General features: G+C 67.1%; 46 protein-coding genes. 42 read left to right on the forward strand and 4 right to left on the reverse strand.

Going from position 1 to position 57,671, the window contains the following annotated elements:
- From VKN16_24650 to VKN16_24785, 28 genes are all read left to right on the forward strand, one after another.
- A partial coding sequence (locus VKN16_24650; protein ID HME97409.1) for a helix-turn-helix domain-containing protein occupies positions 1-445 on the forward strand: 445 nt, incomplete at its 5' end.
- A 5-nt stretch (positions 446-450) separates the two neighbouring features.
- Positions 451-1,281 (forward strand): polysaccharide biosynthesis/export family protein, encoded by an 831-nt coding sequence (locus VKN16_24655; protein ID HME97410.1) that lies wholly within the window; start codon positions 451-453, stop codon positions 1,279-1,281.
- A 466-nt stretch (positions 1,282-1,747) separates the two neighbouring features.
- Complete coding sequence (locus VKN16_24660; protein ID HME97411.1) at positions 1,748-3,037, forward strand: hypothetical protein; 1,290 nt, start codon at positions 1,748-1,750, stop codon at positions 3,035-3,037.
- Positions 3,038-3,350: 313 nt separating this feature from the next.
- Positions 3,351-4,679, forward strand: a complete 1,329-nt coding sequence (locus VKN16_24665; GenBank protein HME97412.1) for a TIGR03013 family XrtA/PEP-CTERM system glycosyltransferase — start codon at positions 3,351-3,353, stop codon at positions 4,677-4,679.
- 42 nt (positions 4,680-4,721) lie between these two features.
- Positions 4,722-6,935, forward strand: a complete 2,214-nt coding sequence (locus VKN16_24670) for a hypothetical protein (protein HME97413.1) — start codon at positions 4,722-4,724, stop codon at positions 6,933-6,935.
- A 7-nt stretch (positions 6,936-6,942) separates the two neighbouring features.
- The gene (locus VKN16_24675) at positions 6,943-8,283 is read left to right on the forward strand and encodes a nucleotide sugar dehydrogenase (GenBank protein HME97414.1); all 1,341 of its coding nucleotides are present in this window, start codon (positions 6,943-6,945) and stop codon (positions 8,281-8,283) included.
- A gap of 11 nt (positions 8,284-8,294) precedes the next feature.
- The gene (locus VKN16_24680) at positions 8,295-9,302 is read left to right on the forward strand and encodes an NAD-dependent epimerase/dehydratase family protein (protein ID HME97415.1); all 1,008 of its coding nucleotides are present in this window, start codon (positions 8,295-8,297) and stop codon (positions 9,300-9,302) included.
- 12 nt (positions 9,303-9,314) lie between these two features.
- Positions 9,315-10,175: an XrtA system polysaccharide deacetylase gene (locus VKN16_24685; GenBank protein ID HME97416.1), complete on the forward strand. Its 861-nt coding sequence runs from the start codon at positions 9,315-9,317 to the stop codon at positions 10,173-10,175.
- Positions 10,172-11,260: a UDP-N-acetylglucosamine 2-epimerase (non-hydrolyzing) gene (gene wecB, locus VKN16_24690; GenBank protein ID HME97417.1), complete on the forward strand. Its 1,089-nt coding sequence runs from the start codon at positions 10,172-10,174 to the stop codon at positions 11,258-11,260. The genes VKN16_24685 and wecB overlap by 4 nt, the downstream gene beginning before the upstream one ends.
- A gap of 12 nt (positions 11,261-11,272) precedes the next feature.
- A complete protein-coding gene (locus VKN16_24695) occupies positions 11,273-12,295 on the forward strand; it encodes a FemAB family XrtA/PEP-CTERM system-associated protein (GenBank protein HME97418.1) in 1,023 nt (340 codons plus the stop codon).
- Positions 12,292-13,518, forward strand: coding sequence for a glycosyltransferase (locus VKN16_24700; GenBank protein ID HME97419.1), 1,227 nt, complete (start codon positions 12,292-12,294; stop codon positions 13,516-13,518). Before VKN16_24695 ends, VKN16_24700 begins: the two co-directional genes overlap by 4 nt.
- Before the next feature lie 16 nt (positions 13,519-13,534).
- Positions 13,535-14,770, forward strand: coding sequence for a TIGR03087 family PEP-CTERM/XrtA system glycosyltransferase (locus tag VKN16_24705; protein ID HME97420.1), 1,236 nt, complete (start codon positions 13,535-13,537; stop codon positions 14,768-14,770).
- Positions 14,767-15,864 carry a GNAT family N-acetyltransferase gene (locus VKN16_24710; protein ID HME97421.1) on the forward strand — a complete coding sequence of 366 codons (1,098 nt, stop codon included), beginning with the start codon at positions 14,767-14,769 and terminating at the stop codon, positions 15,862-15,864. Before VKN16_24705 ends, VKN16_24710 begins: the two co-directional genes overlap by 4 nt.
- On the forward strand, positions 15,861-17,720 hold the full coding sequence (locus tag VKN16_24715) for an asparagine synthase-related protein (GenBank protein ID HME97422.1): 1,860 nt from the start codon (positions 15,861-15,863) through the stop codon (positions 17,718-17,720). The genes VKN16_24710 and VKN16_24715 overlap by 4 nt, the downstream gene beginning before the upstream one ends.
- A 5-nt stretch (positions 17,721-17,725) precedes the next feature.
- Entirely contained in the window at positions 17,726-18,718 is a 993-nt protein-coding gene (locus tag VKN16_24720; protein HME97423.1) for a polysaccharide deacetylase family protein, read from the forward strand.
- A gap of 17 nt (positions 18,719-18,735) precedes the next feature.
- Positions 18,736-20,574 carry a glutamine--fructose-6-phosphate transaminase (isomerizing) gene (glmS, locus tag VKN16_24725; protein HME97424.1) on the forward strand — a complete coding sequence of 613 codons (1,839 nt, stop codon included), beginning with the start codon at positions 18,736-18,738 and terminating at the stop codon, positions 20,572-20,574.
- A 56-nt stretch (positions 20,575-20,630) separates the two neighbouring features.
- Positions 20,631-21,356, forward strand: coding sequence for an ABC transporter permease (locus tag VKN16_24730; GenBank protein HME97425.1), 726 nt, complete (start codon positions 20,631-20,633; stop codon positions 21,354-21,356).
- A 15-nt stretch (positions 21,357-21,371) separates the two neighbouring features.
- A complete protein-coding gene (locus VKN16_24735; GenBank protein ID HME97426.1) occupies positions 21,372-22,604 on the forward strand; it encodes an ABC transporter ATP-binding protein in 1,233 nt (410 codons plus the stop codon).
- A gap of 2 nt (positions 22,605-22,606) precedes the next feature.
- Positions 22,607-23,911 (forward strand): glycosyltransferase family 4 protein, encoded by a 1,305-nt coding sequence (locus VKN16_24740; protein ID HME97427.1) that lies wholly within the window; start codon positions 22,607-22,609, stop codon positions 23,909-23,911.
- A 41-nt stretch (positions 23,912-23,952) separates the two neighbouring features.
- A complete protein-coding gene (locus VKN16_24745) occupies positions 23,953-24,396 on the forward strand; it encodes a hypothetical protein (GenBank protein HME97428.1) in 444 nt (147 codons plus the stop codon).
- 37 nt (positions 24,397-24,433) lie between these two features.
- Positions 24,434-25,744, forward strand: coding sequence for a putative O-glycosylation ligase, exosortase A system-associated (locus VKN16_24750; protein ID HME97429.1), 1,311 nt, complete (start codon positions 24,434-24,436; stop codon positions 25,742-25,744).
- A gap of 2 nt (positions 25,745-25,746) precedes the next feature.
- Positions 25,747-27,618 carry an asparagine synthase (glutamine-hydrolyzing) gene (gene asnB, locus VKN16_24755; protein ID HME97430.1) on the forward strand — a complete coding sequence of 624 codons (1,872 nt, stop codon included), beginning with the start codon at positions 25,747-25,749 and terminating at the stop codon, positions 27,616-27,618.
- Positions 27,615-28,739, forward strand: coding sequence for a glycosyltransferase (locus VKN16_24760; GenBank protein ID HME97431.1), 1,125 nt, complete (start codon positions 27,615-27,617; stop codon positions 28,737-28,739). Before asnB (VKN16_24755) ends, VKN16_24760 begins: the two co-directional genes overlap by 4 nt.
- 2 nt (positions 28,740-28,741) lie before the next feature.
- The gene (asnB, locus tag VKN16_24765) at positions 28,742-30,658 is read left to right on the forward strand and encodes an asparagine synthase (glutamine-hydrolyzing) (protein ID HME97432.1); all 1,917 of its coding nucleotides are present in this window, start codon (positions 28,742-28,744) and stop codon (positions 30,656-30,658) included.
- Positions 30,655-31,401 (forward strand): class I SAM-dependent methyltransferase, encoded by a 747-nt coding sequence (locus VKN16_24770; protein ID HME97433.1) that lies wholly within the window; start codon positions 30,655-30,657, stop codon positions 31,399-31,401. The genes asnB (VKN16_24765) and VKN16_24770 overlap by 4 nt, the downstream gene beginning before the upstream one ends.
- The gene (locus VKN16_24775; GenBank protein HME97434.1) at positions 31,398-32,603 is read left to right on the forward strand and encodes a TIGR04063 family PEP-CTERM/XrtA system glycosyltransferase; all 1,206 of its coding nucleotides are present in this window, start codon (positions 31,398-31,400) and stop codon (positions 32,601-32,603) included. Before VKN16_24770 ends, VKN16_24775 begins: the two co-directional genes overlap by 4 nt.
- A 4-nt stretch (positions 32,604-32,607) precedes the next feature.
- Positions 32,608-33,852, forward strand: a complete 1,245-nt coding sequence (locus VKN16_24780; GenBank protein ID HME97435.1) for a glycosyltransferase — start codon at positions 32,608-32,610, stop codon at positions 33,850-33,852.
- A complete protein-coding gene (locus VKN16_24785; protein ID HME97436.1) occupies positions 33,852-35,225 on the forward strand; it encodes a phenylacetate--CoA ligase family protein in 1,374 nt (457 codons plus the stop codon). The genes VKN16_24780 and VKN16_24785 overlap by 1 nt, the downstream gene beginning before the upstream one ends.
- A 16-nt stretch (positions 35,226-35,241) precedes the next feature.
- Here VKN16_24785 and VKN16_24790 read toward each other — a convergent pair whose 3' ends face one another.
- Both VKN16_24790 and VKN16_24795 read right to left on the reverse strand, forming a co-directional pair.
- Positions 35,242-37,473, reverse strand: coding sequence for a hypothetical protein (locus VKN16_24790; GenBank protein HME97437.1), 2,232 nt, complete (start codon positions 37,471-37,473; stop codon positions 35,242-35,244).
- Positions 37,474-37,550: 77 nt separating this feature from the next.
- A complete protein-coding gene (locus VKN16_24795; protein ID HME97438.1) occupies positions 37,551-38,729 on the reverse strand; it encodes a right-handed parallel beta-helix repeat-containing protein in 1,179 nt (392 codons plus the stop codon).
- 250 nt (positions 38,730-38,979) lie between these two features.
- Between VKN16_24795 and VKN16_24800 the strand changes: the two genes are divergently transcribed.
- Positions 38,980-39,423: a GGDEF domain-containing protein gene (locus tag VKN16_24800; GenBank protein ID HME97439.1), complete on the forward strand. Its 444-nt coding sequence runs from the start codon at positions 38,980-38,982 to the stop codon at positions 39,421-39,423.
- An 11-nt stretch (positions 39,424-39,434) separates the two neighbouring features.
- Here VKN16_24800 and VKN16_24805 read toward each other — a convergent pair whose 3' ends face one another.
- Complete coding sequence (locus tag VKN16_24805; GenBank protein ID HME97440.1) at positions 39,435-40,379, reverse strand: hypothetical protein; 945 nt, start codon at positions 40,377-40,379, stop codon at positions 39,435-39,437.
- 80 nt (positions 40,380-40,459) lie between these two features.
- Here VKN16_24805 and VKN16_24810 point away from each other — a divergent pair, with 80 nt between their 5' ends.
- The 13 genes from VKN16_24810 to udk all read left to right on the forward strand — a co-directional run bounded on the left by VKN16_24810 (position 40,460) and on the right by udk (position 56,112).
- On the forward strand, positions 40,460-41,194 hold the full coding sequence (locus VKN16_24810; protein ID HME97441.1) for a hypothetical protein: 735 nt from the start codon (positions 40,460-40,462) through the stop codon (positions 41,192-41,194).
- Positions 41,195-41,877: 683 nt separating this feature from the next.
- Positions 41,878-43,272 (forward strand): sigma-54 dependent transcriptional regulator, encoded by a 1,395-nt coding sequence (locus tag VKN16_24815; GenBank protein HME97442.1) that lies wholly within the window; start codon positions 41,878-41,880, stop codon positions 43,270-43,272.
- Entirely contained in the window at positions 43,269-44,867 is a 1,599-nt protein-coding gene (locus VKN16_24820; GenBank protein ID HME97443.1) for an XrtA system polysaccharide chain length determinant, read from the forward strand. Before VKN16_24815 ends, VKN16_24820 begins: the two co-directional genes overlap by 4 nt.
- Before the next feature lie 4 nt (positions 44,868-44,871).
- A complete protein-coding gene (locus VKN16_24825) occupies positions 44,872-45,918 on the forward strand; it encodes an AAA family ATPase (protein HME97444.1) in 1,047 nt (348 codons plus the stop codon).
- Positions 45,919-46,157: 239 nt separating this feature from the next.
- Positions 46,158-46,940: a CpsD/CapB family tyrosine-protein kinase gene (locus VKN16_24830; GenBank protein HME97445.1), complete on the forward strand. Its 783-nt coding sequence runs from the start codon at positions 46,158-46,160 to the stop codon at positions 46,938-46,940.
- Positions 46,937-48,295, forward strand: coding sequence for a sugar transferase (locus VKN16_24835; GenBank protein ID HME97446.1), 1,359 nt, complete (start codon positions 46,937-46,939; stop codon positions 48,293-48,295). Before VKN16_24830 ends, VKN16_24835 begins: the two co-directional genes overlap by 4 nt.
- Before the next feature lie 27 nt (positions 48,296-48,322).
- On the forward strand, positions 48,323-49,498 hold the full coding sequence (locus VKN16_24840; protein HME97447.1) for an alkaline phosphatase family protein: 1,176 nt from the start codon (positions 48,323-48,325) through the stop codon (positions 49,496-49,498).
- A complete protein-coding gene (locus VKN16_24845) occupies positions 49,495-50,505 on the forward strand; it encodes a GDP-mannose 4,6-dehydratase (GenBank protein HME97448.1) in 1,011 nt (336 codons plus the stop codon). Before VKN16_24840 ends, VKN16_24845 begins: the two co-directional genes overlap by 4 nt.
- A gap of 16 nt (positions 50,506-50,521) precedes the next feature.
- Positions 50,522-51,748: a hypothetical protein gene (locus VKN16_24850; protein ID HME97449.1), complete on the forward strand. Its 1,227-nt coding sequence runs from the start codon at positions 50,522-50,524 to the stop codon at positions 51,746-51,748.
- 8 nt (positions 51,749-51,756) lie between these two features.
- Entirely contained in the window at positions 51,757-52,959 is a 1,203-nt protein-coding gene (locus tag VKN16_24855) for a glycosyltransferase family 4 protein (protein ID HME97450.1), read from the forward strand.
- Positions 52,956-54,260, forward strand: a complete 1,305-nt coding sequence (locus tag VKN16_24860) for an O-antigen ligase family protein (protein HME97451.1) — start codon at positions 52,956-52,958, stop codon at positions 54,258-54,260. Before VKN16_24855 ends, VKN16_24860 begins: the two co-directional genes overlap by 4 nt.
- Positions 54,257-55,477, forward strand: a complete 1,221-nt coding sequence (locus VKN16_24865) for a glycosyltransferase family 4 protein (GenBank protein HME97452.1) — start codon at positions 54,257-54,259, stop codon at positions 55,475-55,477. The genes VKN16_24860 and VKN16_24865 overlap by 4 nt, the downstream gene beginning before the upstream one ends.
- The gene (udk, locus tag VKN16_24870; GenBank protein HME97453.1) at positions 55,474-56,112 is read left to right on the forward strand and encodes a uridine kinase; all 639 of its coding nucleotides are present in this window, start codon (positions 55,474-55,476) and stop codon (positions 56,110-56,112) included. The genes VKN16_24865 and udk overlap by 4 nt, the downstream gene beginning before the upstream one ends.
- Here the strand turns inward: udk and VKN16_24875 are convergent.
- Positions 56,109-57,335 carry a glycosyltransferase family 4 protein gene (locus tag VKN16_24875; protein ID HME97454.1) on the reverse strand — a complete coding sequence of 409 codons (1,227 nt, stop codon included), beginning with the start codon at positions 57,333-57,335 and terminating at the stop codon, positions 56,109-56,111. The genes udk and VKN16_24875 overlap by 4 nt on opposite strands.
- Between the last annotated feature and the right edge of the window lie 336 nt (positions 57,336-57,671).

A 57,671-nucleotide genomic window follows, 5' to 3' on the forward strand; every position in this document is an offset into this window, starting at 1 on the left:
GTTGGTGGAGCATTTTCTGCGGAAGTTTGCGGCGGCGCACCACAAGCGGGTGCCACGGCTGACGGCGGGGGCGCTGGAGCTGCTGGTGGGGGCGGAGTGGCCGGGCAACGTGCGGCAGCTGGAGAACTGCATCGAGCAAGCCGTTGTATTAAGTGAGCATGATACGATCGATGTCGATGTGCTGCCCCTGGGAGAGCCAGGGGGCAAGCGGAGTACCGAGCCGGCCCGGCCTGGTCTGCCGGGGGGCCTGACGCTGCGCGAGCTGGAGCAGCAGTACATTCTCCAGACGCTGGACAGCGTGAGCGGCAATCGGACGCAGGCGGCGCGCCTGCTCGGGATCAGCCTCCGCTGCCTGCAGTACAAACTGAAAGCATATCGACAGGGTGGTCCCGAACCTCTCGGCCAGTTCGACCGGGTGTCGGAGGGTCACCCGCTAGGAGTCTGAATCCCATGAGACGAGCCGCCTGGCTGCTGTCGTTGCTGATCGCAGTAGTGGTCGCATCTCCCGCTCTCGCACAAGCCCCCCCGCCCCAGCAGCCGGACAAGGACTACATCATCGGCCCAGAGGACATTCTCGAGATCCAGGTCTGGGGCAACAAGGATCTCAACCAGACCGTCTTCGTGAGACCCGACGGTCGCACCTCTCTGCCGCTCGTCGGCGAGATCGGCGTGGCGGGCAAGAGTGTTCAGCAACTGCAGGACCATCTCACCAACGTCTACGAGAAGACCGTCAAGGGCGCGGTCGTCACCGTCATCGTGAAGGAGATTCGGAGCCGGCCGGTGTATTTCATCGGAGGCTTCGGCAAGCCCGGAGTCATGCAATTGACTCGGGAGCTCACGCTGCTGCAGGCGATCTCCATCGTGGGCGGCGTGGCGCCGAACGCCGACGCGGAGAAGGGTTTCGTCCTGCGCGGCGACAAGCGCATCCCGGTCGACTTCAACCGCCTCGTCCAGCGGGGTGACATGAGCCAGAATCCCAAGCTCGAGCCCGGGGATTCGGTCGTGGTTCCGCTCGCCGATGCCGTCTACGTCAACGGAGAGGTCAAGGCTCCTGGCGCGGTCAAGTACACGGGAGATTTGACCATTTTGAAAGCCCTGACCCAGGTAGGTGGCATGACTCCCCTGGCTGCCGGCGGCCGCGTGGACGTGCTCCGTGGAAACGCAGAAAAGAAGGAACGCATTCGGGTCGATGTTGATAAGATGATGCGGTCGCCGGATGAGAATCCCGATGTCCGGCTGCAACCGAACGACATCATCTTTGTCCCACAGAGACTCTTCTAGACATGTGGGCAGGACGGGGACCAGGCGACCGCCTGTGACCGGGCGAGGGTCTTTCACCGTTCGTCGATTTGGGTTGATTCTAGCCCTGACTCTGGGGGGCGTCGGTGGCCTCCTCGGACCCGGACCGGTGTGGGCGCAAACACCCTCGCCCTCGACCCCCTCTGACCCGACCCAGCAACCGCCTGGTCAGCCACCACAAGGACAGCAGCCGCAGGAGCAGGCTCCCCAGCAGCCGGCCTCCCCGACTCCCGAGCCAGGGCTGCTGACCCCGACCGAGCAGCGCCAACTGCTCCAGCAGTATCAGCAGCAGCAGCCACTCGGTCCTCCCGTCACCCCGGCGACGCCGCCGAGCACGACGCTTCCTCCATGGACCCCCCCGGTGCCGCCGGCCCCCTCGCAGACGAACGTGCCGGCCCCATTTCCTGGGTTCGGCCGTCCCGGCTACGTCGGGGCGCCCGGGTTGACGATGCCGGGTCTCCTCCCGCCCACGGTGACCACGATTCGTGGGGCGACCCTCGAGTTTCATCCTACCGCGCGGCTTGCCGAGGAGTACTCCGACAACTTCTTCCAGACGTCGAGCCACGCCGAAGACAACTTCCGCACGATCCTGGGCCCCGGTTTCACCCTTTTCCTCAATGGAGCTCGGACGTTCGGAGCGCTGTCGACCACCATCGATCTCGTTCATGACACGGCTCCGAACACCGGGAACGAAGTCAAGGTCTTCCCGAGCCTGAATCTCGCGGTCCGCTATGCATTGAGCCCGCGGCTGGCTCTCACGCTGACCGACACCTTCGTCCGCAGCGACGAGGCCAACACACTCGATCGCCTGGGTATCCGGCAGGGCCGACAGATCTCCGATTCGAACACACTGGGGCTCACCGTCGATTGGTTGGTGGGGCGCATCGCCACCCAGGCCTACTACCGGAACGTGCTCTTCATCAACGAGGAGCACGACAACTTCGGCACCCCTGGGACCCAGAACAACCGAGGCGATTCGATCACCAACATCGTGGGCGTGAATGCGAGCACGCGTATCGCCACTGACTATCTAGTGCGCGCGGGCTACGAGTTCTCGGCCATCAACGAGCTGAACGAGAGCAACAATACCAACAACAACAACATCAACGACAACATCTCCAATACCGTCTTCGCCTCCGGGTCCCGCCAGTTCGGCCTCTACACCACCGGTGGCATCTCCAGCTCGTACTCCTGGCAGACCGAGGACAGCACGAACATCTGGAACATCTCCCTCTTCGGCGCCTATGGGCTGCCGAGTGGTCTGTCGCTCGCGGCGTCGGTGGGCTACAGCATCCTCAATAGCGATACCCAGGACAACGAAGGTCTCATCTCCGCGAATGTCAATGCGAGCTACCGATTCACGCGCGCCGTGATCTCCGTGGGCGTGTTCCAGGACTTCCGGCAGACCGGACAGCAGGGCGAGAATTTCGGCACGGTCGAGACTCGGACCTACTATGGCCAGTTCCTGTACCAGATCACACCCTTCCTCAACGCCGTCGCCAACGTCGCCTACAGCGAGAACGAGCCCACCGGGACCGGCAACGTCAACAACAATGGGACCGAGAAGTCCCTCACCTACGGCGCGGGGATCAACTGGCAGGCGCTGCGCTGGCTCACCGCGAGCCTGCGCTATGCGTATACGAAGCAGACGGGCCGCAACGCCTTCAATCAAGATGTTGCGGGCACCGGGAACTACGCCGAGAATCGATTCATGCTGAACCTGTTCGCTGCGTTCTAAGAAGCACCCCTCTTCGTAGTCGCCTCCACGCAAAGCCTGCATTCGGCAAACCTTCGTAACGTAGCGGTTCTAAGCAGCTTTTTCCCATCCTTCGGTCGCCTCTCTGGGGGCCGTGCAGATTTCTGGGCGGACGGAAGATCTTTGCCCAATCAGTAGAGCGAAGTACTTCCACCACAAATGAGGAATTCGCAATGTAATCACTAGCTTGTCTCAAGCTAAAGGGGATTGGGCCTGGCACTCCGCTTGCTCCCTACCCCGGCGAGTACGCGCCATGTTCCGAATATTTCGACACTACATCTCGGGGTTGGCATTCGTGCTATTCCTCGGGGACCTCGCGGTCATCCTCGGCGCGTTCTACGCCGCCGAGTTGTACGCGCCGTGGGCAGGCCATGGCAGCTTTGCGGCTCGCTTCCTGGAAGTGAGCGCGGTCCTCGTCTTCATCTTCTACCTCGGGGACCTGTACGACCCCCGGCAGGCCATGGCGGGCCGTGAGCTGGTGGCCCGCGCCCTGGTGTGCCAGTCACTCGGAGCTTTGATCCTGGCGTCCGCTGGCTTCGCCGTCCCGCCTCTCCGGATCGGGAGATCGGCGTTCCTGGGCATCTTCCTGCTGACGACACCGGGATTGCTGGCCTGGCGGGCCCTTTTCCTCGGCGCCTGGTCACGACAGCAAATGACAGTGCGAGTGCTCGTTCTTGGCACTGGTCAGGTCGGCCGGCTGATCGCGGAGCTCGAGCCCACAAGTGCCCGACCGTTTCAGATCATCGGCTTTCTGGACGATGCTCCGGGGGCCTCGGAGATGGTCCCGGACGGCCACCTCCTCCTAGGCAAGATCCAGGATCTGGACTCCCTGGTTGACGAGACACGGCCGGATATCGTGGTAGTTGCCCAGATCGACCGTCGGGGCTGCTTTCCGGCGCAGACGCTTCTCGAGTGTCGGCTGCGCGGGATCCGCGTCGAGGACTGGCCGACCTTCTACGAGAAGGCCACCGGCAAGATCCTGGTCACCGCGGTGCGGCCGAGCTGGCTCATCTTCTCGGACGGCTTCGTCAAGACGCCGCGCACCGAGATCATCAAGCGGCTCTTCGACGTCGGCGCGTCCCTGGTCGGGATCCTGCTCTCGCTTCCGCTGATGGCCCTTGCCGCCATCGCGATCAAGCTGGAGTCGTCCGGCCCGGTCTTGTATCGCCAGCCTCGTCTTGGCCAGAACGGATGCGTCTTCATTCTGAACAAGTTCCGCTCCATGCGGCAGGATGCCGAGAAAGAGACCGGCCCGGTGTGGGCCACCCAGCAGGACAGCCGGATCACCCGGGTGGGCGGTTTTCTACGGCGCACCCGTCTGGATGAACTGCCCCAGCTCTTCAACGTGCTCTTTGGCCATATGAGCTTCATCGGCCCCCGGCCCGAGCGGCCAGAGTTCGTCAGCGAGCTGCAGAAGCAGATTCCCTACTACATCGAACGGCTCGCCGTGAAGCCCGGAATCACCGGCTGGGCCCAGGTCAGATACCGCTACGGCTCCTCCGTCGAGGACGCCGTCGAGAAGCTTCAGTACGACTTGTATTACATCAAGAACCTCTCGCTGTTTCTCGACCTCTTGATCGTACTCAACACCGTCCAGGTCGTCCTCTTCGCCCGAGGGCGTTAGACGACCGGGACACAACTCATCCACGAAGGAGACACGGGGCAGATGGACACTAGGACGGTCATCAAACAGGTAGCGCTCTCGCTGTTCGCGCGGCGCAAGAAATGGATCGCGCTGACGACCCTGGCCGCGTTGACGCTCCTGGCTCCCGCCGCCTATGTCCTGTCCAAGGAGCCGCCCCGTTATCGCACCACCACGACGATCCTGATCGAGACCAAGAGCGACCGGGCACCGGTGTTCCAGGAGTTCTCGCCCTATCGGCCGTTCTCGGTGCAGCTGGCCATCCTGCAGAGCCGTTTGCTCGCCGCCTCGGTGGTCGAGTCGCTTCCCAAGGGCGCGGTCGACGACCTCATCAACATGCCCTACGGCCGCGACTATGTCGGCGATCTCATGGAATGGGTCGGTCGCCTGCGCGGCAAGGAGCCGTCGACGGTCACCCCTCAGCGGCGGGCGGTCAGCGAGCTTCGGCGGGATCGCGTGAAGTTCAACAGCCAGCCCGGCTCCTCCGGAATCGTCGAGATCCAGGCGGAGGCGTCGCAGCCCCAGATCGCCCTGGACATCGCCAACACATATATCGAGGTTCTCCTCGCGCGGACCCGTTCGTTCAACGTGGACGATGCGAAGAGCACCCGCGAGTATCTATCGCAGCAGACCTCCCAGGTATCCGATGCCCTGGCGCGCAGTGAGGCAGCTCTTCGCACGTTCACGATGTCGCGGGGCGGCGTCCAGATTCCGGCGAAGAGCACCGAGACCGCTCAGCGGCTGTCGCAGCTCGAGACCACGTTGGCCGAGGTCCAGGCCAACCGCAACATCAGCCAGACGCGCCTGGCCTCTCTGAAGACCAAGCTCGAGTCCATGCCGGCCCCGGCACAGGCCGCGGTGAAGGCGGCCCCGCAGGCTCCGCCGGTGAACCCGGCCAATGCCGGTCGTCTGCGAGCGAAGCTGTCGAGCCTCGAGGCGCAGATGGTCGAGGCCAAGAGCCGCTACGGTGATGACCATGCCCGGGTCCGGTCTCTCGCCCAGCAGATCGCGGACGTCCAGCGCGAGCTCGGCGAGGCGGTCAAGGACTCGACGGTCGCAAGCCCGGGCGCCGGCGGGATTCCCGCCGACGACCGTAGCGCGTTCGCCGAGATGATGGCCGCCCTGGACACCTCGGTAGTATCCCTGACCGCCCAGGAGACCGCGCTGAAGGACCAGATCGCCGCGGTCCGGCGCGACCTGTCCGGGCTGTCCAAGGATGAGCTCGAATACCGTCGTCTCGCCTCCGAGGTGGAGACGAATCGCAAGCTGACCACCCTGCTGTCGGACAAGCTCGGAGCTGCGCGCATCCGAGAGCAGGGGGAGATGAACGTGGTGAAGGTCATCGATCCGCCCGGCTTCCCGACCACCGCTCCGAATCAGCGGCGGATGCAGTTCATGGGGCTCGCCTTGGTTCTCGCCCTCGTCATCGGGCTGGGGGCGCCGGCCACCGCCGAGTACTTCAACCGCCCGATCATGGGCGAAGCGGACGTCCGGAACCTCACCGGTCTCGCGGTGCTGAGCGCGATTCCCCAGGTGCAGTCGAACAAGACGGTCTTCGGCTCGGGGCAGGCCGAGCAGAGTCAGCAGGAGGAGTATCACCTGTTCGTCGACGCCTTCCGGCGCCTACGGGTCGAGCTGCAGATGATGTCCGAGGACCTCACCCTCCGCCGCATCCTCATCACGAGCCCTCTGCCGTTCGAGGGCAAGTCGACGGTGGTGTTCAACCTGGGGCTCGCCTTCGGTGAGATCGGCAAGCGCGTGATCATCGCGGACGCCGACTTCCACCGGCCGACCCTCCATCGCATCGCCAACACTGCGCCGCGCAAGGGCTTTACCGATCTGCTCGCCGGCACCACCAAGCTGACCGAGACGATGACGCCGATCACCGATAACGTTCAGCTAGCCTCGCGTGGCGGCTCGCTCACCGCGCCCGCGCGGACCGGCCTGGGGACGGACCGCCTGACCAAGATCCTCGGTGACATGTCCAGCGAGGCCGACTTCGTCCTGCTGGATTCTTCGCCGATCCTGCTCATTCCGGACAACCTCTACATGGCCGCGGCGGCCGACGGGGTCGTGCTCGTGGTCGCGGTGGGTCAGACGCGGCCTCGCGACCTGCTCCGGACCAAGAGCATTCTGGAGCGCGCGGGCACTCCGATCGTCGGGGTGGTTCTCAACCGGACCCCGGTGAAGCACCTGAACTCCTATTACAAGCAATACAGCGGCTACTACAGCTCTTAACCCCAACATGACCAGACAGGGAGCGCATAGCGCCGTGTGGACCACAGCTCTTACCGAGAAGCTAGAGAATCGGACAGCACGTGTCAGTGTCATCGGCCTCGGGTACGTCGGCCTGAGCCTCGCGATGGAACTTGCCAAGGCCGGCTTCGAGGTGCGGGGCGTGGACCTCGACCTCGAACGGGTCAGCCTGCTGAACCAGGGTCAGTCCTACCTGGTCGATGTTCCCACCGAGGCCTTGAGGCCGGTCGTCGCCTCGAAGCGTCTCACCGCGTCGGTCGGCTTTGCGGACGCGGCCACCTCGGACGCGCTCATCATCTGCGTGCCGACTCCGCTGCGGAAGAGCAAGGAGCCGGATATCTCCTTCATCCTGTCCGCGGTGGAGAGCCTCCTGCCTCACCTTCGCCCCGGGCAGCTGCTCATTCTGGAGAGCACGACGTATCCCGGTACCACCGAGGAGGTCGTGCAGCCGAAGCTGGAGGCGCACGGCCTCGTCATCGGTCGCGACTGCTTCCTGGCCTTTTCGCCCGAGCGAGTGGATCCGGGCAACAAGCGGTTCACCACCGCCAATATTCCGAAGGTGGTGGGCGGAGTCACCCCGTCCTGCACGCGTCTCGCCGCGGCTCTCTATCGGCAGGTCACGTCGAGCGTGTTCGAGGTCTCCAGCCCCCGGGTGGCCGAGACCGCCAAGCTGTTGGAGAACACCTTCCGGAGCGTGAACATCGCGCTGGCCAACGAGCTGGCCTTCGCCTGCCGCAAGATCGGCGTGGACCCGTGGGAAGTCATCGACGCGGCGGCCACCAAACCGTTCGGCTTCATGCCCTTCTATCCGGGGCCGGGTATCGGTGGCCATTGCATCCCGGTCGACCCTCTCTACCTCTCCTGGAAGGTTCGGCTGACCGGCTATGAAGCCCAGTTCATCGCCCTGGCCGACCAGATCAACCGCGCCATGCCCGAGCACGTGGTCGCCCTGGTCGGCGATGCCCTGAACGAGCGCGGCCGCGCGCTGAAGGGCTCCTCGGTCCTGGTCCTGGGCGTGACCTACAAGCCCGACGTGAATGACATTCGGGAGTCGCCGGCTCTCGAGATCCTCGAGATGCTGGAGCGAAAGGGCGCCTCGGTCTCGTACGCTGACCCCTTCACTCCCCAGCTCGCCCTCGGGTCGGCGAAACTCTCCGCGGTGGATGCCACGGCGGAGACCATCGCCGCGGCCGACTGTGTCGTCATCCTGACCAATCATTCCAGCTTCGACTACGAGGTCATCGCGGAGCGGGCCACGCTGGTGGTGGACACCCGCAACGCGCTGAAGGCGCAGCGGCGCGCCGGTTCGTCGTCGATCGTGACTCTCTAAGGAAACGGGCGATGCGAACCGTTCTCGTGACCGGAGGGGCCGGGTTCATCGGCTCCCATCTCGTCGATCAGCTCCTGGAGGGCGGGGCCGCGGTGCGGGTTCTCGACAACCTCTCCACCGGATCTCTGACCAATCTTCGAGCGGCCGCCGACGACCACGAGCGGTGGACCGGGTTTCCGAACAACAGTCGGCTCGAGGTGATGATCGGAGACGTTCGCGACCGGGAGCTGCTCCGCACCGCGCTTCGAGGCGTCAAGTATGTGTTCCATCTCGCGAGCTTGCCGGAATCTTCCGCGCCGGTCATCGGCCCCGGAGAGATTCACGCGGTGAACGTGGACGGTACGCTCAACGTCCTGCATGCCGCCCTCACCGAGGGCATCTGGCGCGTGGTGATCGCGTCGTGCGCCACCGTCTACGGGACGCCGATCACGCTGCCGATCTCGGAGGAGGCGCCGCTGTCGCCGAACACGCTGTTCGCGGCTTCCAAGGTCGCCGCCGAGACCTACTGCCGTGCCTTCTACACACGCCATCAGCTCGACACGGTGGTGCTGCGCCTCTTCAACGTCTATGGCCCGCGCCAGCGGGCTCTTCCGGTGGACAATCCGGTGCCCGGCCTGATCGAATCGGTCCGGCAGGGCCGCCCCTTCACTGACCTGGACGATCGGAATGCCGGCGACTTCATCTACGTCGACGACGTGGTGGAGGCTCTCCTCACCGCGGCCCGGGCGCCTCGCGCCACCGGGCGGGTGATCAACGTCGGCTCGGGCGAGATGCTTAGCATCGGGGAGCTACAGCGAATCGCCGCCGGCCTCCTGAAGACGTCGGTGGTGCCCGGGTTTCCGAAGCAACGAGACAGCCTGCCGGTCCAGTTGTGCGCGCGGACCACGCTCGCTTCGGAGCTTTTGGATTTCACTCCCCGAGTGTCGGTGATCGCCGGCGTGGCGCGCCTCCTCCGCTCGCTGGCCGAGTACGAGGAGCCGGAGCCGCGGGCTCTCGCGCAGGCGGTCCGCAACGACTAGACCACGACCCATATGATCAACGCGCTCACGTTCGACATCGAGGAGTACTTTCACGCAGAGGCCTTCGCTCGCGTGGTGGACCCTCATGACTGGCATACCCTCGAGAGTCGTGTGGTCAGCGCGACCGAGCGCATTCTCACGATACTGTCCGAAGCCCGTACCGTCGCGACCTTCTTCGTGTTGGGATGGGTAGCCGAGCGGCACCCCCGGCTGGTCCGGGACATCCAGGGAGGGGGCCACGAGGTGGCCTGCCACGGTTATGGCCATCAGATGATCACCCGACTCAGCCGGAGCGACTTTGCCGAGGACGTCCGTCGGGGAAAGGCCGCCGTCGAGGAGGCGGCCGGGGTCTCGGTGGTCGGATACCGGGCGCCGACCTTCTCGGTCGTTCGTGGCACCTTGTGGAGCCTCGAGACCCTGGCTGAGGCCGGGTTCCGCTACGACTCGAGCATTTTCCCGATCGTCCACGACCGGTACGGTATCCCGGATTCTCCCCGCTTCCCGCACCGCCGCGACGCCGGCGCCGGGAGCTCCATCTGGGAGTTTCCCCCCTCGACGATCGGACGCCGGGGCTGGCGGCTGCCGGTGGCGGGCGGCGGCTACTTTCGCCTGCTCCCGTATTCGGTGACGCGCCGGGCGCTCCGCCACCTGAACGAGGTGGAGCGGCAGCCCGCGATGGTCTACCTCCATCCATGGGAGATGGATCCGGGCCAGCCTCATCTCCCGATCGGACGGCTCGCCCAGCTGCGGCACTCGCTGAACACGTCACGGACGGAACGCAAGCTCCGCCGCCTGCTGTCGGACTTCCGGTTTCGACCGGTTCGGGATGTGCTCGATACCTCGAGCCTCCCGGCCGAGGGAGCGGTGTCATGAGGATCGTCGCCGTCGTCGGAGCGCGCCCGAACTTCGTCAAGATCGCGCCCATCATGGCCGAGCTGGCGGAATATCCCTACATCTCGACCACTCTCGTGCACACCGGCCAGCATTACGACGCCCAGATGTCGGACGCGTTCTTCGCCAATCTGGAAATCCCGAGACCGGACGTCAACCTGAAGGTGCAATCGACAGGTGCGATCACCCAGATCGCCGAGATCATGACCCGAATCGAGCCGGTGATCGAGAGCACCCGCCCCGACGTGGTGGTGGTGGTGGGCGACGTCAACTCGACGGTCGCGGCGACGCTCGCCGCGGTCAAGATGGGTCGCCCGGTGGCACACGTCGAGGCCGGTCTCCGCAGCTTCGATCGCACCATGCCGGAAGAGGTGAATCGCGTGCTGACCGACGCGGTGTCCGATCTGCTCTTCACCACCGAGGCCTCGGCCGACGAGAACCTGGCCCGGGAGGGGGTGCCGGTCGGGCGAGTGCACTTCGTCGGGAACGTGATGATCGACACGCTGTTCCGCTACCGTGAGCATGCGCGCGAGTCGGACATCCTCCAGCGCCTGGGCCTGACGGCCCGCGGGTACGCCGTGCTCACCCTGCACCGGCCGAGCAATGTCGACGACGAGGGCACGCTCGGGCTGCTGCTCGGGGCAATCGCCCGCATCCAAGGCGAGATCCCGATCGTCTTCCCGGTCCATCCGAGGACGAGACGGCGCCTTGAGGCGCTCGCCGGCACGCTGCCGCCCATGCCAGGACTTCGGCTGGCCGCCCCGATGCCGTACCTGGATTTCGTGCAACTCATGGCCGAGTCCCGCTGTGTGCTGACCGATTCCGGTGGCATCCAGGAGGAAACGACTGCCCTCGGTACGCCCTGTCTCACGCTCCGACAGAATACCGAGCGTCCGGTCACGGTCAGCCGAGGCACGAACCGCGTCGTGGGGACGGAGCCGGACGCCATCTACCAGAGCTGGTCCGACGTGAAGGTCGGGCGGTGGCCGGCCGGGGAGCTTCCGGAGCTGTGGGATGGCAAGGCGGCGAGCCGAATCGTCCGTGTTCTGCTCGAGACCGCCAGGTAAGGCCAGACATCCATGGATATCCGTCGCCTGACGACCGAGACCGTTGACTGGGACAGCTTCGTACGTAGCACCCCTGGGGGCAGCCCGTTCCATCTGCTCGCCTGGAAGCAAGCCGTCGAGGCCGCCTTCTCGCACCGGCCCCACTACTTGATGGCCGTCCGCGGTGGAGGGCTGGAAGGTGTACTCCCGCTGTTCGAGGTGCGCGGGCTCCTGGGCGGCCGGGGCCTGGTGTCGGTTCCGTACGGCGTCTACGGGGGAATCTGCGCGGCGACCGCGGCGGCTCGCCACGCGCTCGTCGAAGCCGCGCGCGAGCTGGCGACCCGGGTGAAGGCCGACTACGTCGAGCTGCGTCACCGGCAGGGCCAGGAAGTGGACCTGCCGACCAAGAGCCTCTACGTGACGTTCGCGCGCCCGATCTCCTCGCGAGATGAGGACAACCTGAACGCGATTCCTCGGAAGCAGCGCCGCATGACGCGTCAGGGCTCCAAGCACGGCCTGGTGGCCGAGTTTGGCTTGCGGCATCTCGATCGGTTCTGGGACGTCTATGCGCGGAGCGTGCATGCGCTCGGATCGCCGGTGTTCCCGCGACGCCTGTTCCAGTCCATCGCGCGAGAGTTCGGCAAGGAGTGTGAGCTGCTCACGATCTGGAAGGACGGCCGGATGGTGTCCGGCGTGCTGACCCTGTACTTCGACGAGCAGGTGCTGCCGTACTACGGCGGCGCGGTCGAAGACGCCCTCCCGTACGCGGTCAACGACTTCATGTACTGGGAGCTCATGTGTCACGTGGCCAAGGCGGGATATCGAACCTTCGACTTCGGCCGCAGCCGTGAGGGTACCGGAGCCTATCATTTCAAGCGGCACTGGGGCTTTGAGGCGATGCCGCTGCCGTACCAGTACATCCTCGATGGCGGTCGACAGATGCCGAACCTGAGTCCGTCCAACCCCAAGATGCGCCTGGCCGTTGACACGTGGAAGCGGCTGCCTTTGCCGCTGACCAAGGTCGTCGGGCCGCTGGTGACCAGATACCTCCCATGAACATCCTCATGCTCGGCCGTTGGCTTCCGCCTGCCCGGCAGCCGGTCCGGGGAACACGTGAGTATCACTTCGCCCGACACCTGGCTCGCAGCCATCAGCTCACGCTCGCCTTCATCACCGACAACCAGGACGTGGCCGGGGCCATCTCGGCGCTGCGCGCCGATTTCGGGAACCTGGAGTTCTCGGTGGTCCCGCGGGCCTGGCGGTCACTCTCGGGGGCCCTCAGTCTCGCCACCGGTGAGTCGTGCACGTTGTCGTACTTTCGGTCCGAGGCCCTTCGTACTCGGCTGGCCGATCGACTCCGCCAGACCCGCTACGACCTGGTGATCGTGTCGTCCTCCACGATGATCCAGTACGCCCTCGACATCGACTCCAGCGTTCCCCTGCTCGCCGACTTCGGCGTCGTGGAGTCGGAGTGGTGGGCGAATCAGGCGACGACCGGCGCGCCGGGCGTGTCGCGATTCTTCCGCACCGAGGCGGCTCGCCTCCGCATCGCGGAAGGAAACGCGGCCCGGCGCGCCACACGCTGTGTGGCCGCGACGCCCGAGGCCGCGCAGATCGTCCGGACACTCGCGCCGGCCGCGTCGGTCGTCGTGATCCGTGACGGCGTCGACATGGATGCGAGCGACACCCGGTTGCGGCTCGGACGGGTGCCTACCGTCGTGCTGAACGCCTCCGCCCGCGACGACGCCAACCTGCCGGAGACCTTCGCGTTCTGCCGGGCGGTTCTCCCCGCCCTGCGGTCCCGGGTGCCCGGGGTTCGGGTAGTGGTCACCACCAGAGGTCCGGGCGCCCGGGGGCCGGCGGGCGTGGACATCGAGATCAGCTCGCCCGGAGGCGACCGGCGCCTGTTCCACAGCCACACCGTGGTCGGCGCGGTGGTCGGCGAGGCGCCGGACATGCAGGCGTGCGTTCTGGAGCCCATGGCGGCCGGAGTGCCGGTCGTGACCACCGCGGTCGCCTGTCGCGCTCTGGATGCTCGGCCGGGCCGCGACCTCCGGGTCGCGGACAATCCGGACGACTTCATCAGCCGGGTGGCGGAGCTCCTGGAGGACCGTCCCCTTCGGGAGGAACTGGGCGCCCAGGGCCGGCGGTTCGTCCAGGAGAATTTCTCATGGGACCTGAGCGCGAGCCGCCTCGGGCAAGTCGTGGACGACATGGTGCAGAGCAGCGCTGGTCCCGAGGGTCCGCCCCGATCCATCGAGGCTGCAGTCGAGGGCTAGGGCGTTGCGAATCCTCATGCTCGCGCACCGTATTCCCTATCCGCCCCATACCGGGGACAAGACACGGGCGTTCCATATCGCGCGCCACCTGTCGAGGCGGCACGATCTCACGCTCGGCTTCCTCGTGGACGACGAACGGGATCTGGGCGGGGTCGATGCGTTGCGACGCCTCGTGCCCGATCTCCTGTTCGACCGACTGCGGAAGCCGGTCAGCCTCGCGCGGGGCGTTGCCGGGCTCGTCCGGGGCGGGACGGTCACGCTGCCGTATTTCTATTCCCGAGGCCTTGCCCGACAGGTCGAGTGTCGCAGCCGTGAGGAGGGGTTCGACGTGGTGTATGTGTCCTCGACCGCGATGGCCCAGTACGCACCGGCCGATGTCCCCCTCGTGATGGATTTCGTGGATGTGGACTCGGACAAGTGGCGTCAGTATGCCGAGCATCGTCGCGCTCCGGTCAGTTGGCTCTATCGGACCGAGGGGCGTCGTCTCCAGTCCTGCGAAGGGGAGATCGCCCGCCGCGCGCGCGTGTCTCTCCTGGCCACGGACGTCGAGGAGCAGCAGCTACGATCGTTCGCCTCGTGGGCGCACACCGCGGTCATTCCGAACGGTATCGACTCGGTGTATTACGCCCCGCAGCTCGAGGAGCCGTCTGAGCCGGCGGGGGTGATCTTCACCGGCGCGATGGACTATCTCCCCAACATCGACGCGGTCCAACATTTTTGCGCCGACATCCTTCCGCTCGTGCGACGCGAGGTTCCCGAGATCGTGTTCTACATCGTCGGGCTCAATCCGTCGGCGGATGTGCGCCGCCTCGGTGAGCGTTCCGGCGTGGTCGTGACGGGAGCGGTGCCCGACGTGCGGCCGTACTACGCGCGCGCCGCCGTCTGCGTGGCTCCGCTCCGGATCGGCCGTGGGATTCAGAACAAGGTGCTGCAGGGCATGGCCATGGGCCTTCCGGTGGTGGCAAGCCCGTTAGCGGCCCGGGGCGTCCGGGGCGAGCCGGGGCTTCACTTCGAGGTGGCCGAGTTCGCCGCGGATTTCGCGAGCCATGTCGTGCGGCTGCTGCAGCGCCCGGAGACCCGGCGCGAGCTGGGTCGGGCGGGGCGCGCGTGCGTGGAGGCTCACTACACGTGGGAGCGCAATCTGGCCGGCCTCGAGGTCCTTCTTGCCCGGGCGGCGGGGCGGCCGGAACCGGCGGGCCAGGCGGCTGGCTGGCCGCCGAACGAGGTTCGCGCCTGGAGTTCCCACTCATGAGCTGGCGCGTTCGACGCCTGACCGCGGCTCCGGAGCTCCAGGCCGTCGCTTCGATGTGGTCGGAGCTCGCTGAGCAGCACGGCCATGCCACCCCGTTCGCGACGCACGACTGGTTCGAATGCTGCCGCATCGCGGCCGCCACGCCGAATGTCGAGGTACTGCAGCTGGAGGATGCTGGAGTTCCAGTCAGCCTGATCCCACTGCATCGTCGGACGACGAAGCTGCGCGGCTGCCCCGTCCGATACCTGTCGCTGCTCGACTGCCCGGATTCACCGTTCGGAGACCTGATTCCGGCCGGGGGCGACCGACAGCTGGTGGCGAGCCTAATGGATCATCTGGCCGCTCGTGCCGACTGGGACATTCTCGAGCTCGGACGACTGCCGATAGAGTCTTCGACCCTGAAGCTCTTCGAGGGCGAGCTCGAGGGACGACTGCGGTACCGGCGCGCCGGCAGCGAGCAGTCGCCCTATCTGACCATCGACGGGACTTGGCAGGACTTCTACGGCTCGCGGAGCCAGCGGTTCAAGAAGACCATCCGGAACATCCAGAATCGGCTCGCCCGACTCGGCACGATCACCGTCGAGGAGCATCGCACCCTGGATCCGCAAGGTCGGCTCCTCGCGGAGCTGATCGACCTGACCGGGCGCAGCTGGAAGGCGGATCGCGGCGTGGCCATCGCCACGATGCCGCGGATGCGAGAGTTCTTCGCCGAGCTGAGCCGCCGCGCCGCCCAGCATGGATGGCTGTCGCTCTGGCTGCTGCGACTCGACGGCCGTCCGATCGCCATGGAGTATCAGCTGCGCGCCAACGGAGTCGCCTATGCCCTTCGGGCCGACTACGACCTGGACTACGCGGCCGCCTCGCCCGGCAGCTCGCTGAACTTCGAGGTGGCCCGGGCCCTCTTCGAGCGGGGCGACGTGCGCGAATATCACATGGGGCCTGGTCTCAACGAGTACAAGATGCGCTGGGCCAGCGGAACGCACGAGACGGTTCGCCTTCACGTGCATCGCCCGGGCCTATATCCGGCCCTGCTGCACCTGCTGGAGACGCGGGCGGTGCCGACGGCCCGCCGTCTGCGGGAGCGGCTTCGGTGAGCCTCATCGGCGGAATCGTCCATCGCGATCCCCGCCGGCCGGCCACGCCCGAGCGGCTGGAGCGGCTTCTGTGCGCGGAGGATAGTCGTGGCGCGGTCGTCGCCTCGGGCTGCTTCGCGGTCATGCTCGCCGGTGACGGCCAGCCCTGGTCTGGAGACGGATCCACGGTGGTGGCCGTCGATGCCGACCTGGTCAACCTGGACGAGCTGTCCTCGCTGACCGGACGTGAAGGGGTTCAGGAAGTGGTATCTGCCCTCTATCAGCGGGAAGGCGTCGGCGGTATCCAGCGCCTGCGCGGGGCCTTCGCGGTCGCCATCTGGGAGCCGCGAGAGCGTCAACTCCTTCTGGCCGTCGATCAAGTGGGGATCCGCCGGCTCTACTACGCGGTGACCGCCGAGGGCATGGCCTTCGCCTCGCGAGCCGGCCTCCTCCGAGCGGTCGCCGGCCTGAGCGGCGACCCCGAGCCCACGACGGTCTTCCACTATCTGAACTTCGGTTACCTTCCCGCCCCGGTGTCGGTCGCCGGTCCGATCCGACGGCTCGAGCCCGGCTGCCTGCTGAAGGCGCAGGACGGCTCGGTCACCATCACCCGGTACTGGGATCTCAACTATACGAAGCGCGACCTCGATCATGACGCGACGGCCCGCGCCACCATGCGACAGGCGGAAGGGGCGGTCGCCCGGGCGCTCGGGTCGGGTGGCGCCAAGGAGACTGGCGCGTTTCTCTCCGGGGGGACGGACAGCAGCACTGTCCTCGGGCTGATGTCCCGTCTCACCGGGGAGCGTGTCCACGCCATTTCCATCGGCTTCCAGGAGCGTCGCTACGACGAGCTGGAGTACGCCGAGCGGGCCGCTCGTCACTTCAAGGCCCGCCATCACGTCCGGCGGATTTCGCCTCAGGACGCGCTGGCTGCCCTGCCGCGGCTCATCGACAGCTATGACGAGCCGTTCGGCAACAACTCGGCGATCGGCACCTACCTGTGCGCCCAGCTCGCCCGGGAATGCGGGCTCACCCGCCTGCTGGCCGGCGACGGTGGCGACGAGATCTTCGGGGGCAACGAGCGCTACACGGTGGACGCGGTCTTCGCCCGTTACCAGAGGGTGCCCCGACTACTGCGCCGCGGTCTGCTCGAGCCAATTTTGCGAACCCTGCCCGACGGCGGCTCATCCACCGTCGGCCGGGCGCAGCGGTACGTTCGGCGGGCGAGCCTGCCGAATCCGCGACGGTTCTATTCCTACGAGTTCTTCTTCGCCCAGGACGGCCGCGAGCTGCTCGACGGAGACTTCCTGCGAAGCGTCGAGCCGGGAGCTCCCTGGGACGTCCTCGAGCAGCATTTCGGGCGGGTGAGCGCGGTCGAGGAGCTGAACCGTCTCCTCTACCTGGACATCAAGCTCACCATTGGTGACAACGATCTACTGAAGGTCACGCGCACCGCCGAGGCGGCCGGCATCGGGGTCCGGTTCCCGTTCCTGGATCTGCCCCTCATCGAGTTCACGGCCACCTGGCCGGCGTCCTTCAAGGTGCACGCGGGTGAAAAGCGGCATCTCTTCCGGCAGGCCTTCCGCGAGCTGCTCCCCGCCGAGACCCTGGCGAAGCGGAAGCATGGCTTCGGAGTTCCCACGAGCCTGTGGCTGCGGACGCACGCCGGCTTCGTGGATCTCGCGCACGATGCGCTGCTGGGTCCGGATGCCCACGTGAGCTCGTACTTCCGGCGGGGCGCCCTGGAGGAGCTCCTTCGTCTCCACGCTTCCGATACGACCGCCTTCTACGGCGACCTGCTGTGGAGCGTGCTGATGCTCGAGCTGTGGCACCGCCGGCACGTGCGTGGCGAATCGCCGGGAGTGAGGGTGGCGTGACCGAGATGCTCGTACGGACTCTGGCCACCGGACTCTATCGCGCCGGTCTCACCGGCGCCCTGTCGGCCACCTCCGGCTACCTTCGGCGGGCGGCCGCGTTCTCGGTCTTCACGTATCATCGGGTCAACGATCACGGCGATCCGTTCTTCGAGGCTCTGCCGACCGAGGTCTTCGAGCGGCAGATGCAGTTGATCGCCCGTCACTACGTGGTGCTTCCAGTGGAGGAGCTGGTGGCTCGGCTCCGGTCCGGAACCGTTCCGCGGAACGCGGTCGCCATCACCTTCGATGACGGCTACCGGGACGTTCTCACGCACGCCGCTCCCATCCTGGCCCGATACCACCTGCCCGCGACGGTGTTCCTGGCGACCGGCTTCATCGGGAGCGGTGAGGTCCCGTGGTACGACCGACTCGCGACCGCGCTGAAGTCGACCGCGGCCTCGCAGGTCGCGGTGCCCGCCTCGGACGAGGTGCTGCCCCTGGAGACCCGGGAAGCCCGACTTCTGGCGCTGGGGCGACTGCAGGCGCACTGGAAAGGGTTGCCGGAAGCCGACTCACGGAGGGCGCTCGAGACGCTGCTGGAGCGGCTGGGCACGGGCCAGCATGATCGCGAGAGGAACGCCTTCCTCCGGTGGGACGAAGTCCACGCCCTTCGCGGGCTGGGCTTCCGTATCGGCGCACACACGGTCAGCCACCCGATCCTGTCCCGACTACCCGCTGACCGGGCGTGCGCCGAGATCGTCGAATCGAAGCGGGCCATCGAGGCTCGGTGCGGAATATCTCCTCGCGCCTTCGCCTATCCCAACGGAGGTGAGGCCGACTACACGCCCGCGGTGGTCGATCAGGTTCGCCGTGCGGGCTTCGACTGTGCCGTGACCACCCGCTTCGGCTTGAACACGGCTCGCACGTCTCCCTGGGAGCTGCGACGGGGACAGCCCTGGGAGCATCATCTGCCGACGTTTGCGACGAAGCTGGCCTGGTATCGCATGACACTGAGCTAACAAGGGGTATCGCGCCTATGTGCGGCATCGTGGGTTACGTAGGACAAGGAGACGCCAGCCGGGTCGTCGTCGATGGCTTGCGCCGTCTGGAGTATCGAGGCTATGACTCGGCCGGTATGGCCACGGTATCCAACGGTCGGCTCGCCATTCGACGGCGGCCCGGGAAGATCGGTGAGCTGTCGGATCTGATCGAGCGAGAGCCCGCCGAAGGCTCCATCGGCCTCGGTCATACGCGCTGGGCGACGCACGGAGCGCCTACCGAGCTGAACGCCCACCCGCACGTCGACTGCGGCGGCTCGCTGGCGGTGGTACACAACGGCATCATCGAGAACTACCTTCCCCTCAAGCGGAGCCTCCAGGAAGCCGGTCACGTCTTCCGCTCCGATACGGATACCGAGGTCATCGCCCATTTGCTGGAGAGCCACCTCGCCCTCGGCGGTGATCTACTCGAAGCCCTGCGCGCCTGCCTACGAGTGCTGCGGGGCGCGTACGCTCTCGGGGTCATCGCGGCAGTTGATCCCCACCGACTGCTGGTGGCCAAACACGGGGCCGGCAGCGTGGTGGTGGGCCTCGGGGGGGATGGGGCGTACGTGGCCTCCGATATCCCGGCCATTCTGCCCCACACCCGGGACGTGCTCATCCTCGCCGACGGCGACGTGGCGGTGGTGACGCGGCAGGGCATCGAGGTGACCACGATCGAGGGTGAGCCGGTCTACCGCCCGTTCTCCCATATCACCTGGAATGCCGCCGACGCCCAGAAGGGCGGCTATCCGCATTTCATGCTGAAGGAGATCCACGAGCAGCCGCAGGCCGTCGGCGACACCTTCGGGCCGCGCCTGACCGAGCGCGGCGACCGAGTAGCGATGCCGGATCTGGGCATGACTCGCGAGCAGATCCGCGCCCTGCGTCGGGTCGTGATGGTGGCGTGCGGGACGTCGTACAACGCAGGATTGGCCGGGCGATTCATGCTGGAGGAAATGGCCGGCCTTCCCACCGAGGTCGACATCAGCTCCGAGTTCCGCTATCGCAGCCTCGTCCTGGGGCCCGACACGCTGGTGGTAGCCATCTCGCAGTCAGGCGAGACTGCGGACACGCTGGGGGCCGCCCGGGCCGCCTCGACTCACGGGAGCCCGGTGCTGGCCATCACCAACGTGGTCGGCTCGGCGCTGTCCCGGGAGGCGACCGCGACGCTGTACACGCACGCGGGTCCCGAGATCGGCGTGGCCTCGACCAAGACCTTCACGTCGACGGCTACGGTTTGCTATTTGCTCGCCCTGGCCCTGGGTCGGGAGCGCGACCATCTCACCAGCATCGATTGCCGGAAGCGCATCGACGACCTCCGCGAGATTCCGAGGCTGATCTCGGGGGCGATCGCCCTCAATCCGGGAGTGGAGGATCTGGCGAAGCAGCTGGCCGGGTACGAGCACTTCCTGTATCTCGGCCGCGGCGTCAACCATGCGGTGGCCCTCGAGGGGGCCCTGAAGCTGAAGGAGCTGTCCTACATCCATGCCGAGGGGTACGCGGGAGGCGAGATGAAGCACGGGCCGATCGCCCTCATCGATCGGCGCGTTCCGGTGTTGGCGGTCGTGCCGCGGGATGCCTCCTACGACCGCACCCTGGGCAACGTCGAGGAGGTCAAGGCCCGCGGTGGTCGCGTGGTGGCCCTCGGTCACCAAGGCGATACCGAGCTCGCCTCCCGGACCGATCACGTCCTGCTGGCCCCGGTCGCGCCGGTTCTGCTCTCTCCCGTGGTCAGCGTCGTCCCTCTTCAGCTCCTGGCCTATCACGTGGCCCTGGTCCGTGGTTGCAACGTCGACCAGCCACGCAACCTGGCCAAGAGCGTCACGGTGGAATAATGCGTGCCCAACTCGCCGAATTCTGGGAGCACAAAGACCTTACCCTGAGCTTCGCAGTGCGCGACATCAAGGCGCGCTACAAGCAGACCGCCCTCGGGGCGGCCTGGGCGATCCTGCAGCCGCTGTCCCTGATGGTGGCCTTCACCCTGGTGTTCTCCCGCTTCGCCCAGGTTCCCTCCGACGGCGTGCCCTACCCGATCTTTTCGTACTCGGGTCTCATCTTCTGGACCTTCTTCGCCACCGCGGTTTCCCAGGGGACGGCCGCGATCGTCGCCAACAGCAATCTCGTCCGGAAGATCTACTTCCCCCGTGAGACACTGCTCGTGTCGATCTTGCTGGCCGCGGGCCTGGATCTCAGCATCGCGGCCGCCATCTTCGCGGTGATGCTGGCCTACTATCACGTGGCGGTGTCGTGGACCGCGCTCTGGGTGCCGGTCCTCCTGGTGATCCAGACCTTGTTCGCCCTGGCCGTCATCTGCATCACCTCGGCGATCCACGTCAGCCTGCGCGATATCGGGCACGGGATTCCCCTGCTCCTGCAGCTGTGGATGTTCGCCACCCCGATTGCCTATCCCCTGAAGGTCGTGCCGGCGTCCCTGCTGCCGATCTACATGCTGAATCCGATGACGCCGATCATCGATGGCTACCGGCGCACGATCCTGCTCGGGCAGCCGCCCGACGTCCATGGTCTGCTCATTGCCTCGGTCGTGACCCTGGCGGTCCTGACCATCGGATACTGGTTCTTCAAACGAGCGGAAACGACCTTTGCGGACGTCATCTGACAGGAGCGACCGAGCATGTCCGAAGTGACGGTTAGCCTCGACAAAGTCTCCAAACGGTACCGGCTCAACCGGGGCTGGCACGGGTCTCTTCGCAGCGAGCTCGCGTCCGGCCTCCGGCGCCTCGTGCGGCGGTCCGACCAGCAGCGGGAGGTGTACTGGGCTCTCAAGGACGTGTCCTTCGAGATGGAGCGGGGGGACGTCGTCGGCTTCATCGGGCCAAATGGGGCCGGCAAGAGCACGATCCTCAAGGTGCTGTCCCGGGTCACCTCGCCGACGTCGGGCTCCTTCAAGACCCGCGGCCGGGTCGGCGCCCTGATCGAGATCGGGGCCGGATTCCATCCGGAGCTGACCGGTCGCGACAACATCTACCTCAACGGGTCGATCCTCGGAATGCGGCGCCGGGAGATCGACGAGAAGCTCGACCGGATCATCTCCTTCGCCGAGATCGAGCAGTTTATCGACACCCCGATCAAGTACTACTCGTCCGGCATGCAGGTGAGGCTGGGCTTCGCGGTGGCGGTGCACGTGGACCCGGAGATTCTCCTGATCGATGAGGTCCTGGCGGTGGGCGACGCCTCCTTCCAGACAAAGTGCCTCAACAAGCTCGCGGAGCTGAAGGAGCAGGACAAGACCATCGTCCTCGTGTCCCACAACATGGCCAACATCATCCAGCATTCCAAGAAGGTCCTGTGGATGCAGGGTGGGCGCGTGCAGGCCTACGGTGAGCCCGAGAGCGTCGTCGACCAGTACCTGAAGTCGATCCGCGAGCAGCTGACCTCGGAGGAGCCGGGCGAGGCGGTCTCACAGGCGATGACCGACGCGGACCGCCCGATCCGGATCGACAGCGTAACCCTCTGCGATCGGGGTGGGCAGGTCCGTCAGGTATTCGACAGCAGCGAGGCCGCGTGCGTCGAGATCGCCTACACCGTCCAGCGACCCGTGCCGAATCCGGTGTTCGAGGTCACCATTCAGGACGCCTACGGGCATTTTCTCGGCGGCGTGACCACTCGCTTCGACGGCTTCAAGATCGACACGAGCCAGGACGAAGGGCGAGTCCGGCTCATCCTCCACCCGCTCTTGTTCCTCAAGGGCGACTACACGATCAACGTGCACGTGCGGGACGAGCACATCCAGCGGTACCACGACTACCGCAAGCGGGCGGCCATCCTGATCGTGGAGGGACCGAGCATCGCCTCCCGCGAGATCAGCGGTCACATCAACTATCCGCACGAGTGGGAGATTCTTTGATCGTGTCTCGGACCCACGGCTCCGAGGGCGCCGGCGCCCGAAAGGTGCTGCTCATCGAGAACAGCATCGGGCTGTCCGGCTCCACCATGAGCCTCTGCACGCTGCTGGCCGAGCTCGACCGCAACCGGTATGCCCCCCGGGTGGTGCTGTCGCTCGCGAACCAGCAGGAGTATCTCGCTCAGGCCGTCGGTCCCTCGGTTCCCACCGCGGTCTTGCCCTGGCGGAATAGTCTCAAGTCGACGCCGTGGATGCGGTCGCTGCTCGGGCGCGTCGCCAGCTACCCGCGTCTTCCCCGCCGGATCGTGACGGCGGGCGTCGCCGCGCTCGACGTGCCCGCGGTCATCTTGCCGTACGTGCGTCGGCTCTACCGCATCGCCCGCCAGTGGAACATCGAGCTGATCCACCACAACAACGGCCTAGACGTGCGAGCGGTGCTGCTGGCCCGGTGGCTCGGCGTCCCACTGATCGCCTACCAGCGCGGGACGGAGTGGAACTCGCCGACCGTTCGTTACATCTCGCGGTTCGTGGACGCCTACGTCGCGAACTCGACCGCCACGAAGGGCGTGCTGCTCGGCCTCGGGGTGCCGTCCGAGCGGATCGAGGTGATCTATCCTCCCATCGACGTCGAGCGGTTCCATCCGACGGTCGACGCCGCGCGCCAGCGTCGGGAGTTCGGGCTGGTCCCGGACGATCTCACGTTCGGGATTCCCGGCACCCTGCTCAAGTGGAAGGGCCACGACGTGTTCCTGAAGGCGGCCAAGCTGGTGCTCGAGGCGGTGCCACGGGCGAAGGCATTCGTGATCGGGGAAGTGCCGGACGGCAGCACCGAGTATCGGGACGAGCTGGTGGGACTGGCGCGCGACCTGGGTATCGGCGCCCGAACCGTCTTCACCGGCTTCCGGCGGGACATCCCGGAGCTCATCCAGCTGCTCGACGTCGTCGTGCACGCCTCGGTCAAGCCGGAGCCCTTCGGCCGCGTGATCGCCGAGGGTATGGCGATGGGGAAGCCGGTCGTCGCAGCCATGAACGGCGGACCGCTCGAGATCATCCAAGAGGGGCGGACCGGCTTCCTGGTGCCTCCGGGCGACCCGGAAAAGCTCGCGCATCGTATCATTGAATTGTTGACCGATCGGGCGCGCGCCGAAGCGCTGGGCCGCCGGGCGCGTCAGGACGCGGCGGCCCGCTTCTCGCCAGGGTCCCACGCGCGGCTGGTCGAGCAGGTGTACGAAAACGTCTTGATGGCTCACCGCCATCGCGACAGGCCGGTGAGGGAGAGGGCCACATGGCACGCCGGGAAACGAAGCTAGCGGCGGTTGGATCGCGTCGCCTCAGTCCCGCGGTCGGCCTCGTGGCGCTGATCGTCACGATGATTCCGATCGTCACTCCCGCGCCCGTTCTCGGGCAGCCTCTGCCGAACAACACGGTCAGCGTCGATTCGGCCGTGATCGGTCGCCAGCTCCGGGCGGCCATCGCCCTCGGTGAGCAGGCCCGGGCGCGGTTGGCCGGCCCCGGCACCGACGATCTCGCGGCCACCCATCAGCTCCTGGACACCATGTACCGGCAGGTCCGCCGCGCGCTCGGGAACCTGAACGACCGGAAGGCGATTGCGAAGCTTCCGGATCCCCTGCTGGACATGGAGATCAACAAAGTCACGTTCGCCTGGAATACCATTCGTCGGCCGGTCGACGGCTATTTCAACTCTCCGGCCAAGGACGAGTGGAAAGCCGGGGCCGCGCAGGATCTCCAGGTGACGATGGCGACGCTCCGGCAAGTGGAGGCCATGTTCCCGTGACGAACGGTGACCCCCGGGCCCAGCGAGGAGTCTGATCGTGACGTTTCGCGACGTAATCCTCACGTGTCTGATCATGGGCTTGCTCCCCTTCTGTCTGAGTCGACCCTGGATCGGAGTTCTCACGTGGTCGTGGCTCGGCTACATGAATCCGCATCGGATGACGTGGGGCTTCGCGTACGACCTGCCGTTCGGCATGATGGTCATGCTGGCGACCGTCGTTGGGCTCGTGATCACGAGGGACAGGAAGGGGCTGCCCAACGCGATCGAGGTGTACCTGCTGCTCGCACTGTGGGGGTGGTTCCTGGTCACCACCATCTTCGCGTTCTATCCGGATGACGCCTGGATCCAGTTCAACAAGGTGTCCAAGATTCTGGTGGGCATCTTTCTCAGCCTCTTTCTCTTGCAGGACGCCCGGAAGCTCCGCGCGCTCATCTGGGTGATCGCGCTCTCCATCGGCTTCTTCGGGGTCAAGGGCGGAATCTTCTCCATCATGACCGGCGCGCAGAACCAGGTGCTGGGGCCCCGCGACTCGTTCATCTCCGGCAATACCGAGATCGGTCTCGCCCTGAACATGGTGATTCCCCTCCTCGTCTTCCTGCAGCGCGAGGAGACCAAGCTCTGGCGTCGTCGCCTGCTGATGGCGGCCGCGATCCTGTCCATCATCGCGAGCCTCGGCACGTATTCCCGGGGGGCCCTCGTCGGACTCGCGGTCGTCGTGCCCCTCGTGTTCCTCAAGAGCCGGGCTCGCCTCATTCTTCTGCCGCTCCTGGCCGTGGCCATCTTCGTCCTGCCCTCCGTGATGCCCAGGCAGTGGCTGGAGCGCATGGGCACGATCGAGACCTATGAACAGGACGTCTCTGCGAATCAGCGCTTGAACTCGTGGTACGTCGCTCGGGAGCTGGCCAAGGACTATCCCATCATGGGAGGCGGCTTCCGGACCTTCTCGAAGGACATCTACGAGGCGTACATGCCGGGCTACAAGTACGCCGAGAACGCCCTCGACGCCCACAGCATCTACTTCCAGGTTCTGGGCGAGCATGGGTTCACCGGCCTCGCGCTCTTCGTGGCGCTCATCGCCTCCACATTGTTGAGCCTCCGGCGGATCATCTGGAAGACTCGGCGGGAGCCCAGTCAGCAGTGGATCTGCAATTGCGCCCAGATGTTGGAAGTCAGCGTCCTCGCCTATGCGGTGAGCGGGGCATTCCTGAGCATGTCGTATTTCGACCTCTTCTATCACCAGGTCGTCATCACCGTGATCCTGAAAACCCTCATGAAGGCTCCCGCACCGGCTCCCGAACCTTCGACCGCTCTGGAGCCGTCGGGCGCGCCGGCCCTCGCGAAAGCATAGCCATGTGCGGCATCGCCGGCCTCTTCCTGCGCAACGGCGACACGGTCGGCGAGCAGCCGCTCCAGGCGATGACCGCGTGCCTCGCTCACCGCGGTCCCGACGGAGACGGTTTCTTCCGACGCGGGCCGGTGGGCCTCGGCCACCGGCGGCTGGCCATCATCGACCTGGTGACGGGCGATCAACCAATGTCGAGCGAGGACGGCGCGGTCACCGTGGTGTTCAACGGCGAGATCTACAACTTCCGGGAGCTGCGGCGCGAGCTGGAAGCCCGCGGCTGGCGCTTCCGGACCGCGTCCGACACCGAGGTGATCCTGCGCGCCTACGAGGAGTACGGCGTCGATTGCCTGCGCCAGCTCCGAGGCATGTTCGCCTTCGCGATCTGGGATGAGCGGCGGCATCGCCTCTTCCTGGGGCGGGACCGCGTGGGCATCAAGCCGCTCGTCTATGCGTGGGACGGCCAGCGCTTGCTCTTCGCCTCGGAGCCCAAGGCGATCCTGGAGGACCGGTCGGTCCCTCGCCGCATCGACTGGGAAGCCCTCCGCGACTACCTCACGCTCCACTACATCCCGAGCCCGCGGACGATCTTCGCGGACATCCGAAAGCTGCCGCCCGGCTGCTTCCTGACCGTCGGCCTCGACGGGGGGGAGCCCACGGTTCAGCGCTACTGGGACCTTCGCTTCGAGCCGGACGCCCGCCGGAGCGAAGCCGAGTGGCTGGAAGGGCTGCGGGCGCATCTGCACGACGCCGTCAGCAGTCACCTGGTCAGCGACGTCCCCATCGGGGCCTTTCTCAGCGGCGGGATGGATTCCGGAACGGTGGTAGCCCTCATGGCCGGGGCGACGCGCGGGGACGTCCGCACGTTTGCCATCGGCTTCGACGAAGCCAGCCACGACGAGCTGGCCCATGCCCGGCGGGTCGCCCAGCACCACGGCACCCAGCACTTCGAGTTCGTGGTCAAGCCAGATGCCCTCGAGGTCCTGCCCAAGCTGGTCTGGCAATTCGACGAGCCCTTCGCGGACTCGTCGGCCATTCCGACGTATTTCGTCTCGAAGATCACCCGGGAGCACGTCACGGTTGCCCTATCCGGCGACGGAGGCGACGAGAACTTCCTCGGCTACTCGCGATACGTGCGTGCGCTGGCCCTCCACGACCGACTCGACCGGTTTCCGGGCGTGCTGGCCCGATCGCTCTTTCGCTGGGCCGCGCGGCTGTCTCCGGACACCCTCCGTGGGCACGGCTATCTCGAAATGCTGGGATCCGACCCCGTCGCGCGCTACTTCCGGCTCATGGCCTTCCAGCGGAGCGAGGGTCTGCGGCGCATCCTCTCCGCGGACGCTCGGCAGCAGGTAAGCCCCTGCGTGACTCCAAGGCTGTTCGACACGCTGAGCGCGGCGGCCGGGGCGCCCGACTACGCGTCGACGCTTCAGTCCATCGACGTGCGGTGCTATTTGCCAGAGGACATCCTCACGAAGGTCGACAAGGCCAGCATGCTCGTCTCGCTGGAGAGCCGGGTGCCGCTGCTCGACCACGTTCTGATGGAGTTCGTGGCGACCATGCCGACCGGGCTGAAGTTCCAGAACGGCGCGGGGAAGGCGATCTTGAAGAAGGCGATGGCCGATCGGCTGCCCCCGGAGACGCTCAGCCGCCGCAAGATGGGCTTCGGCGTCCCCCTCGCCGAATGGTTCCGTCGGGACTTGGGCGCCTATACTCGGGAGGTGCTGGAGGGACGACGAACCCGCGAGCGCGGTCTACTCGATCCCCGCGCGGTGTCCGCGGTGCTGGACGAGCACCAGAGCGGCGCGCGGGACCGCTCCAGCCAGATCTGGGCGCTGCTCTGCCTCGAGGAATGGGCCCGTCGATGGCTGGACCGATGATTCACGCGGTCCATGTGCTCGATTCGCTCGCCGTCGGCGGCATGGAGAACGGGGTGGTGAACCTCATCAACGCCACCCGCGACCGCCTCCGCCACACCGTCGTCGCGATGAGCGCACGAGGACCGCTCAGCGAGCGCCTGCCCGCCTCCGTCGCCGTTCACTGCATCGGGAAACGGGCCGGCATGGATCTCGGGGCGGTGCTCCGACTCGGGCGGCTCCTGCGGAGCCTTCGTCCCGACGTGGTCCACTCTCGCAACTGGGGCGCCCTGGACACGGTGGTCGCGGCTCGGTTGGTCGGCATCCGGACGCTGGTGCACGGCGAGCATGGGCGCGAGGCCAAGGATCCTGGCGGCCTCGACCCACGGCGTAATCGTCTGCGGCGCCTCCTGTCGCCGCTGGTTTCTCGGTTCGTCACCGTGTCGTTCGATCTACGGCGCTGGCTGATCGCGACCGTGAGGATTCCGGCCCACAAGGTGGTCACGATCCACAACGGAGTCGACACCAGCCGGTTCTGCCCGGGCGATTCGGCCGAGGCGCGAGAGGCGCTGGGTCTGCCGATTGCGGCCGCCGTGGTCGGGACCATCGGGCGGCTCGATCCGGTCAAGGACCACGCTGGTCTGATCACGGCCTTCTCGGGCCTCGCCGGATCCGAGGCACGCCCGATCCTGGCCATCGTGGGCGAGGGCCCTTCCCGTTCGGCGCTCGAGAGCGAGATCAGGCAGCGCGGCCTCTCGGACCGGGTTCGGCTCCTCGGAGAGCGCCGTGACGTTCCCACGCTGCTCCGGGCGCTCGACGTCTTCGTGCTGCCGTCGCGCGCCGAGGGCATGTCCAACACGATTCTCGAGGCCATGGCCACCGGCCTCCCGGTGATCGCGACGGACGTCGGCGGCAATCCCGAGCTGGTCGAGCCCGACGTGACCGGTCGCCTGGTCCCGTCGGGCGACCCCAACGCTTTGGAGGCGGCCCTGCGCGTCTACGTCTCCGATTCGTATCTCCGGAGCCAACAGGGCAAGGCGGGGCGGGAGCGAGTCCTTCAGCATTTCTCCCTCGACCGGATGGCTCAAGCTCATCGTGGCCTCTACACGTCCCTCTGCCGGGCCCCGCAGGCCGGGGAGGCATAGCCATGTGTGGCATCGCCGGCCTGGTGCACGCTGATCCGCGTTATCCCCTCGACCGTGACCTGCTGGAGCGGATGACCGCGGCTCTCGCTCACCGCGGGCCGAACGCGCAGGGGCTCCAGACCTGGCCCGGAGCGGCCCTGGGGCACCGCCGGCTCAGCATCATCGACCTCGCGACCGGCGACCAGCCGATCTTCAGCGAAGATGGGCGCAAGGCGGTGATCCTGAACGGAGAGATCTACAACTTCCAGGCGCTGCGTCAGGAGCTGGAAGCCCGGGGCCATCGCTTCTCCACGCGCTCCGACACCGAGGCGATCGTGCACGCCTACGAGGAATACGGGTCACGATGCGTGGAGCGCCTTCAGGGGATGTTCGCCTTCGCCCTCTGGGACGAGGACAACCGACGCTTGCTTCTCGCGCGGGACCGCGTCGGCAAGAAGCCGCTCTACTACTGGCAGGACGGCGAGCGCCTCCTGTTCGCGTCCGAGCTCAAGGCCATCCTGCAGGACGCCTCGCTCAAGCGGGCGGTCAATCTCGAGGCGCTCGATGCCTACCTGTCGCTCGGCGCGGTCCAGGCGCCACTGACGATCCTCCAGGGCGTCTTCCAGCTTCGGCCGGCCCATTTCATGGTGTGGCAGGACGGCACGATCCAGACCGCCGAGTACTGGGACGTGCCGATCACCGGCCCTGTCTCCCGAAGCGAGGATCAAGCCCTCGAGGAGCTGGGACACGTCTTCGGCGAAGCGGTCCGCGACCGACTGGTCAGCGATGTACCGATCGGGGCCTTCCTGAGCGGTGGCGTCGATTCGAGCGCCGTCGTCGAGGCGATGACCCGCCTCTCCGGGCGTCCCGTGGTCACCACCAGCATCGGGTTCCGCGAGCAGACCTTCAACGAGCTCGAGCACGCGCGGGCCGTGGCCCAGGCGGTATCCAGCGATCACCACGAAGTCATGGTCGAGGCCCGCGCGGCGGAGGTTCTCCCCCGGCTGGCCTGGCATCTGGATGAGCCGTTTGCCGATTCGTCCGCCCTGCCCACGTACTATGTCGCCAAGGCCGCTCGGGAGCGGGTGACGGTCGCGCTATCCGGGGACGGCGGTGACGAGGTCTTCGCCGGTTACCAGCGCCGCTACGGCCTCAATCGCTCGGAAGCCCGGCTGCGGCGACGGCTCCCCGGTTGGCTGCGCCATGGCGTGCTCGGTCCGCTCGGCCGCGTGTATCCCAAGGCCGACTGGCTTCCCCGCCCGCTGCGGGCCCGCTATTTCCTACAGAACCTCGGCATCAGCTTCGAGCGCGCGTACTTCGCCGATCTGTGCCTCCTTCGTGACGACGAGAAGGCCGCCCTGCTGTCGCCGGAGGTGCAGGGGCAGCTGCGCGGCCACGAGCCCTTCACCGCCTTCTCGCGACACTTCGAGCGCACCCGGGGGCTGGACGATCTGAGCCGGCTGCTCTACGTCGACCTCAAGACCTGGCTGGCCAACGACATGCTCGTGAAGGTGGACCGCATGAGCATGGCCCATGGCCTCGAGATTCGCTCGCCTCTGTTGGACCAGCGGGTGATCGAATTTGCCGCGACGGTGCCGTCCGACCTGAAGTACCGCGGCCGCACCTCCAAGTACCTCCTCAAGCGCTACCTGGAAGGTCGCGTTCCTCAGTCCGCGATCTATCGCCCGAAGCAAGGGTTCGAGATCCCTCTCGCCCGGTGGCTGCGCTCGGACCTGCGGGACCTCGCCCAGGACCTGCTCTTCGCGCCGCGTTCACTCGGGCGAGGCTTCATTCGGCCGGAGCGGTTGCGGGCCCTGTGGCGACGACATCAAGGGGGCATCGGCAACCACGCGCCCCAGCTCTGGTCGGTGATGATGCTCGAGCTGTGGAGCCGCACGTTCCTGGATCGGGGTACCGAGCACGGGCCGGTGACCGTATGAGCCGTTTCGAGACCGAGTGGCGGGCTCGCTTCGAGCGTTACGGCCACCTCTACACCGACGAGGCTCAGATTTCTGGCTGGTCGGCCGAAGGCCTCCGTCGCCGGGTCGAGCTGTTCCAGCGGCTCATCGAGCCACCCCCCTCGGGGTCCCCGGCCACGGCGCTTGAGCTCGGCTGCGGCGCCGGCACGTACGTGCGGTGGCTGGCCGGCCTCGGGTACCGGACGGTCGGGCTGGACTACTCGCTGGCCACGCTTGGTCGGGCCATCGCGGCAGATTCCGGCGGTAAGGGATCGTACGTGGCGGGGGAAGCCTACGCGCTGCCATGCCGCTCCGGCAGCCTCGACCTGGTCGTCTCCATCGGTGTGCTACAGGCGCTCGCCGAGCCGCGGCGGGCCATCGAGGAGATCGCCCGGGTGTTGCGCCCGGGCGGGCGGCTCGTCGTCGAAGTGCTGAACAGCAGGGCGGCGGTGGCGATGGCGCGGCGAGCCTATCAACGGCTGAGGGGCATGCCGCCGCGGGTTGTCACGTACAATCCCGCTCAAGTCACCCGCTGGCTGTCGGATCACGGCATCCGTGTCGAGCAGGAGGCGGCGCTCTGTTTGCCGCCTCGTCAGCTGCCGGGCCTGGGACGGCTGCTTCAGGCGGGACCGATCCAGATGGCGGTGAACCGGGTGCCGGCTCTGGCACGCGCGCTGGCGCACGCGGTGTGGCTCGTCGGCCGAGCCCGGGAGGCTCGCTCATGAGGGTGCTGCACATCCTCGATCATTCGCTTCCCGTCATGAGCGGCTACAGCACTCGGAGCCACAACATCATCACGTTCCAGCGCCGACTGGGATTCCAGCCGGTGGTGCTGACATCACCCAAGCATCCACGGGGCGGCCCCCCCTGCGAGACGCGGAACGGCATTCCCTACTACCGCACGCAGCGGCCGACCCGCAAGCGCACCCTGCCCTACGCCTCGGAGCTGGCGATGATGGCGCGCTTCGCGCGACGCATCCGGGATGTCGCCCGGGCGGAGGACGTGAAGGTCCTCCACGCTCACTCGCCCGTGCTGAACGGCTTGCCCGCCATCTGGGCGGCCCGACGGCTGGGCCTGCCCGCAGTCTACGAGTCGCGGGCCTTCTGGGAGGACGCGGCGGTCGACCACGGAACCACCCGTGAGAACTCGGTGCGCTACCGCATCACCCGCGCGCTGGAGACCCTCGCCTTCCGGCAGGCGACGCGCGTCGTGGTCATCGCGCACGCGATGAGACAGGAGGTCATCGGCCGCGGGATCGCGGCGGACCGCATCCACGTGGTGCCGAACGGCGTTGACGCCGACCGTTTCAGCCCGGCCCCACGTGACGAGGCGCTGGCCCAGCGGCTCGGCCTCACCGATGGGCCGGTCTTCGGCTTCATCGGCTCCTTCTACCACTACGAGGGTCTGCGGTTCCTGGTCGAGACGTTCCCGGCCCTGCGCGAGCGCATCCCGGGCGCACGGATCCTTCTCGTCGGCGGCGGCGAGGACGAGGCGGCTCTCCGCGCCGCCGCGGTGGACGGCGTCATCTTTGCCGGACAAGTGCCCTACAACCGGGTCACCGACTACTACTCGCTGATCGACGTATTCGTGTGCCCGCGCCGACGCATGCGGCTCACCGAGCTCGTGACTCCGCTGAAGCCGCTCGAGGCCATGGCCGCCGGGCTCCCGGTCCTGGCCAGCGACGTGGGTGGCCTCGCCGAGCTGATCGAGCACGGCACGACCGGGCTGCTCTTCCGGGCCGATGACGCGGCGGCCTTCGTGCGGGAGGCGGTGAATCTGGCCTCCGATCCCGCGCTGTGCGCCAAGCTCGGCGCGCGGGCCCGGGAGCACGTGCGCGCCGAGCGCACCTGGGATCGAGTCGTGTCACGGTATCCGGCGATCTACGGGTTCGAGCCCGCCACCGCCGCGGCGGCGCATTCTCGCTGACGGTATGCCGCCTCGCGTCCTGGTCCTCAGCTCGGTCTTTCCGAACCCGCGTCAGCCCGCGTTCGGAGTCTTCGTTCGGGAGCGTGTGCGGCGGGTCGCTCGTCGCTGCGAGGTTCAGGTGATCGCGCCCCTGCCGTGGTTCCCGATGAATCGGCTCATCCGGGGAGACCGGTGGAGTGGGATCTCTCCTCTTGAGACACTGCCGGGCCTGCCGCCGATCCACCATCCGCGCTTCTTCTGCATCCCGCGGCACTTCAAGCAGCTGGATGGCCTGCTCTACGCAGCCTCGCTCCTGCCGGTCCTCTTGCGGCTGCGGCAGCGCTTTCCGTTCGACGTGATCGACGCGCAGTTCGACTACCCGGATGGGGTCGGCGCCGTGCTACTCGCCAAGCTGCTGCGGTGCCCGGTGACCGTCACCCTCCGGGGTAGCATCGTGCGCCTGGCTGGCTATCCCCTCCACCGTCCTCAGCTTCGCTGGGCGCTGCGAGCCGCGGATCGGGTCATCTCGGTGAGCCGCTCGCTCAAGGACACCGCGATGGCGATCGGCGTGCCCGGCGAGCAGATCCGGGTCATTTCGAACGGGGTGGATACCGAGCGGTTTTTCCCCATGAGCCGCGTCGCGGCCCGGGAGGCGCTGGGGCTTCCGCTGGATCGGCGAATCATCCTGTCGATCGGCGGGCTCAACGAGGGCAAGGGGCATCACCACGTCATCGAGATCCTCCCCGCGCTCCGGGAGCGGCACCCGGATCTCCTCTACGTCATTGTGGGAGGCGGACAGCCCGGCAACAGTTACCGGCCCGTTCTGGAGCGGATGATCCGCGATCGCGGGCTGGAGTCGCACGTGCTTCTGGCCGGCGAGCGCGCCCACGACGAGATCCCGCGCTGGATGGGAGCGGCGGACCTCTTCTGCCTGGCGACCCGGTCGGAAGGCTGGGCCAACGTGCTGCTCGAAGCGCTGGCGTGCGGTCGGCCGGTGGTGAGCACCCGCGTGGGCGGCAATGCCGAGATCGTCACCGGCGAGCACCTGGGGCTGCTGGCTCCCTATGGCGACGGCCCGGCGCTCGAGCGGACCCTCCTGGACGTGCTCGACCGGCGCTGGGAAGCGGAGACGCTCGCGGACCACGCCCGCCGTCACTCCTGGGACGCCACCGCCGACCAGGTACTCGAGGAGCTGACCCGGTTGGTTCCGGGCGGCGCGACGGCCGATGGCGCGGAGGCGGCGCGTACTGCCGCGGGGCGGCGAAGTTGATGCACCGCGCGGTGGTCGACCGGGTGATGTTCCCGTTGCAGGAGTGGATCAAGGGCAAGCCGACCTACGCCCTGCTTCGAGAGCTGGAGAAGAGCCAGTGGCTCGACGGGGAGGCGCTCCGCGAGCTGCAATTTCGCTCCCTCCGGCGACATCTCGACTTTGCCTACCGGGAGGTCCCGTACTACACGCGACTACTGGACGAGCACGGGCTCCAGCCGAGCCGGATCCAGTCGTTCGAAGACTTCTCCCGCATCCCGTATCTCACCCGGGACGATCTGCGGCGGCACTTCGCCGAGCTGCAGCCCCGCCGACGCCGGCGGGGGGTGCAGGCCATGAGTACTGGCGGCTCCACCGGCTCGCCGGTCACCGTGCTGGTGGACCGCGAGCGGGCGGCCCTCGCCGACGCGATTCGACTGCGCTGCCACCGCTGGTATGACGCGGGACCGGGCACGCGCGAGATCGCGCTGTGGGGCTCGCCGATCGAGTCCACCAAGCAGGACCGGGTGCGAACCCTGCGCGATCGCCTCATCAACTCGAAGTTCCTGTCCGCCTTCGACCTGGGCGAAGCCACGCTCGCGCGCTACGCGCAAGTGGTTCGCCAGTACCGGCCGCAGAAGCTCTTCGGCTACGCGAGCGCGCTCGCCCTGCTCGCGGGGTATCTGCGCCGCGAGGGCTGGCGGCCGGATCCGGGGAGCGTGCGCGCGGTGTTCACCACCGCCGAGCCGCTCTACGACTTCCAGCGCGCCCTGATCGGCTCGGTCTTCGGCTGTCCGGTGTCCGTCGAGTACGGGTGTCGAGACGCCGCTCTCATGGCCACGGAGTGTCCGAGCGGCGGCCTTCATATCCCGGTGGAGGCGGTCACGGTTGAGATCCTACCCACGCCCGGGGAGAGCGACGGCGACCGCGGCGAGATCGTCGTGAGCAATACCCACTCCTTCGCCATGCCGATCATCCGCTATCGCACCGGCGATATCGGGGCGTTCGAGCGCGCGGCGTGCGGCTGCGGCCGCGCGCTGCCTCGCTTGAGGAGCGTGGAAGGACGGCGCACCGACTTCCTCGTCACGCGGGGCGGCAGGGTCATGCACGCGCTCGCGGCCATCTACGTGCTGCGTGAGGTTCCGGGGATCCGTCAGTTTCAGCTGATACAGGAGCGCGTGGATCTGGTCCGCGTCACCGTGGCCCCAGACGTCGGCTTTCCGGCGACGGCGACCGATCAGATCGTGGCCAAGCTGGAGGGTCTCTTCGAAGGAGAGATCGCGGTGGAGCTGGAGCTCGTGGCCAGCATTCCCCCGCTACCGTCGGGAAAGCACCGCTACGTCATCTCTCGCGTCGCGGACGAGCATCTCGCGACGCTGACCGCCCCCCAGGCTTGAGGGCGCAGCGTCGGGCCTATCGGGGCGCGGCGATTCCAGGAGCGCCGTTGCCGTAGCGGTAGAGCCAGAACACGGTGGGCGGGTCGATGTCCTCGCCCTGCTTGCCGCCATAGAGCATCATCACGTTGTTGGCCACGTCGAAGCCGACGACATTGCCTTGCACGGGGTGTCCGCTGGCCGGCGTCGGCTCCCACTCCCACTTCTTGCTGTCCACGTGATAGATCCCGAGCCCGAGGACGCGTCCGCCGTAGTCCAGGGTGTTCGGATACAGCACCACGCGATTGATGGGATCGAACGCGAGGTGCGTCTCGTAGTCGGCCTCCTGAGGAAGCCGGGCCGCCTTCGGCACTGGGATCACGTCGACGATTCCCTCTTTCGGGATCGAGTAGCGGAGCAGCGCGCCCAGCCGCCGGCTGAGCACGTAGACATTGCGTCCCTGCACGTCGATCGCGGGCTGATCGCGGTTGGGATCGCTGCCGCGGCCCGGATCGAAGACGCTCCACTTGTTCTTGGCGAGCGACAGCACCTCGACCAGGTTGCGGCTGTCCCAGCGGAAGCGGATCACCGAGTCCGATACCGGGTCGTACACTGCGAAGCTGCTGCCGATATCGCCGCCCCAGCCGTGAGGCGGCGGGCCATACGGCGCCACCTTCCATTTGTTGGTCGAGAAATCGAAGAGCATCGATTCTTTCGAGTCGCTGACCCCTTCGCAGCGAGACGACGCCCCTTCATTGGCGAAGACGTAGCCGGGTACGAGCACCCCCTGGTCGCGCTTGGAGTCGTAGACCCACCCGACGGTGTCCGGTCGGCCCGGCTGCACCGGCCCATTGCACCAGGGGCCGATCAGCGTCCACGACGGCGCCGGCCCCGACGCGAGGTCGATGGCCCAGACCAACTGGCTGCCGTTGGATGAGATGTACGCGTTGACGTAGTCACCACCGGTCAGGACCATTCGTCCCCGTCGCGAGTCGTACAGCAGCCGGGTATGCTTGCTGCCTCTCGGGATGGGGCTGGGGCCCGAGGTCCCGGTGGGCAACGGGCGGCTGACCCAGGTCCGCAGGGGCAGATCGATCTTGCTGCCGGCCGCGACCGGCTGCTCCGACGCGGCGTCCTTCTCGGCCGCGCGCACGACCGGCGTGGCCTTGGAAAAGAGGTACCCGAGCAGCCGGCGCGCCAGACCGCGCTCGCCCTCGGATCGGCGCCCCTCCGACAACCGGTAGAGCCAGACACTCTCATCGATCCGGGTGGCGGCGATGAACGCGTTACTCGATGGAATGTACTGCCACTTGCCATAGGTGCCCTGATTCGGTGCCGGCCCCGGGACCGCCGGGCTGGCCGGCGCCTGACGCGTCCAGGTGCGGCTGGCGAGATCAAGGCTGTAGACGTCCCCGCCGCCCGCCCACCCGACGATCCGGTCGGTGACCGGATCGTAGACCAGACCCGGGCCCTGCGCGTTGACGATCGGGTCCCCTCCCGTCGTGCTCAGGGGCTGGATCGAGGCGTAGGAGCGGGAGATGTCGAATGTCGTCGTCTTGCCACCGCCCACCACCACCAGCGTGCGTCGACCCGGGTGCAGCACCATCGTGCGCGCCGGATCGTACTCGGCCCACGTGCCGGCCGATCCCCGCTCGCTCCACGAGTTCTTGGCCGGATCGTAGGCGACGAGCCGTCCGTTCTGGATGAGCGAGAACACCAGCTTCGTCACCGGGTCGTAGGCGGTCATCGCGGTGACCTGCGAGCCCGGCGCGTCGGCCCGACGCTGCCAGGTGCGCGATGGCACGTCGAACATCCACGCGCCGCGACTGCCGCCGCCATCGCCCCACAGTGACCCGCCGGTGACGAACACCTTGTCCACCTCCGGCAGGAAGCTCACGCCTCCGTATGTGTGGCGCGAAGCGGGCCGGCCGTCCGGCAGGGCCTCGATCGTCCGGTTCGGAGGATGCACCGGCGACGGGTCGGTCAGGCGCTGCCACGCCAGCGACGAGAGGAAGAACGCGTACACTTCGTTGCCGCCATAGTCGCCGTGGCCGCCGTTCCCGGGAAGGATGAGCGCCTCCCGCACCGGGTCCCAGACCCCGCCGGTCCACGCGCTCATGATGGACGTGGGCGTTCCCATCGACGGAGGTGACGGAAGCACCGCTCGCAGCTTCGAGTTCGGCACCTCGTACCACTCGCCCGGCTTCAGCTGGTCGAGCACGTCCGGCGCGCCCTCGGCCCCCGGCCAGGCCGCCAGCGACAAGACCGCCACGAGGCACGTCGCCGCGCCCCAGATCGCCAGGCGCCGGCCGATGGGTCTCCGGCTCGCTCGACCGCTCGGTCCGCGGCTCACGGGGTGACCCGAATCGGCTTCGCCTTGCGCTCCACCGCGCCGACCGTCGGCAATGGCCCTCGCGGCACCCCGAAGAAATCGTCGGCGGGCAACCAGGGACCGGGGCGCATCGAGCCCGGCATCGAGAGCAGCGAGCCCATCAGCGGGGAGAAATCCAGGCGGTCGGGATCGACGAAGCAGGGCGCCCACGTGCAATCCACGTTTCCCATCATGTCGATCTCAGGTCGCGCGCCGGGCAAGGTCGTAGTCCCGGCCCGGGCCTGGATGGCATTGCTCCTGATCACGATGTCCCGGAGCGGTCTGCCCTCCGGGATCAGGATACCGGCTCCGGTGTTCTTGTACACGGAGTTGTGGGCCACGATGACGGATCGTAGCAGCCCTCGGCCTCCATAGTCCTCGAGGCCGATGCCGGCCTCGCGGTTCAACAGCACCACGTTGTTGCGCACGATCGCGGGCCCTCCTCCGATGACAATGCCCGAGCTGGTCCGGGAGCCCATGACGACGTTGCGCTCCACGAGATTGCTGCGGAGTCCGTCGCGAGCCCCGTACACCATGATCCCGGGCCCCTTGGTGTCGACGATCACGTTGCTGCGAATGACGCCGGTCGAGTTCAGCTTGACCTGCAGCCCATAGCCGATTTCCGGTTCGGAGGCGTTGACGTGCTCGATGAAGTTGTCCTCCACCCGCAGTCCGGATACCACGCACTCCACGCCCTCGTGGCAGCCGAAGTACATGCCGGTGGAGCCGGAATTGGTGATGACATTGCGGAGCACGGACAGGCCGGCGATGCTCGTGTGGTTGGCCGCGACCGCGATGCCGCCCAGGCCGTCGAACTCGCAATCGGTGACGCTCACCCCGGCTCGCGCGAAGACGCGGACGCCGTCGACGCCGGGAGCGGTCGGGCCGAAGGCCAGGCCCCGGACGGTCACGTGGTCGGCCTTGACGTCCAGCACGTTGGCCGAGGCTCCCCGATAGACGATGCGCGGCCTCTGTCCGGGGTCGGCCGCGCGAACCACGATCGGCGCGCCGGCGCGCCCGCCACGCTGAATCGTGCAGGGCCCCGAATAGTCGCCGGGAGCCAGGACCAGCTCGTCGCCCGGCTGCAGCGTATTGATGGCCGCGCACAGATCCCCACCGGGGCCGATTTCGGCGGCCCGGGCAGGCGCCAGAGGCATCGCGGACACCAGGAGCGTCACGAGCAGGGCCGCTACGCGTATCCGGCAACCCGCTTGCCGGCGAGCGCCCTCCGCGACGAGGCATGTCCGCCGCCGTCTCTTGGTGCTATCCACGGGATGAAAGACGCTCCACGGCTGTGACGCATTCCGATCGAATCCGGGTCGTCCCACTGGCTTCCGCGGCGCCCGGGGTGGAGCGTGCTAGACTCGGCCTCCGATGGGATCCTTGCGGCCACGGGCGAGGTGAACGATGACCGAAGCCGAGAGCGCTCCTCGGACGTTCAGTGAGGCGGAATTCCGTCATTTGCTCACGCTGGAGCTGCTGCGCTGTACCCGCTACCAGGACTTCCTGTCCCTCTGTCTGATCCGAGCCAGCGGCCCGGGAGTTGAGGACGCCGATCTCGAGTCCGGCGTCCGGCGGCACGTCGCCGACATGCTGCGGGCCACCGACTTCGTCGGGAGCATCGGCCGGGACATCGCGGTGTTGCTCGTCCACACTCCGGAGAGCGAGACGTCCCTCATCGCCGACCGTATTCGAGATGGCATCCGCAAGGTGTTCGTCGCGACCGGGGGGCGCGAAGGCCGCGGTGCGGGCTCATCGGTGGATGTGCGTCTCGGCTTCGCGTGCTTCCCGACCGACGGCACCAGTGACGATGCGCTCCTGGCACATGCCGCGGCCCGGCTGCTGGAATAGGCCAGAGACTCTCAGCGCCCCACCGGGCTGAAGCCCAGCGGCGCCACCGGATCCACCTGCAGGTTCTTCGGATAGCTCCGGGCCGCCCCCTTCCCTTTCGGCAACCAGCCGGCGCGGCGGAACAACCGATACGCAGCGCACTTCGCCGACGCGGCCAGCCCGGACTCGCGAGTGGATACCGTCGGAAGTCCGAAGCGGCGGCGGAAGAGATAGTTCGCCGAGTAGATGAGGTGGCGGCGATCGGCCGCATCGGTGACGAAGCCGGTCGAGAGTGACACGTTCAGCGTGTCGAGATTCTCGATCCGGTGGGGCGCGTTCTGAGGCCATGAGACGACATCGCCGGGCTCCAGCTGATACACGACCGCGTGGTCGTCGAACTCGGGCGCGTAGGGGATCTCCTCATCGTAGTCGTAGGTGCCGCTGAAGATCTGCTCCATGATCTCGCGCGAGGCGAACCGCTCGTCGCACGCGGGATAGAGCCAGATGCGCTTCGATCCGCGGAGGTGCCACAGAGCCTGGTGATTCGCGTCGAAGTGGTAGTACACCATCGCACTCGGCGACGAGATCAACAGCGTGCCGAAGTTGATCGAGAGCAGGCCGAGCCGCTTGCACTGCTCCTGCAGATCGCTGGTGAGCTGGCGGATGACATCGCCGTAACGCCGATCGACCAGATCGACTCGAAGCAGGTTCAGCCAGAGCCGGCCGCGCAGCACCGCCGTGAAGATCTCCTTCCCGGAGGCCGCCGACGCATCCACGTAGTGCCAGTCGTCGCGCCGACACCGGTCTGTTCCCATCGTGAAGGCCTGTAGCCGCTCGCGCGGATATGTGTCGAGCAGGGCAATCAGCTCGTCGTCGCCGACGAGATTGAGATCATGGATCCGGTGCTTGCTCACCAGCGGACGAAAGGAGAATTCGTCTCGTTCAGCGGCGGGAAGGTCGATCAGATGTTTGCTCATGTGCGCCCTCCAAATGAAGCTCATCTACGAGAATAGATGAGCGAGTTCGCTCCACACAAGCGTGAACTTGACGCGGGGGCGTGCCGATCGATGACGCGAGCGAAAAGCGGGTGCAAGGATTGCGTGGAGAAGCCGACTCGGCTAGCATCTCGGCCAGGCATCGAATGGCTCTCTTCGTGGTCGAGCGAGATCTCAGCGGCGTCCCCCCGGAGCGACTGCGTGTCGACCAGCGGGACATCGCGTCGGCCTGCCTGCAGCTCAAGGCGGAGGGGAAGCGCATCCGTTACATCAGCAGCGCAGTCATGCCCGCGGACGGCAGAGCGGTGGACCTCTTCGGGGCCGACAGCGCGGAGTTGGTCAAGGAGGCGCACGTGTCCGCAGCCGTCGCGTACTCCAGGATCGCCGAGGTGCTGGACCTGACCCCCGGCTACCTGCCTCGCGGCACCTCCCGGTCGCGTCATTCGCTGCAGCGGGGCGGCGGTTCGCCGTTGGAGGCGCTCCCGCCAGGGCGGGTCGCCCGGGCCGTGAGCGAGGGCGCGTCGTCCGATCTGGTGCGCTGGCTGTCTGACGGTCAACGATTCTTCAGCCTGTGTCTGGAGACGCTCGACGAGATCCGGGGCTTGCAGGCGCGGAAACACACTCTCGAGGGTGAAAACGAGGCGTTGCGGGAAGAGGTGAGCAGGATCCGGCAGCGCCTGCACGCGGTGGAAGCGGACCGCGCCGAGCTGGTCGACGCCTTCGGCGATCTGGCGAACCGCGTCCAGGCCCTCGACGTGCTGCTTCAGAGGCCGAGGAACGGCGACCTTCCGAAGTAATGCCGCCAATCTTGGTGTAAGACTTACACTGAAGCGGCGGTAAGTTCTTCTGCCGAGCGGGCCACTTTGCAAGAATGTGGCGGCCGCGGGCCCTGTCCGGTCGGGCAACTTCTACCCCGTCGAATGCGTCACGGAGTTCCGCGCGATTTCACCCTGATACTATGTGCAACTCACTTGTGCATAGTCTTCCTGAGGGGCCATGAACGTCCTCCGCTGATCCGGCAAGCCGGGATCAGGCCTGGCGGGTCGTCGTGTAATATCCGAGAAGATAACGAGAATCTCTCTCACGATCTGTGCAGGACTAGGTTGGCGTCTTGCGACATGGAGTGAAGGGAAGGGCCAGCATGAAGGCGCTAGCACATTCCTTCGCACTCTACGCAACAGATGCGAGAGATCACCGTCTCACATGTCGTCGTATAAGTCCATGATTTAACTAGCAAACTATCGATATCATGACGCAGGGTCGGCCTGTTTCGGGCCGAGAGTGTCAGGAAGGAAGTCGATTTCCCAATAAGTGAAGACCAGTGCCGGCTCTGGAGCCCGATCTGATACGATAGATCAAGTATTTGGCAGGTGCCTCCAGGGAGGCCACTGGCACTGTGTTTGCTCTTTCTGAGCGCGCTACCGCATATGCTCAGCTATTCACAGAGGCCGCCCGAACCCCTGGACGAAAGAACCATGCAATGAAGAACAGAGTCGTGCTCGTCGCTGTCCCGGAACCGAGCGCCCAGCAGCACCTGGCCGGTACCCTCAGCGAATGGGGCTACGAGCCGGTCTGTACTGCCTCGATGGAGTCCGCGCTGCTGGAGATTGCGCAGCGGCGCTTCCTCGTGAGCCTGCTCGACCTCGGGAACAATGTCACGGACCTCCTGCGTCGTCTGAAGATTCAGGGCGGCTCGCCCGGGGCGATCGTGGTGATCGCCGACGCCGATGCCAGCGAGCGAGCGGTCGAAGCCACCGCCCTCGGCGCCGACGATTTCCTCCAGAAGCCGTTCTCTGCGGACGACCTCGAGAATGTGATCAAGAGCGCCCTCGCCCGTCCCCGCCGCAGCTGGGAGCGCACGGTCGACGACGAGGCCCGGAAGCGGCTCCGGGACGAGGTCGGCCTCTGGCGCAGCCCGAAGATGAGCGAGGTCCGCGAGATCATCGAGCAGGCCGCCCGCGTGGACGTCACCGTGCTCATCTGCGGCGAGACCGGCGCGGGCAAGGACGTGGTCGCCCGGGCCATCCACGATGCCTCGGTGCGGGAAACCGGGCCGTTCATCAAGGTCAACTGCGCCGCGGTGCCTCGCGAATTGCTGGAGAGCGAGCTGTTCGGTCACGAGCGGGGCGCGTTCACCGGGGCTCACCAGTTGAAGATCGGCAAGTTCGAGTCCGCCGATCGCGGCACCATCTTTCTCGACGAGATCGGCGACCTGCATCCGGCTCTGCAGGGCAAGCTCCTGCACGTGCTCCAGGATGGCCAGTTCTCCCGCGTGGGCGGCCGTTCCACCGTCAAGGTGGACGTGCGCGTCCTCGCCGCGACGAACCAGGATCTCGAGCAGGCGGTGGCAGCCGGACGGTTCCGCGAAGACCTCTACTACCGGCTGAACGTCATCCAGGTGATGGTCCCGCCATTGCGCGAGCGCCCGGAGGAAATCCCGGTCCTGGCCGAGTACTTCATGCAGCGCTACTCTCAGGTGTTTCGGCGCGAGGGGTTGCGGCTGCCGCCCGAGACCTTGCAGCGGCTGATGCACCACCGGTTCCCGGGCAACGTGCGTGAGCTCGAAAACATGGTCAAGCGGATGATCGTGCTGGGCGATCCGCTCCTGCGACGTAGCCCGTTGTTCGGCGCGCCCCCGCCGGTCGATGAGAACGGCATTGCCCGTCCGGCCAAGGCGGCCAGCCTCTCGTTGAAGGACATCGCTCGAAAGGCCGCCCAGGTCGCGGAGCGAGAGGCGATCCTGCAAGCCCTCGAGCAGACCCAGTGGAACCGCGTGCGGGCGGCAAAGCTCCTGGAAATCTCCTACCGCGCCCTGCTCTACAAGATCAAGGACAGCGGACTGGATCGGGAGCGACGGGGAGCCCATCGGCCGTGAGCCCGTCGGCCCAGACCTTCGAAGACGCCGACGAGCGCCCATCGGGCGGAGCGGGGCTCGAGCGAATCTCCGCGGCCTGGAAGCGCCGGAAGTGGCTGGGGATCATCGTGTGCCTCCTGCCGCTGACCGCCACGCTCACCGCGATCATGGCGCTGCCGGATCTGTACCAGTCCACCGCCCTGGTCCTGGTCGAGCGTCAGCAGGTGCCCGAGGCTTTCGTCCGCCCCACCGTGACCAGCCAGCTCGAGATTCGACTGCAGACCATCAGCCAGGAGATCCTGAGCCGCTCACGCCTCGAGAGCCTGATCACGCGCTTCGGCCTCTATCCGAACCTCCGCACGCGCACGTCGAGCGAGGAGGCGGTGGATCAGATGCGGCGGGATATCCAGATCGACCTCCGAGGCAATGACCCGAAGAAGGGCGGAAGCACGACCGCCTTCGCCTTGTCGTACCGGGGTGCCGATCCTCAGACGGTCGCCCAGGTGACCAACACACTCGCCTCGTTCTATATCGAGGAGAACCTGAAGGCGCGGGAGCGCCAGGCCACGGGCACCGCCGAATTCCTGCGGGCCCAACTCGGCGAGGCCCAGAAGCGGCTGGATGAGCAGGAGGCGAAGGTGAGCGCCTTCCGCCGTCGGAACATGGGCTCACTGCCCCAGCAGATGGCCGCCAACCTCACGGCACTGGATTCGCTGAACGCCCGGCTCCGGAGCAACGTGGACAATCAGGTCCGCCTCGCCGAGCGCCGGGATCAACTGGCATCCCAGCTCGCGCAGGCCAGGATCGATGCGGGAGGCCCCGAGCCCGACGACGTACGGCTGGCCCGACTCCGTCAGGCACTGGTCGCGTTGCGGATGAAGTACACCGATTTGTGGCCGGACATCGTCCAGATCAAGGACGAGATCGCGCGCCTCGAGAAGCAGATGGCCGATCCGAAATCCAAGCCCAAGACCGCCGAGATTCCCCCCACCCCCGAGGTCATGCGCCTTCAGGGCATGCTCAAGTCCGCCGAGACCGAGCTGGCGCTGACCAAGACCGACGAGCAGCGACTCCGCAAGTCGATGGACTCCTATCAGGCGCGGATCGACGAGACGCCCAAGAACGAGCAGGAGTTTCAGGAGCTGACCCGGAACTACGAGACCACGAAGGACCTGTACCAGAACCTCACCAGGCGGTTCGAGGAGGCCCAGCTCGCCGAAAGCATGGAGCAGCGGCAGAAGGGCGAGCAGTTCAAGATCCTGGACTCGGCGGTACCCGCGGCCAGCCCGACCGCGCCCCGGCGCGATCGCCTCCTGATCGTGAGCATCGTGCTGTCGCTGGCGCTCGGGGCCGGGGCCGTCATCCTGGCGGAAGTGCTCGACACGTCCTTTCACTCCGCGTCGGACCTGCGTGGACACGTCGGGATTCCCCTGCTGGTCAGCATCCCGAGGATCCTCACCGATCACGACGTGAGGCGGCAGCGGTGGCGGTTCCGCTTTCTCGCGACTGGAGTCGTGCTGAGCGTGCTCGTGGTGGCCGGCTCGTCCTACTTCTTTGCTCACGGGAACGAGCAGCTCGCCCAGCTGCTATCCAGACCTGCCGCCGCCCGGACCTGACGTCGTGGCCATCTACCTGCCGTTCTATGGACTCGAGCGGGATCCTTTCGGGGTGACTCCCGATCCGGAATTCCTGTTCATGACTCCGGGCCACCGGGAGGCGCTCGCCCAGCTGCTCTACGGCATCCAGGAGCGAAAGGGCTTCATCCTGATTACCGCCGAGGTGGGCATGGGCAAGACCACCCTGCTCCAGGCGCTTCGCCGCGAGCTGGACAGCACGACCGCGGTCGCCTACGTCTCGAACTCGATGCTGCCGTTCCAGGGCCTCCTCGAGTACATGCTCGAGGACTTCGAGATCCAGAAGCCGGGGGAGTCGCACGCGCAGCGCCTGGTGACCTTGCAGAACTTCCTGCTCGAGCGCCACCGGACCGGGCAGAACACGGTGCTCATCCTGGACGAGGCCCAGAACCTCTACCCCCAGACCCTCGAACAGATCCGGCTGCTGTCGAACTTCGAGACCACCAAAGAGAAGATCCTCCAGATCGTTCTGGTCGGACAGCCGGAGCTGCTCGCCCGGCTCGAGCTCCCGGAGCTTCGGCAGCTCAAGCAGCGCATCGGCATGCTCTGCTCCATCCCACGCATGACCCGCAACGCAACGCGCAATTACATGCGTACGCGCCTCCGTCTAGCCGGAGCCAACGACGCGGGCATCTTCACCGAGGAAGCGGTCACCCGCATCACCGACTACGCGGACGGCATCCCGCGGATCGTGAATACCCTCTGCGACCACTGCCTGCTGATCGGCTATGCCGACCAGACCAGACGGATCGATCGGGACATCGTCGAGCAGGCGATCGGCTATCTCGAGGCCGGCGCGGTGCCGCGGCAGACGCGAAGGACGAGGGTCCGGGCCCGGACCGGCCGGAGTCGGGCGCGGCCGTCGCGGATGACCCCGCTGCGATGGGGCTTGCTCGGTACCTCTGCGGCCCTGATTGCCGGAGTCGCGATGACCTTCGTCGCGCATCCGTCTTTGCTGCCCCACGCGATGGACCTTTCTACCACCTACCTCTCGGACATTGCCCGGATGGTCCGGACCCTGATGGCACGATGAGCAAGTTCACCAAAGCACTCGAGCAAGCCCAGCGGGACCGCGCGTTGCGGACCCCTCCGCCGACCCCGTTGTCCCCGACCGGCCCAACGCCCGCGCCTCCGGCGACTCCGCCGCCACCGACTCCGTTCACGCCGCCGCCCCCCACTGCGGCTCCGCCGGCGGCCGTACCGACCCGCCGTGTCCCCGCTCCGCCCCGCCGTTCCTCCGTGGCGGCATCTGGCGAAGTCGACGGTCACCTCGTGAGCCTGGTGTCGCCGGCCGGGTTGGAGGCCGAGCAGTATCGGGCGCTTCGTCACGTGGTGGAGCAGCGACGAAAGACCGACAATCTGTCGGTCATCGCGATATCCAGTCCCGGCGTGGGCGATGGGAAGACCACTACCGCCATCAACCTGGCCGGAGCGCTGGCCCAGGGAGCGGACGCGTCGGTGCTGCTGGTCGAGGCCGATCTGCGTCAGCCCGCCATCGGCCGCTTGTTGGGTTTCGGGGATTCGGCCCGGTTGGGGCTGGTGGACGCCATCCTCGACTCCAAGCTCACCCTCGCCGACATCGTGCAGCCACGGCCCCCCTACAACTTGAGCGTGGTGGTCGCCGGCCAGACACCGCCGAGTCCGTACGAGGTGCTCAAATCTCCACGGCTGGGGACCCTGCTCGAGGAGGCGCGCCGGCAGTACGACTACGTGGTGATGGACACGACGCCCCTGGTGGCGGTGCAGGACTGCCGGGTCGTCGCCCGCTGGGTGGACGGCGTCGTGGTCGTGGTCGCGGCGGACCGTACTCCGCGAGCGCTCCTCGAAGCCGCGCTCGACGTGCTCGACCCCGCAAAGGTGGTCGGGCTCGTCTTCAACGGGTTCGATCACCTGCTGTCGAACCGCTACAATCGGTACTACTCGGCGTACTACGCGCCCGCCTCGACGCCCGGGCACGGCGCCGGAACACTCCGGAAGATCTCGAAGGGGGTTGGCTCGCTCCTGGGTCGCGGTGGCCGCGCAGCCGGGAGCCGCCCCCGGGACCGAGTCCGTTGAGCCTGGCCGCTCTCGAAGGCCTCGTCCTGTTCCTGGCGGTGTGCGGAAGCATCTTTGCCTGGGGTCATCTCCTGTTCGTGGACTGGATCGACGTGGCCACCATGATCTGGCAAGCCGCGGCCATTTCCTCCTGCTGCATCATCGCCTTCTACTACAACGACCTCTACGATCTCCAGGTCGTGCGCAGCTTCAGCCTCTTCTCCGCGCGGTTGCTGCAGTCCTTCGGGGTCGCGTTGATCTTCCTCGGCGGCTTCTACTCGATCTTCCCGGACACCCGGATCGGCGGTGGCGCCTTCTTCTCGAGCCTGGTGGTCAGCATCGGGTTGCTCGTACCCCTGCGTGCCCTGGGCTACACCGTCATGCGCCGGAGGGCGTTCGCGGATCGCGTTCTCATCCTGGGAGCCGGATCGCTCGCGCGACGCATCATCGACGAGATCGAATCTCGGCCGAACTTCCGCTATGCGGTCGTCGGAATCGTCGAGGACGGTCTCGAGGCCGAGGTCAGCGGCCTGCCCTATCCCGTCCTGGGCCCGTTGGAGCGCCTCGACAAGATCGTCGATGACGTGAAGCCCGATCGCCTGATCGTCGCGCTGACCGAGCGTCGCGGCCGCATGCCGATGGCCCACCTCCTGGAATGCGGAACGAAGGGCATCCTGGTCGAGGACGGACTCAGCACCTACGAGTACTTCACCGGCAAGCTCCCGATCGAGTCGCTCACGCCGTCGTTCCTGGTGTTCTCGGGGGCCTTCCAGAAGTCGCGCCTGCAGCTCGGCATGAGACGTCTGGCGAGCTTCGTCGCCGCGATCGTCGGGCTCGTGGTCACCGCGCCGCTGATGGCGGTCATCGCGCTGGCGATCAAGATCGACTCACGGGGGCCGGTCTTCTTCATCGACGAGCGCGCCGGCCAAGGGGGACGGGCCTTCCGGTTGGTGAAGTTCCGGACGATGCACCCAGCGGTGCCGGGTGAGCGTTCCCCCGACTCGATCTGGAATCGCGACGACGACGGCCGCATCACCCGGGTGGGCCACTGGCTGCGGCCGCTGCGTCTCGACGAGCTGCCCCAGTTCTGGAACATCCTGAGGGGTGAGATGGGCCTGGTCGGGCCCCGGCCCGAGATCCTCTCGAACGTCCGGGCGATGACCGAGCAGATCCCCTACTATGCGCTTCGCCACTCGATCGCCCCGGGGCTCACCGGTTGGGCGCAAACGCGCTCCGGCTATTCGGTGAGCCTCGAGCAAGTCACCGAGAAGATGCGGCACGACCTCTTCTACATCAAGCACATGTCCTTCTGGCTCGACCTGAGAATTCTCGTGGACACCGCGAAGATCGTTCTCTTCGGTCGGGGAGCCCGGTAGGCGAGCGCTCGCTCGGGTGGATCGTCGATGAGCAACCGCGGATCAGTTCGGATCTTCGTTCTCATCGACGCCCTGGGCTGGGCGCTGATCGAGAAGAAGGACTTCCTCCGGAACTTCCTGCCGCACCAGCAGCCTCTTCGCACGGTGCTGGGATACAGCTCGGGCGCGATCCCATCCATCCTGACCGGCCGCGTGCCCGCCGATCACGGCCACTGGAATCTCATGTACCGAGATCGGGCGGGCTCCCCGTTCGGATGGCTTCGATTTCTTCGCTTCCTTCCCGAGCGCCTGCTCGATAATCGCTTCGGCCGAAAAGCCTTGAAGGAGCTGGGCCGGCGCGTCCTGGGCCTGGGCCCACTCTTCGAGGTATGCGTGAGCCCGCGGCTGCTTCCCTGGTTCAACTGGACCGAGAGGCGGAACATCTATGCCCCGAGGGGAATCGCGGTCGACTCCATCTTCGATCACCTCGTGCAGCGGGGCGTTCCGCATCGGGTCTACTCGTACCACTCCCTGCGCGACGAGGAGATCCTGGAGCAGGCTCGGCGCGATCTGGAGCGACGCACCACCGGCTTCTTCTTCCTCTACCTGAGCGAGATGGATCGGTTCCTCCACCACCATTGCGATACCGACGCTCCGTTCGACGAGCGCCTCGACTGGTACGCCCGCGGCCTGGGCAAGGTCTTCGACGCCGCCCGTGCGGTGGACCCGGCCGCGGAGTTCACGGTGATCTCCGACCACGGCATGACCCCGGTCCGCCATGTCGGCAACCTGGTCGGAGAGGTCGAGCGGTTGGGGCTGGCCATGCCGCGCGAATATCTGGCGGTCTACGACTCCACCATGGGTCGCTTCTGGTTCTCGACCGACGAAGCGCGCCGGCGGGTCGAGGATCGGCTTCGGGCGGTTCCCTACGGTCGCATTCTCGCCGACGACGAGCTCGAGCGGCTCGGCATCCTCTTTCCGGATCGACGCTACGGTGAGCTGGTGTTCCTGCTGGAGCCCGGCTGGCTGATCGGCGGTAGCGATTTCAACGGCCGCGGATGGGCGCCGGCGGGCATGCATGGCTACCACCCGGATGATGCCTATTCCGACGGGATCTTTCTGTCCAGCCGCCGACCCGCCACCGAGGTCAAGAGCCTGCTCGACATCCATCCGCTCATGGTGACGGCCGCGCACGCGGTGCGATCGGAGGCGTCGCCGACATGAAGCGTGCGCTGATCACCGGCATCGCCGGCCAGGACGGCAGCTATCTCGCCGAGTACCTGCTGAGCCTCGGGTACACGGTCTTCGGGCTGGGTCGCCGGGAGCCCGAGTCGTTGCGCTGGCTGGTCCCGATTCTCGACCGGATCGAGATGATCTCCGGCGACCTGCGAGACGCCACCTCTCTGGAGATCGCCTTTCAGAAGGCGTGGCCCGACGAGATCTACAACCTGGCCGGCCAGGTGTTCGTGCCGACCAGCTGGGAGATCCCCGATGAGACGTTCGACATCAACGTCGGAGGCCCGAGCCGTCTCCTCCGCCTCATCGAGCAGCGCAAGCCGGAGACCCGCCTCTACCAGGCGTCCAGCTCCGAGATGTTCGGCAACGTGGACGGGCTCTGCCACGAGGACACGCCGCTGGCGCCGACGTCACCGTATGGCGTCTCCAAGATGGCGGCGCACCGGCTGCTCGAGGTCTACCGCGCCCGAAAGCTGTTCGCGGTTGGGGGAATCCTCTTCAACCACGAGTCCCCGAGGCGCGGCCCCGAGATGGTCACCCGCAAGATCACGCGGGCCGCCGCGGGATGGGCCGCCGGCGATCGCAGCAAGCTTCGTCTGGGCAATCTGGCGGCGCGTCGCGACTGGGGCTTCGCCGGCGATTACGTGCGCGCGATGCACGCCATGCTCCAGCAGCCCACGCCGCGGGACTACGTGATCGCCACCGGCGAGTCTCACAGCGTGGAGGAGTTCCTGAGCATGGTGCTGGCCCTGGTCCATGGCATCCCGGATCCCCGCGAGGCGACGCCCCTGATCGCGGACTACGTGGAGACCGATCCCCGTCTGCTCCGTTCCGGCGAGATCCACGACCTGCGCGGGGACGCTCGTCTCGCCCGGAGCGATCTGGGCTGGGCGCCGTCGGTAGACTTCGCCGGCCTCGTGCACATGATGCTGGCCTCCGACGCGGCCGCGGCCGGCGGTCGTCTGCCGCCAGTGCCGGGCACGTCCGCGGATTGAGCCGCTCGCGGCCGGCATGAGCATCGACCCACGTCACCGCGCCTCGGCTCGCCCCGGACGCGACCCGCGGAATCCCGGGCCTGACATCTGCGCCGAAGCGATCCAGCAGATCCTGATACGGCACCGCGAAGATCTCCGCGCGCTGGTCCTGACCGGCAGCCTCGCGCGGGAGGAAGGCACCGTGACCCTGGACCGCGAGCACTGCCGCGTCCAGGGCGACGCCGAGTTTCTCGCCGTGTTCGCCGATGGCGCGCGGCGCCCCGCGGCCTCCGCGATGCGGGCGACGGCCGCCCAGATCCAGGCCGCCCTGCGAGAGCGCCGGATCAGCTGTCCGATCACGCTGAGTGCGGTCGCCGAGGGCTATCTCCGCGCGCTCCGGCCGGCCATCTTCGCGTACGAGCTTCGCTCGTGCGGCCGCGTCGTCTGGGGTGATCCGACCGTGCTGCGACTGATTCCGGAGCTCAATGCCCGGGACGTTCCGATGGAGGACGCGTGGCGCCTGCTCTGCAACCGGATCATCGAGCAGGTCGAGGCCATGCCATCGCCGGCGGATTGGGAGGCGCTTCCGTCGCCCGAGGCGCGCTACCGGCTGGTCAAGCTGCACCTGGACATGGCGACCTCGCTGTTGGTGTTCACCGGCGACTACGAGCCGACGTATCGAGGCCGTAGCGAGCGCCTCGGAGCGCTGGCCCGGCAGCCCCAGGCCGCCGCGGAGCACCCCTTTCCGCTCGAGCCGTTCGCCCGCACCGTGGAGACCTGCACCACGTGGAAGCTCGACCGCGGCGGCGCCAATGCCCCATCCCTCTCGCTGGAGACCGCGCTGGATCACGCGCATCGGCTCTGGCGCTGGGAGCTGCGTCGATTGACCGGCATGCCCGATCACGTGACCGACCAGGCGCTGCTGGAGACCCTGTCGGCGCGCCAACCGGCCGCCGACCGGCTGCGCGGTTGGCTCTACGTGGCCCGCCGCTGCGGGTGGCACCGGAGCTGGCGGCTCTGGCCGCGGTGGGCGCGGCTGGCGCGTCGAGGCTCGCCCCGATATCTGGTGTACTCCGCCGCCTGTCAGGCGCTCTTCGCGAGCCCGGCGGCGTCACCCGCCGCCCAGGCGGCAGTGGCGTCGGTCGCCGCAGCCCAGCTGCCGGTCGTCCGGCCATCCGTCGGGGCCGTCGCGCGCCCGTGGGCCGAGATGGTCGCGGACGTCGCGTTCAACTACCGCGAGTTCCTCGTGGACACGCGGGCGTAGGCGCCTCCATGCGCATCCTCTTCGTTGGCCTCGATCCTCCGTTGCCGGCCACCAACGGGCATCGGATCAGGACGGCGGCGGTGCTGAGGGCCCTCGTCGCGGACGGCCACGACGTGACGCTCGTGTCCTTCCACGATCCCCAGGACTCCGTCGACATGGAGGGCCTGAAGCGCCTCTGCCGGTCCGTCGATCTGATGCCGCCGGCCATCGAGGGTACCGCGGGGATCCGAAGCTATCTCGGCCGCCTTCGCTCCGCGGCGACGCTGCTGCCCTACACCGTCCATCGCTTCTCGACCCGTGAGATGCGGGCCACCCTCGGCCGTCATCTCTCCCGGCAGGCATTCGACCTCGTCGTGTGCGACGAGGCCTATGCCATGACAGACCTTCCGCCGACGCGGCCCCCGGTGGTGGTCGACACCATCCAGATCGCGTTTCTCCTCCTCCGCCGCTATTCCGCCCGGGCTCGGAATCCGCTGGTCCGGCTCTACGCGGGCCTCGAGTACTGGAAGACCCGTCGCTGGGAGATCGCGGCCGGCAATCAGGCCTCCGCGCTGGTGGCCTGCTCCGAGGCCGAGCGGCGACTCTACGCCGAGCTGTGCCCGCGCACGCCGGTGTTCCTCGTCCCGAACGTGGTGGACACCGAGCACTTCGTGCCCACCGACGATCCGGGTGGCGGGACGGTGCTCTATACCGGCGGCATGGATTGGCATCCCAATCGCGATGCGGTGGAGTTCTTCGCGACGTCCATCCTGCCAACCCTCCGTGAGTTGATCCCGCCGGTGCGCTTCCGGGTCGCCGGACGTGCTCCGGCCCCGGAGTTCCGCCAGCGGCTCGAGAGCGTCGCGGGCGTCGAGTTCAGCGGCACGGTCCCGGACATGCGCACCGAGATCGCCCGGGCCACGGTGTGCGTCGTCCCGCTCCGGATCGGCACCGGGACCCGGCTGAAAATCCTCGAGGCGGGGGCGATGGAGAAGGCCATGGTGTCCACCCACCTGGGCGCCGAGGGCCTGGAGTTGACGGACGGAGAGGAGATCGTGCTGGTCGACGACCCCGCCGCCTTCGCCCGCGAGGTCGCCCGCCTGCTGCGGGACCCCGCTCGCCGCCGGACGATGGGGCAGGCCGCGCGGCATCGCGTCGTGAAACAGTACGGCACTCCCGCGCTGCAGAGCGCGCTGCGGGACTGCCTGCACCACGTCACGCGCCGATCATGATCATCTTCTACCTGCTGGTGTCGGTGATGCCGTTCGTGCGGCATCCCTTCTGGTCCCTCTTCATAGGCAGTCTCACGATCGTGAAGATCGCGGGGCTGATCTGCGTCGGCTACGCGTTGCTCTACTCGAACGTCCGACGGACCCGACCGGACTACTTCCGCACTTGGCAAGCCCGCTTGTCGGTTCTTCTGTGCGTCATGGGCATGGCTTCGTACGTCATCATCGGGTCGCGCGTTCCCTTCGAGGTCAGCCCGTTCCTGAGCTACGTATCGTTCCTCATGTTCTTCTACGTGACCCTGAACGTCGTCGACTCCGCCAGCCGGCTGCGCTGGGTCATGCTGGTGGCCGCGGGCTCGATGGCGTACGCCTCGATACACGTCCTCCGGGAGTGGCAGAATTCCGGCTTCGACTACGGCTATCGGCCCGGCTGGGTGACCGGCGATCCCAACTATTTCTCGTTGTCCGCGCTGCTGGGCCTGCCCTTCGCGTTCTATCTCATGCGGACGCGCCAGCCCACGTGGGAGCGGAATGTCTGCATCGGGTGCCTCGGACTGACGCTGGTCGGGTTTGCCCTCGCCGCGTCGCGTGGCGGTCTCCTCGGCCTCGCCGCCTCGGTCATGGTGGTGGCGTGGAGATCCAAGCATCGGATCAAGGTCATGGCCGCCGCGGTGGCTCTGCTCATCCCGCTGATGGTCTTTTCACCGTCGTCTCCAATCGGCCGCCTGTTGAATCCCACGTACAGCGATCGGGACTCCTCAGATTCGCGGCTGCTCCTGTGGACCGCCGGGCTCAAGATGATGCGCCAACACCCGTTCACCGGTGTGGGCGTCGGCAACTACAAGCAAGCGCTGGACACCGTTCTCGCGCCCGGGACGAGCACCCGCTTCTCGGTGGCCCACAACACCTACATTCAGGTCGGGGCCGAGCTGGGGATCGTGGGGCTGGCCGTCTTCGTGGGGATCATCCTGATGACGCTGCGGAGCACCCAACGAATCCGGCGGGCCGCTCGCCGGGCTCGCGTGCCGCTGATCGGCCAGGCCGCGGAGGCGATCCAGGTCGGGCTCGTCGGCTTCTCCGTGTCCATCACGTTCGTGTCGGCGGAGTATCACAAGTTCTTCTGGCTGGTGGTCTTCCTGACCTGCTGCCTGCCCGCCCTGCTGCGGCCGAAGCACGCGGGGGGCCCCTGGTGGGCCCGTCGCACTCCTCGCGGCGCCTCCGCCCCCCCGGTGGCGGCTCCCCCCGGTGGTCCGGCCGGGGACTCCGAGCGAGCGCCCGGTCCGGTCGGATCTCCGTCTCCATGAACATCGGGCTGCTGTCGGAAGCCCTGCCCTACCTGCCGTCGGTGGGGGGATTTCGCCTCTACGGCGCGAATCTGCTCCGCCGCCTCGGGGCGCGGCATCAGATCGATCTGGTCACGTTGCTTCCCGGAAGCGACGGCGCGCACCTCGACTGGGCGCGACCCTACTGCCGATCCGTGCACACGATCCCGCTCGGCCCGCGCCCGGTGCTATCGCGGATGGCCAACCTGGCCTCGACATACGGCCGCGGCCGGGCCCTGTACCCGCGACGAGCGGTGGCCTCGGCGCTGGAGAATGGTCTTCGGAAGGGCGCCTGGGACGTCCTGCACGTCGAAGGGACCTACGTCGCGGCGCTCATGGACGACGGCTTCCCCATCCCCAAGATCCTGTCGGCCCATGATTCCCGTAGCCTCCGCGCCGTGGAAATGCGGCGCTGCGCGACGACGTTGTGGGAGAAGTCCTACTATCGGCTGCGCGGGCTCGTGGATCCGAGGTTCGAGCGCCTCGTCTATCCGCGGTTCGATCGCTGCGTGTTCGTCGCCCCGCGCGATGTCGAGGCCGCCCGCGCAGCCGTCCCCGGGGTGCGCACCGCCCTCATTCCCAACGGAGTGGACGCGGAGCACTTCCATCCGATGGACGTGCCCAGGGAGCCGGCCACGCTGGTCTTCCACGGGCATCTCGGCTATCTGCCCAACGTCGACGCGGTCGTCGCCTTCGCGGAGACGATCTTCCCGCTGATCCAACGCCGCGTGCCCGAGGCGGTCTTTCACGTGATCGGCGCCGAGCCTCATCCGAGCGTGATGGCCCTCCGGAGCCGACCGGGCATTCGGCTATCTGCCAACCTGGCGGACCTCCGGGCGGCGGTCTGCTCCGCGTCGGTCTATGTGTGCCTTCTCCGTCACGGCACCGGCATCAAGAACAAGCTCCTCGAGGCCATGGCCATGGGTCTCCCCGTGGTGACGCATCCCAGCGCGTTCGAGGGGATCGACGGGACCGACGGCACCCACATGCTCGCAGCCGTCGAGCCCGCCCCCTTCGCCGAGCACGTGGTGCGCCTGATCCAGGATCGTGACCTGTCCGCCCGGCTGGCCGCGGCCGGCCGTCGGTTGGTCGAAGAGCGCTACGCATGGGCCTCCCGGGCGCGCGAATTCGAGCAGCTGTACGAGGACGTGATCCGGGAGCGGAACCGGAGGCCGATGGACTCAGCCGCCCGCCCGTGACGGTTGGCCCTCCGCGGTCGAAGGTCTTTCTCGTAGGAATCGCCGGGGGCTCGGGCTCGGGCAAGACGACGCTCTGCCGGGCGCTCACCGAGCGCTCACCAGACGTCTCCGTGCTCGATCTGGACGCGTACTACCTCGACCGGAGCCATCTTGCCCCGGGCGACCGCGCGCATCTCAATTTCGACGAGCCCGCGGCCTTCGACACCGGACTACTGGCCGAACACCTCAGCTGCCTGGCGCGAGGCGAAGCGATCGCCAAGCCGGTCTATTCCTTCGTGAGCCATACCCGGGTCGGCACCGAGCCCTTCGTGCCTCGGCGCTTCGTCCTGGTCGAGGGGCTCTTCTCGCTCTGGTGGGAAGACGTTCGTCGCCTTTGGGACCTCACGGTCTACGTGGACGCGGCGGTCGACCTTCGCCTCGATCGCCGCGTCCGTCGGGATGTGGCCAGTCGGGGTCGCACCGTCGAGTCCGTGATGGCTCAGTACGCCGAGACGGTGCGCCCGATGCACGAGCGCTACGTGGAGCCCACGCGACGCCACGCTCGCGTCGTGCTGTCCAACGAGGGCGCCATCGAGGCGGCCCTGACCCCCTTCACCGAGGCGCTTCGCCGCCTCGGCATCCGTTCCGACGGCTAGGGTGAGACGGGGCTTCGACCCGCGACCACCTGCTGGACTTGATGCTCGATTACCCGCCAGTCGTACCGCTCCTGCACCAGTTTGAGGCCCTCCCGTGACAGCGCACTTCGCCGCGCTCCGTCGCGGGCCAGTGCGATGCAGGCATCGGCGAACTGTTCCGGTGTGTCGGCGAGTAGCAGATGTCGGTCGTGCTCGACTTCGAGACCTTCCGCCCCGATCCGGGTGGAGACCACCGGCACGCCATGAGCGAGCGCTTCCAGAATCTTGATCCGCGTACCGCCCCCGAACCGGATCGGGACCACGGTCATCGTCGCGTCCTGCAGGAACGGCTCTACCGCGGGCACTGTCCCGGTCACGACCACGGACTGGCCGTCGTGGAGCGCGAGGACCTCGGGAGTCGGGCGTGAGCCGACGATCAAGGTACGGGCCCGCGGCATGACGCGGCGGATTCGAGGCAAGATCTGACGCACGAAGAAGTGCACCGCGTCCACGTTGGCCTCGGTGCTCATGGCCCCGACGAACACGAAGGAAGGATCCGCGACGTCCGACGGCCGCCAGGCTGGCTCGGTCGGCATCTCGATCCCGTTGGGGACCACCCAGATCCGGCTTTCGCCGCCGAGGATCTGCTTGTCGAGCGCCGAGCAAACCACGTACTCGTGTGGACCGTGTCGGACGAGCCCGCGCTCCATCCGACGCAGCTTGAAGAACTCGACGAGGTCGAGGGCGGTGCGCAGTCCCGGGCCGGTGCGCCGAAGCCGGTGTCCCAGCTTCCGGTACTGGACGTCGTCCAAGTCCAGGATGACGCGGCATCCCACATTTCCGGGCAGCAGGCCGATCGAGATGAGACGCTCGACCCAGATCAGGTCGAATCCCTGCTGGCAGGCGTCGGCAATTACTTGAGCTCCTTGCGGCGAGCGGTACCATCGAATGAGGGCTGGCTCCCGGAGATGTCCGTGATATCGGGCGAGCCGGGAGAGGCGATCGAACAGGCCGTCGGATCGTGCCGGGCCCGACGCATCGAACGACTCGTTCGGATACAGCAGAGCCTGCTGGAATAGTGGCTGTACCGCGTCAAGCTCGGACGGCCATCGGCCGCCGTCGGTCGGACACGCGAAGGTGATGTGTCCGAGTCGAGACAGGGCGCGAAGCACGTGGTAGATGCGCTGGTTCGCGCCCGTGTTCAGCGGATAGGGCACGGTGGTCGAAACGAATAGGATCCTCACTGAAGGGCATCTTACACTGGGTCAGCGTTGCGACGCAGCGCGCCCTTCCGCGGACGCGCGCGGGAGGGCCTGATCTCGGGAGGGATACGATGGCGCACTGTGGCTTTCGTGGTGTCCTGATCCCTGCGGCTATCGGGATCGGGCTGGTCGTTGGTTGTGCCGGTGCTGGCTCCGCTAGCTCACAGGCGCCGGCCCCGCCGCCGTCCTCGTCGAGCTCCAAGGCCCCGGCTCCCCCGCCGTCGTCGTCGAGTCCCAAGCCGCCGGCTCCCCCGTCATCGTCGTCGGGTTCCAAGGCGCCGGCCCCGGCTTCGCCCAGCACTGGGCTCGATCGCTACG

The sequence above is a fragment of the Candidatus Methylomirabilota bacterium genome (assembly GCA_035315345.1).
Taxonomy (GTDB): Bacteria; Methylomirabilota; Methylomirabilia; order Rokubacteriales; family CSP1-6; genus CAMLFJ01.

Excerpts from the sequence above, each read along its gene's own strand:
- VKN16_24655 (HME97410.1), top strand. The coding sequence starts at position 451 with ATGAGACGAGCCGCCTGGCTGCTGTCGTTGCTGATCGCAGTAGTGGTC.
- VKN16_24660 (HME97411.1), top strand. The coding sequence starts at position 1,748 with ATGCCGGGTCTCCTCCCGCCCACGGTGACCACGATTCGTGGGGCGACC.
- VKN16_24670 (HME97413.1), top strand. The coding sequence starts at position 4,722 with ATGGACACTAGGACGGTCATCAAACAGGTAGCGCTCTCGCTGTTCGCG.
- VKN16_24675 (HME97414.1), top strand. The coding sequence starts at position 6,943 with ATGACCAGACAGGGAGCGCATAGCGCCGTGTGGACCACAGCTCTTACC.
- VKN16_24680 (HME97415.1), top strand. The coding sequence starts at position 8,295 with ATGCGAACCGTTCTCGTGACCGGAGGGGCCGGGTTCATCGGCTCCCAT.
- VKN16_24685 (HME97416.1), top strand. The coding sequence starts at position 9,315 with ATGATCAACGCGCTCACGTTCGACATCGAGGAGTACTTTCACGCAGAG.
- wecB (HME97417.1), top strand. The coding sequence starts at position 10,172 with ATGAGGATCGTCGCCGTCGTCGGAGCGCGCCCGAACTTCGTCAAGATC.
- VKN16_24695 (HME97418.1), top strand. The coding sequence starts at position 11,273 with ATGGATATCCGTCGCCTGACGACCGAGACCGTTGACTGGGACAGCTTC.
- VKN16_24700 (HME97419.1), top strand. The coding sequence starts at position 12,292 with ATGAACATCCTCATGCTCGGCCGTTGGCTTCCGCCTGCCCGGCAGCCG.
- VKN16_24705 (HME97420.1), top strand. The coding sequence starts at position 13,535 with ATGCTCGCGCACCGTATTCCCTATCCGCCCCATACCGGGGACAAGACA.
- VKN16_24710 (HME97421.1), top strand. The coding sequence starts at position 14,767 with ATGAGCTGGCGCGTTCGACGCCTGACCGCGGCTCCGGAGCTCCAGGCC.
- VKN16_24720 (HME97423.1), top strand. The coding sequence starts at position 17,726 with ATGCTCGTACGGACTCTGGCCACCGGACTCTATCGCGCCGGTCTCACC.
- glmS (HME97424.1), top strand. The coding sequence starts at position 18,736 with ATGTGCGGCATCGTGGGTTACGTAGGACAAGGAGACGCCAGCCGGGTC.
- VKN16_24735 (HME97426.1), top strand. The coding sequence starts at position 21,372 with ATGTCCGAAGTGACGGTTAGCCTCGACAAAGTCTCCAAACGGTACCGG.
- asnB (HME97430.1), top strand. The coding sequence starts at position 25,747 with ATGTGCGGCATCGCCGGCCTCTTCCTGCGCAACGGCGACACGGTCGGC.
- VKN16_24760 (HME97431.1), top strand. The coding sequence starts at position 27,615 with ATGATTCACGCGGTCCATGTGCTCGATTCGCTCGCCGTCGGCGGCATG.
- asnB (HME97432.1), top strand. The coding sequence starts at position 28,742 with ATGTGTGGCATCGCCGGCCTGGTGCACGCTGATCCGCGTTATCCCCTC.
- VKN16_24770 (HME97433.1), top strand. The coding sequence starts at position 30,655 with ATGAGCCGTTTCGAGACCGAGTGGCGGGCTCGCTTCGAGCGTTACGGC.
- VKN16_24775 (HME97434.1), top strand. The coding sequence starts at position 31,398 with ATGAGGGTGCTGCACATCCTCGATCATTCGCTTCCCGTCATGAGCGGC.
- VKN16_24780 (HME97435.1), top strand. The coding sequence starts at position 32,608 with ATGCCGCCTCGCGTCCTGGTCCTCAGCTCGGTCTTTCCGAACCCGCGT.
- VKN16_24785 (HME97436.1), top strand. The coding sequence starts at position 33,852 with ATGCACCGCGCGGTGGTCGACCGGGTGATGTTCCCGTTGCAGGAGTGG.
- VKN16_24795 (HME97438.1), bottom strand. The coding sequence starts at position 38,729 with ATGCCTCTGGCGCCTGCCCGGGCCGCCGAAATCGGCCCCGGTGGGGAT.
- VKN16_24800 (HME97439.1), top strand. The coding sequence starts at position 38,980 with ATGACCGAAGCCGAGAGCGCTCCTCGGACGTTCAGTGAGGCGGAATTC.
- VKN16_24805 (HME97440.1), bottom strand. The coding sequence starts at position 40,379 with ATGAGCAAACATCTGATCGACCTTCCCGCCGCTGAACGAGACGAATTC.
- VKN16_24815 (HME97442.1), top strand. The coding sequence starts at position 41,878 with ATGAAGAACAGAGTCGTGCTCGTCGCTGTCCCGGAACCGAGCGCCCAG.
- VKN16_24840 (HME97447.1), top strand. The coding sequence starts at position 48,323 with ATGAGCAACCGCGGATCAGTTCGGATCTTCGTTCTCATCGACGCCCTG.
- VKN16_24845 (HME97448.1), top strand. The coding sequence starts at position 49,495 with ATGAAGCGTGCGCTGATCACCGGCATCGCCGGCCAGGACGGCAGCTAT.
- VKN16_24850 (HME97449.1), top strand. The coding sequence starts at position 50,522 with ATGAGCATCGACCCACGTCACCGCGCCTCGGCTCGCCCCGGACGCGAC.
- VKN16_24855 (HME97450.1), top strand. The coding sequence starts at position 51,757 with ATGCGCATCCTCTTCGTTGGCCTCGATCCTCCGTTGCCGGCCACCAAC.
- VKN16_24860 (HME97451.1), top strand. The coding sequence starts at position 52,956 with ATGATCATCTTCTACCTGCTGGTGTCGGTGATGCCGTTCGTGCGGCAT.
- VKN16_24865 (HME97452.1), top strand. The coding sequence starts at position 54,257 with ATGAACATCGGGCTGCTGTCGGAAGCCCTGCCCTACCTGCCGTCGGTG.